The sequence below is a fragment of the Halorussus rarus genome, from assembly GCF_003369835.1.
Taxonomy (GTDB): domain Archaea; phylum Halobacteriota; class Halobacteria; order Halobacteriales; family Haladaptataceae; genus Halorussus; species Halorussus rarus.
In genome coordinates this window covers 493,101-548,310 of sequence record NZ_QPMJ01000001.1, presented here as the reverse complement: position 1 = coordinate 548,310, position 55,210 = coordinate 493,101, and the positions used below count along the sequence as shown (strand labels likewise).

Genomic DNA, 55,210 nt, shown 5'->3' with positions numbered 1-55,210 from the left:
GAGAGCGGATCGAGGACGTCGTCGAAACGGATGTCAGTCCGACTCGGCCGGCCAAGTTCCTGCAAATCATTCTCCAGTCGCTCGCCACCCAAACGAAGCACCTCGCGGAGATCGGGACTGACAGCTCGAATCAGGCATTTCGGGCCGACGTCGAACAGTTCGCGAAGCAACTCATCCGGGACGCGAAGCGGTCTGCCACCACGTTAGACGGCACACAGTTCGGGAGTGCCAGAGTGCTGTTAGCTGGGCTGAACTACGACTATTCGTGGCAGTTGAACGCCGCCCGACAACTCCAGTCGGAGTACGCCGGGTCGCTCTCGGACGACGAAGCGGAGGTGATCGCCAATCTGATCGACACACTCAAACTCTTTGCGACGGGGCAATCGTATTTCAACTCACTGTACTACAAACGAGAGCTGGCCCGGCTCTCGAATACGCTGCTCTACGTGTCACTTCCAGTGGTTATCATCACGTCCTACGTGCTGTTGGCCCTCGACGCGAAGCAATTTCCTGACGTGTCGATGTTCGGGCTCTCACCGATTTTGATCGTGATCAGCACCGCGTACACGATCGCACTCGCTCCGTATCTCGTCCTCACCGTGTACGTGGTGCGGGCGGGGACGGTGACGCTTCGAACGCTCGCCGCGGGCCCGTTCATCCTTCAGAAGATGACCGGTGCCGACGAAGACGCGTGGGAGGTGAACGTAGACACGCGTGACTGGGAGATTCCGGACATTACTGCCGACGCGGAGGGCAATATCCATGGCCCCCCCGATGACGATTAACGCGGACGGCCCGTCGGTGAATCGCTTGGCGACGCTGAGAGTCCGGTTCGTTACGGGGAGAGAGTGTGTTTTACGCGCCGTGTCTCACGGAGGGGCCTTCAAAGGCCAGCGTCCCCGTTTATGTGATTCGGACGCGTATCTACGGTATGACTGAGTCAGAGAGCGACGACCTCGATCCAACTACGCCCGAGCAGCGCCAGATCGGGCGTGAGATGGTCGACGAGAGTACCGGGCTCGGATCGGTGCTGGCCCATTGCTATCGCGGAGAGATGGATCGTGTTACGACGTGGCGCCAGCGCCTCGACCAGACCACGACGTGGGCCGTGACGGTGATGGCGGCCATCTTGACGTGGGCGTTCTCGAGTCCCGACAACCCCCACTACATTTTGCTCATCGGAATCGTGGTCGTCACTGTCTTTCTCGGCATCGAGGCGCGACGGTATCGGGACTACGACGTCTTTCGGTCGCGGGTGCGACTGATCCAAGAGAACTTGTTCGCGAACGCCCTTGACCCGACGCACGATGTAGAACGCAAGAACTGGCGAGTGGAGTTGAGCGAGGACTTCCGAGTGCCGACCCTGAAAGTTTCACTCCAGGAGGCGCTCGCCAATCGGCTTCGACGCGTGTACCTCGCGCTGCTCGGTGTCTTGCTCGCTGCGTGGGGATTCCGGATTACGGCGTTCACGCCACCACGGCAAACGTGGCTTGAAGCCGCTGGAATCGCCTACATCCCGGGAACTGTTGTGGTCGGTCTCGTCGGTGCGCTTTACGTGATACTGGTGGGGATCGCGTTTTGGCCGCGAGAACGCCACGCCAAGGGTGAATTCCGCGAAGGTGACCACGACGAATGGAAAAAAACGAACCAATAATTTCACGCTCTGTACATAGCGCGAGATCTACGTACGGTCCTGGATGAAGAAACCGTGGGACTAGCTACCGTTACGCGCCGAGCTGCGAGACCTCGTAGGCGACGTCGGCGTCCCGGAGCGCGTCGGTGACCCGGCCCACGAGGTCGGCGGTCGAGACGACGACCGCGTCCAGCCCTCTTCCGGCGGCCTCGGCGGCCACCTCGCCCGCGGCGAACGTCGTCGCCGGGTCGACGTCGGCGCGCCGGAGCGCCACCACGGCCTCGACCCCGGTCGCGGCAACCAGGTCGGCCGACTCGCAGGTTGCGGCCAACGTCTCGGCGTCGACGGCCGACGACCCGCCCGACCGGACCGGCGGCACCTGGACGATGGTGACGGTGCCGGGCTCGAAGTCGATGATGCCCTCGAAGCCGGTGACGCCCACGTCCGCGCCCGCCTCGGCGTCGGTGGTGGCGACGCCGGTCGCCGGCCCGGCCTCGCCGGGGCTCGCGTGGAGGAGGCCGTCCCGCAGCGAGAGGGTCACGGGGTCGCCCTCCTCGACGCCGTCGGTGGCGATGGCGGCGTCCTCCTGGACGTTCCCGAGGACGTCCTCGGTGACGTGGTCGGCGTACCGGCGCACGTCGGTCGCCGCCTGGAGCAGCCAGTCGACCCCCTCCTTGGTGACGGTGTACCGCGAGCGGCCCTCCTTCTCGACCAGTCCGTCCTCGACCAGCGCCCGGATGTACTCGCTGACGGCCTGACTGGTCACGCCGACAGACTCGGCGATCTCGCCCTGGCTCACCGCGGGCTGGTGCTCGGCGATCTCGGCGAGGATGCGGAACCGGGTCGCGGCGCGCTTGTTCTCCAGTACGTCGGCCATGGACGTGGTTTCGCCACGACGGTTATAAATCTCCGGCGGTCGGTGGGCCGGCGGGAGACCACCGCGGGCCGCCCGGCCCGGCGCGCTCGGGGTCCGCCGGCGCGCCCGGCACGCTTTTCGCCCGGGAGCGCCGACTCGTCGGCGTGTCCGTCCCGACCGTCGTCTTCGACACCAACGTCCTCGTCGCGGAGCTCGCCTTCCCCGAGGAGCCCGCGGTCTGCGTCGACCTCGCGGAGACCGGCGTCGTCGAGGCGGCCGTCACGCCCGCACTCCTCCGGGAGTTCGCCGCCGTGCTCGCCTACGACCACCTGCCGCTGGCAGACCGCCCGCCCCGGCACCGCGCCAGAGCGGTCGAGCGCGTGGTCGGGGTCGCTCGGCCGGTCGAGCCCGCGGTCCGAATTGACGCCGCGCCGGACGAGGACGACGACGCGGTCCTCGAGTGCGCGGTCGCCGCGGCCGCCGACGTCGTGGTCTCGGACGACCGCCACCTCCGGGAACTCGACGGGGTCGCCGGCGTCGGGGTTGTGCCGAGGGCGGCGTTCCGCGAACGGTACGCCGACGGGGAGTGAACCCCGAGCGAGACGAACCAAGAGTCGCGAGTCGTGCGACGACACGTCAGTCGTCCGTCTCGCGGCGGAAGTAACCCGACGGCCCCGGACGTGGGGCTCCGGGCCTCCGTAGTTGGTTCCCACGGCGGGAGAGCTCGATTGCCAATAACTTCAATAATACCGGAGTAATTGAATTGAAGGACTCGAGATGACCGACCAGAATCGAGCACGTTCGGGAGAGGACGACCAGATAGACCGGCGAACGGTGCTGAAGGGGACTGCCGCCGCGGGGCTCGCGGGGGTCGGAGCGACGGGAGTCGGCGCCGCGGCCGACGCGTCGCAGTCCGACGAGTTGCCTCACCGGATAACCATCGAACCCGGGAGCCAGGGCCAGCGGGTCGGCTACCACTTCCGGGTGTCCGGGACCGTCGAGCCCGGGCCGGAGGCCGGCACGCTCGGCGTCGACACCATCGACGGCAACGTCGTCCAGGGCGAGGTCGGCGGGACCATCGAAGGGAACGACGACCCGGTCGACGACTACCTGTTCTCGGGCGCCATCGCGTTCGCCGACGCCGACGGCCCGCTGAGCGTGACGCTGGACATCAACGGTGGAGTCGACGGCAACGCTTCGGACGACGGCGAAGGTGCGGCCGACGGCGGGGATGCGGCCGACGGCGAGGGTGCAGATGACGGTGATCGTTCCGACAACGGCGGGGGTGCAGACGACGGCGGTACCGACGCTGGTGACGTCGTGTTCGGCGACGATAGCGACGATGACGACGACGATGACGACAACTGAGGGCGGGTCGGGGGTCTAGCCGTTCGATTTCGCCGTTTTTTGATCGGACTATGTGCCCACGTAGATTGAATCGAACTCCGACCCGGCGGCCGGGACGCCGTCGGTCGCCCGCCGCGTCACCGGTCGGTGACCGAACCGACCCGGTCGTCGGGGAGCGCGTCCGTCAGTCGGAGGACGACGCTCCCCCAGAACCAGACCACCGCCACGGCCACCGCCAGGAACGCGAGGTAGACGAGAAGGAGTTCGGGTTCGCTCGGTGCCGGTTCCAGGGTCTGCAGGTCTGGTGGGTGCGGTTCGAGCGCATCGGAGTCCATGTGGTGCTGTTCTACATCCCAGCTGATACATATGCGCACTGGCCGGAGGCCCGAGGAGCGACTCGCGAGTGATCCGTAGCTCCGTCGGAATCGCCGGCCACCGGAATCGCCGGTTCCCCGGTCACGGCTCGTACCAGGTGAGCGGGAGGTACCGGACGACGGCGTCCCCGGGAACGGGGACCGCCCCGACCCCGGTCCACCCGTCGTCGCGGCGCCGGATCAGCCGGCCCCGATGGGTCGCGGCAACCGGGTCGCCTTCCACCGCGCACCAACCGACGGCCACCTCCTCCGATGTCGGCGCCGCCACCCGTTCCAGGCGTTCGCCGTCCCGGGATTCGAACAGCGCGTGATCGTCGCTCTCGTCCCAGGACGAGGACGACGCCGGCGCGCCGCCGGCGAAGACGGTGCCGTCGCGGACGAACGCCTCGCGGAAGTACCGCTGGGCGTGGCCCGCGTCCAGGCGGTCCCACGTCCGGCCGGCGTCGGTCGTTCGGTACAGCCCGCTGCCCGTCGAGGCGACGAACGTCCCGGCGTCCGCTATCGCGAGGTGGTGGACGTCGTCGGTGTGGCGCGCGTCGAACCCCTCGATGCGCCGCGACGTCCAGGTCGACCCGGCGTCGTCGCTGACGAAGACGCCGCCGACCTCGATTCCCGCGACGAGTCGGTCGGGCGCGTCGGGGTGCGTCCGGAGGCTCCGAACCTGGGACACGCCGTCGTGGCGCGGGATGCCCCAGTCGCTGCGCTCCCGCAGGTCGCGGAACCCGGTCACCGGTTCCCAGGCCCGCCCGTCGGTCGGGGCGCCCGCGCCGGTGTCGGCCGCGTAAAGGTCGGCCGGCCGCGTTCCGGCGTAGAGCCTGTCGCCGGACGGCCCGGCGGCGACCGCGTACACCTGCTCGGCCGGAACCGGCAGCGCGCGCCACTCCGTTCCGTCGAGCGAGTGGTACAGTCCCGACGCCGCGGCCGCGAACAAGCCCTCCAAGCCATCGAACTGGCGGACCCGGAACACGTCGTCGGCGTCGCGGACCTTCTCGGCAGTCGTCTCCTCGGACTCCAGGATGTCGTCGATCCGGTAGATGCCGTCGGTACTCCCCGCAACGAGCATACGCACACGGTCAGCCGGCGGTTACTTCAAGCTGCGTGGCGGACAAGTCCGCCCGCCTGTCGAAGCGACTGTAATCGCAACCCGGAAGGCCGACGCGGCCCAACCCCGGGCCGATGGACGCCCAGTTCCGCGACCGGGCCGCATACCTCCCCGGCGAGGACGCGCTGGTGGTCGCCGACCTCCACGTCGGCCGGGACGCCGCCTCGGCGGTCGAGCTCCCGCTCGGCGAGCGGCGCGACCTGACCGAGCGACTCGCCGACCTGCTGGCGGCGTTCGACCCCGCGACGGTCGTGGTCGCCGGCGACCTGCTCCACGCCTTCGACCGGGTACCCGAGGGCGTCGCCGAGACCGTCGCGGCGCTCCGCGAGACGGTCGCGGCCGCGGGGGCCTCTCTCGTGGTCGTGCGCGGCAACCACGACTCGATGCTCGACTCGGTGCTGGATGAGGGGGCCGAGACGCCCGACGAGCACCGGGTCGGCGACACCGTGGTCCACCACGGCCACGCGACGCCGACGGTGGGAGAGAACGACGGGCAGGGGGAGACGGAGGGCCGGGAAGGGCGGGAGGTGGCCCGCTACGTCGTCGGCCACGATCACCCCGCCATCGAGATCGAGGGCAAGCGCCATCCCTGCCTGCTGTTCGGACCGGGGACGTTCCGCGGCGCGGACGTGCTGGTGCTGCCCGCGTTCAACCGGCTCGCGCCCGGCACGACGGTCAACGGGATGCGACCCCGGGACTTCCAGACGCCGCTCGTGACCGACGTCGACGCGCTCCGGCCGGTGGTCTGGGACGCGGACCGGGAGGAGGCGCTGTCGTTCCCGCCGTTGGGGGAGTTTCGGCGGATGCTCTGACGAGGATTTCTGGGAGTTAGTCGTGGAGCAAAGTCGGTTGAGGAGAAGGAGCTAGCTACTGCCGTCACCTGTGTACCGCACAGCGCCGCACCGCGGAAGCCTCACGCCTCCCCAGCCGCCTGCGCTGCTCGCTCACTCTGTTCGCTGCGCTCCTCGTCCCTCGCGTGCATCGGCGCGGCCACGAGGGCCGCGCCAGCACGCGCCGAGTTGAAACCCGAGACCAGCGACCGCCCATGGAAACTCCTCATTCCTCCAGGTCGAAGTCCTCGGCGACCCGCTTCGCGGCGGTCTGGCCGCTCAGCATCGCGGCGTTCAGCGACGAGGCGTCGGTGTACTCGCCCGCGAGGTAGACCGGGCCGTCGGGAGCGCGGACGTCGGGCAGTCGCTCGTGGATGCCGGGCGGCTGGGCGAACTGCGCGAACTCGACCCGGCTGGTGTGGAGGCGGTCGAGGTCTAGGCGGCGCTCGGGGTACCAGGCGTCGAGGGCCCGCGCGGTCTTCGCGGCGAGCTCCTCGTCCGACTCCCCGGGTACCCCGAGGAAGGTCGCGCTCAGCATGTTCCGGTCCTCGGGGGCGTACTCGGGCGCGACCGCCGAGAGCTGGGCGACGTGGTTCGGCGCGTCGTCCTCGGCGTTGAGCAGGAGCCGCGCGCCGGCGTCGAGCGCCGGGCCGTCGAAGGCGTAGTACTGGGTCACGCAGCCCTTGGCGTCGGTGGGAATCGACTCGACGCCGGTCAGGTCCCGGGCCTCCTTCGGGTCGGTCGCGACCACGACGACATCCGCGGTCGTCTCGTCGCGACCGAGTTCGACTCCGGGGTCGGCGGCGTGCGGGTCGAGTTCGGTCACCGTCTCGTCGGTCACGAGGTCGACCCCCGCCTCGCGGGCCGACTCGGCCAGTTGCTCGGTCACCGCGGCCATCCCGCGGGCCGGGACCGCGATGCGGCCGGTCGCCAGCATCTTGAACGCGAACTCGAACGCCCGCTTCGAGGTGCCGAGGCTCCGGTCGAGCGTGACGCCCCCGAAGAACGGCGCCGCGAAGTTCTCGACGAACTGATCGGAGAACTCCCGCTCGCGGAGGTACTCCCGGGTCGTCGCGTCCGGACCGGCGAATATCTCGCGGTCGGGCTTCCCGGCGAGCTCGCGCCGGAGCTCGAGCACCCGGAGCTTGTCCCGGAGGGTCACCTCGCGGTTCAGCAGCGTCTCCAGCGCGGCGTCGAGGTCCCGGAAGGGGTCGGCCAGCGTCGCGCGCTCGCCCTCGCGGGCCACGACCGCGCCGGGCTTGAAGTACCGGAGGTCGAGCGCGTCGTAGTCGAGTTCGCGGCGCGCCGCCGGGTACGCGGTGAACAGTACCTGGAAGCCGCGGTCGAAGACGTACCCGTCCCGACGGAGCGACCGCACCCGGCCGCCGAGGTCGTGGTGGCGTTCGTAGAGTCGGACGTCCGCGCCCGCGTCGGCGAGGTGACGCGCGGCGACCAATCCGGCCGGTCCGCCGCCCGCGACGACGACTTCGGTCATGTCCCCGATTTCGGCCGCGCGCCACAAATTACTGCTGTCTCGGCGGGAGGTCCGTCGCTCCGGACGGCGACGCTCGGGACCGGCCGCCGACAACACCTAAGGAGCGACGCGGCGTAGCGGACGCCATGGCACGGGAGGTCAAGCTCAGCCGCGTCGAAAAACTCCTCGGCGAACTCTCGTATCCGGTCGACCGCGAGAGCGCCGCCGGCGAGTTCGAGGACGTGACGCTGCTGCTCGCCGACGGGGAGCGTAATCTGGGGGAGCTGATAGCCGAGACCGCCGACGAGGAGTTCGAGTCGGTCGACGAGCTCCAGTCCAGCATCAACAACACGCTGCCGCGCGAGGCGGTGGGCGAGCCCTACCAGTCGGAGGGAGAGGGGTAAAGCAAGCCGCTTAACTGGCCGGGACGGCTATCCCGGGCAAGGATGGAGTTCTGTGACGAGTGCGGTTCGATGATGAAAGCCGAGGACGAGCTCTGGGTCTGCGGTAGCTGCGGCAACAAGACGCCGAAGGACCCGGACGCCAACTACGTCGTCACCGAGGGCCAGGAGGCCAGCGAGGTCATCGAGACCGGCGACGAGGAGAACAGCGCGCTGCCGACCACGGACGCCCAGTGCCCGGAGTGCGGCAACGACCGCGCCAGGTGGTACATGCAGCAGATCCGGGCGGCCGACGAGAGCGAGACCCGCTTCTTCATCTGCACCGAGTGCGAGCACAAGTGGCGGGAAGACGACAACTAGAGACCACCTTTTTTCATCGTCGGGTCTCCTCGTGCCTCACTCCGTTCGGCACTGCGGGGACCACTCTTCGAAAAAATCTGGACCAAAAAAGACCGCTCGCTCGGGCTATCGCCCTCGCTCGCGGTAGAAGAACTGGACCGGACTACCTCCGCGACGGGACGGCCGAGCCCGTCGGCCAGTCCACGACCCGCCCGAAGCGCCCCTTCGCCTCCTTGAGAACGTACTTCAGCACGTCGCGGCCCTTCGGCAGCGAGTGGAGGTCGCCGAGTTCGTCGGGCGACCGCGGTTCGACGCCCGCCGAGACGTTCCGGACGCCCTTCACCAGCACGTCGTCGGAGACCGAGATCAGGCGCCGCCGGACGGCCGCCCAGGTCGGTGTGTCGGCGATGTCGACCGGTTCGTAGGCGACGATCTCCCCGCCGTCGAGCATCTCGGAGAGCCGCTGGAGGGTCACGCCCGCGGCGTCCTCGCCCTCGAGGTACTCCCAGAACCCCGACGGCATCCCCCGGTACTCCCGGAGGTCGCCGTGGTGGAAGCTCAGCACGCCGTGGGTCGGCGCGTCGAGCGCGTCGCCCTTCAGGATGCCGAACCCGAAGCGGACGGCGACGTCGGCTTCGCCGAGCTCCTGGACCGCGCGGTCTGGCAGGACGTTGCCGAAGTCCGGGGCCGGTCGGGGCTCGACCGCGAGCGTCTCCGGGTCGCCGATGCCGTCGATGGCGGCGACCTCGCGCGGCCGCTCGTAGGCAGGCGGGTCGCCGAACCTGACCGCGGCGCCGATCGGCGTCCAGAGCGGATATTCGCGGACGCGGTCGAGGTAGTGGCCGAGCCCGCCCTTCCGGCCGCCGGTCGGTTCGGTGGACTCGACGACGTGGGTCACCTCGGCGTCGGTCCGGGCGAGCATCGTCTCGACCGCGCGGGCCTGCCAGGCCGGCACGTCGGGGCCTCGAACGAGAAGCGCAACTGACAGAGTCTCGGACATGGAGGTCTTCCTCTGCGAGATTGACGAGTTCCTGCTTTGTTATGGGCCGATTGCCCTCGTCGACGCCGGACCTACACGAGAACAGGCTGCGATTGAGCCCGTCGGCCCCGGGCTACGGCCGGCGCGCGAACGTCAGGTAGCCGGTGTGGCCGACGCCCGCGGTCGAGGGCCGGGAGCCGCGGTCGTCGAAGTCCATCCGGCGCTGGATGGTCTCGAGCGTCTCGACGTCGGCGAGGCCGGCCTCGCGGGCCGACTCGACCGCGTCGCGGGTGTGCTCGACGAACGGCGAGTAGACCGCGACGAACCCGCCGCGCGCGAGCAGGTCGGGCGCGCGGGCGACGACCTCGGGCGCGTCCTCGGTGTCGAGGGTGAGCACGTCGAACGGTCCGAGGTCGGTGCCCTCGCCGTCCTCGTCCGTTTCGCGTCCGTCCGCCAGCACCTCGGTCAGGTCGCCGACGCGCACCTCGACGCGGTCGGTCACGTCGGCCAGTTCCATGTTCTCGCGGGCGACTGCCGCGAACTCGGCGTCGCGCTCGTAGGTCGTGACGTCGGCGCCCAGCCGGCCGAGGTAGGCCGCGAGTACGCCGGTGCCGGTCCCGGCGTCGAGCACCCGGTCGCCGCGGGCGACGCCGGTGTGGCCGACGATGAGCCCGACGTCGCGGGGCATCATCGGCGCGCCGGTGCGCTCGAAGTGGTTGAACAGGTCGGGGCCCCGCAGCGCCCGGACCTCGAACGGCTCGCCGAGATGCGTCTCCAGTGTCCGGCCGGGTTCGACGTCCTCGGGGACCTCCAGCACCCCGAGGTCGGTCTGGAGCTCCTCGCCCGGGTCGCGCAGGTACTCCCGGTCGCCGTGGACCAGCAGAACCGTCACTCTAGGCGCTCGACAGCGGCCGCGAGGTCGCCGTCGGTCGCTTCGAGCGCCTCGCGGGCGTCGTCCTCGGTCGACCCGGTCCGCTGGGCCACGATCTCGACGTCGCCGTCGGGGATGCCCGCCGACCCGCCGCTCTCGTCGTCCTCGTCGCCGGCCGCGACTGCGCTGGCGCCGCCCGAGCCGCCCTCGCGGCTCTCGGGCTCGCCGACGACCTGGTAGGTCTCCTGGCCGCGAGCGTCCATCACGGTGATGTCGGGGTCGTCGAACACGAGCTGTTCGCCGTCGCTCTTGGTGATGACGACTTCCTCGGCGTCGAGTTCGTCGACGTCGATGCCCATCTGCTTCATCATCTGCTTCATCTTGCGGGGATCGAGTCCCCCGCCGCCTCCTCCGAACATACTCAAGCCGTCGGAGCGTGAAGAAATAAGGTTGGCGGACCGACGACGTCCGCGGGCTCGGTCGAACGTCGTCGAGTCGCCGGCGCGACACCGCGCGGCGGCCGAGTTCCTCGCGAACTACTCGTCGGCGGGGTCGCCCGCACCCTCGCGGACCATGACAGCCATCCCGGTGTCGAAGTCGGCCATCCCGTCGGCCGAGAGCTCGGCCCGGCCGACCGCGAGCAGCGACCCGTCCTCGTGGACCACCGCGACCTCGTCGCCGGGCCTGACCTCGGGGCCGACCGTAGCGACGAACTTGGCGAAGACGTTCTTGCCGTCGCGGACGAACGGTTCGCTCTCGTCGCCGACCGCGACCCGGCCGGCCGGGGGTTCGAGCGCCGCCGCGACCCTGCGGCCGCCCGCCAACCCGAGCGTGAACCGGCCGTCGGTGCCGTAGGTCACGAGTCGCCCCTCGTCGGCGACGACCTGCTGGGGCCGGCCCGAGGAGGAGCGCTGGACTTCCAGGTCCTCGCCCTCGGGGAACAGCGCCGCGCCGACGCCCGCCCCGAACTGGTAGTCGGCGACGGTGCGGAGCCGCCGGAGGTCGTCGGCCCGCCCGTCGTCCGCGTCGCTCGTGCTCATCGGCCGGCGGTTGGGGACGGGCCGCGAAAAGCCTTGGCTCTTCGACCGCGGGCGGTCCCTTCGGTGTGGCGGTGAGTCGGAGCAGTGGCGCGGGCGAAGGGCAGGCGACGATTCTTTGCTAGCAGTTAACATACACCACGACATCGATAAACAATTTAATGTTCGTTCGTTACGTTTTCCGGCGGTTTCGGTTTGATTTATATCCCTGGAGCGACTACCTGCGACTACAATGAAAGCCAACCTCGGTCTCGCACTGGTCGTCCTGGCCGGCGTGGTGATCTTTGCCGTAGCGAACACCCAGACCATGACGACGTACCTGCTGTCGGCCGTCGCCGTCCTCGTGATGGCGGCCGGCGCGCTCCTGAGCGGCACCGCCGAAGAGGAAGGCCGCCCGGTCTGAGCGCGGACTGCGCACGGATTCCGGGTTTTCTTCGCGAACACTCCCGACCCGCGAGCGCCGCGGCTGCTCCGGCCTTCAGAGCAGGAACGTGTCGGGGCGCTCGCTCATGTCGATGAACGCGTCGGCGGCGGTGATGAGTTCGTCCGACGTCGACTCCTCGAAGCTGGTGACCTCCGTCCGGACGCCCTCGTGGCGGAGGTGCGAGCAGAGCCGCGAGAAGTCGCCGTCGCCAGTGCAGAGGATGATGGCGTCGACGTGGTTGGCGAGCGTCACCGCGTCGAGGCTCATCCCGACGTCCCAGTCGGCCTTCTTCGACCCGTCGCCGAACGTCTTGAGCTCCTTGATTTTGGTCTCGAAGCCGATGTCGGTGAGCGCCTCGAAGAACCGCTCCTCGTCCGGGCTGTCGGCCTGGATGACGTAGGCGATGGCACGGGTGAGCTCCCGGTCCTGGACCGACTTCTCGAGGACCGCGGAGTAGTCGATGTTGCGGCTGTAGACGCTCTGGGCCGTGTGATAGAGGTTCTGGGCGTCGGCCAGCACGGCGACCCGCTGGTTCGGGTGGATCTCGGTCATGGCCAAGACTCGTTCCGCCTGTGATAAAAAGGTCCGCACCCCGACTCCCCCGCCGGCGCGTTCCGCCCGCCCCGCTCGCGATCGGACGAAGCCGCCGACACCGCCGTTGACGCGGACCAGTGCGCACCCCACTCGGTGGACCCGGTCGACGTGCTCTTTACCTCATTGACATAGCAGAGTCGCGCGCGTTACTCCGCCGGCGTCGCGCGCTCGGACAGCGCCAGGGTCTCGGGGTCCAGCAGATAGTAGCGCTCCCACGCGGGCGCGAGACTCACCACCCGGGTGTCGCCGTACTCCGTCTCGGCGTGGCGCTCGTGGTGGCCCACCAGGCAGAGGGCCGGGTCGAGCGCGTCGAGGAGTTCGTCGATGCGCTCGCAGCCGGCGTCGTAACCGTAGTAGATCAGGCCGTGGGGCGCCTCGTGGGTCAGCAGCACGTCGACGTCCTCGACGCGCTTCAGGGTCTCGACGTCCTCGCGGACGAAGTGGCGGCGGCGCTCGCCGACCAGGTCCGCGCGGGTCTCGTCGTACTTCGTCGGGGCGTAGTTGCCCGACAGCCCCGCCACCCGCAGTCCCTCGACCTCGGCCGCGGTGCTGGCGAGCAGGGTTGCGTTTCCGACTGTCGTCCCCTCCGGCTCCTCGCCGGCGCGCAGCGCGTCGATGACGTCGAAGTCCTCGTTGTTGCCGCCGATGAAGTAGGTGGGCGCGGGCAGGTCGTAGTGGAGCAGGTCGCCCGCCTGGAGCGCGACGTCGGCCCCCGACTCGCGGTAGGTCGCCAGCAGCGCCCGCCGCTTGTCGGGGTCGTCGGCGTGGGCGTCTCCGAGGACGAGCATCGGCGGCGTTTCGGGCGGTGACGGGGTAAGCACTGTGGCTCGGTCCGGCGTCCGCGCTCGGAGCACCCGATGGGACTCTTCGAGTTGCGACCGCGAGAGCGAGAACGGACGACCGGGTGTGACGACGGTGCTACCTGGTAGCTCCGTCAGTCGTCAGTAGAAGTGGACTTCGTCCCCGTGTCTGCAGTCGTTCCTGCGGGCGCGGTCGTCCCGTTCGCCGTCTCGACGAGCGCGTCGTCCGAAACTACCAACTCGTTTTTCCTGTACGGGCCGTCGAGCGACCCCTCCGACGACCGGTAATCGAACGTCCCGTTCCCGTTCGAGTCCCGGTAGGCGATTGCGATGACTCGCTGAGACCGGTTCAGCGGGGCGGTAACCGGGACCGTGACGTTGGCGTGCGTTCCGGGTTCCAGATGCGCGGAAACGCCGGCGATGCTCCCGAGGACGTTCCCCTGGAGTAACCTCGCGTCGTGTACGACGACGAATCCCCCGTTCGGGACCGTTACCGACGCGATCCGCACGCGGTCGCCGCTCGTCGTCTGGTTGACGATGGTGACGTTCGCCGTCTCGTTCGCCTGTACCGGTGTCGAAGCGGTGGCCTCGAAGACGTTGCTTCCCACCGTCGACTGGTCGCTCGTGACCAGTCCCGTCCGGTTCGTCGCCGCGGTCGAAGCGGCGGACGCGCTGGCGAGCAGCGCTCCGACCACCAGTAACGTCGCCATCGTCCGAGTCAGCGTCATCCTCTGTCTCCCCCCTGCTGGCGTTTACCGACGGGCACTCCGAAAACTGCACGGCTACGGACGCGCTCTCCGGTCAGTTAATTATTGGCTGAACTAGCAAATATGAGACAAAAGGAACGCCGAGAGGTAGCCGAACGCGGTCTCACGACGACGGCGTCGGGTGCCACGTCAGGTCGAGGGTCGCGGGGTCGAGTTCGTAGTAGCGCTCGCCGACCGCGGCCAGGCTCACCACCCGTGTGTCGCCGTAGGTCGTCTCGGCGTGCTCGTGGTGGTGGCCGACCAGACAGAGGTCCGGGGACAGCGCCTCCAGCAGGTCGTCGATGTGGTCGCAGCCCACCTCGTAGGACTCGACGACCGGCAGGCCGTGGGGCGCCTCGTGGGTCAGCAACACGTCCACGTCCTCGACGTCCATGAGGCGCTCGACGTCCCCGCGGACGAAGTGGCGCCGGCGCTCGCCCTGGAGGTTCGGACGGGGGCGCTCGAACTGGGTCGGGGCGTAGTTACCCGACAGGCCAGCGACCCGAAGCCCCTCGATCTCGACCGCCTCCTCGTTGATGAGGATGGCGTTCGTGACGCCGGAGCTGTCGAGGCGGCCGTGCCGGAGCGCGTCGATGACGTCGAAATCCTCGTTGTTGCCGCCGATGAAGTAGGTCGGAATCGGGAGGTCGTAGTAGAGCAGGTCCCCCAACTGCAGCGCCACCTCTGCGTCCGCGTCACGGTAGGCCGCGAACAGGGCGCGCCGATTGTCGGGGTCGTCGGCGTGAGCGTCTCCGAGAACGAGCATTAATCGCCGGTTCGGCCGTCGGAAAGATAAAACTCACTCTCGGGCGACGTCTGGTCGGCCGCCAACGTCGGAACCGGGGCGCCGGGACCGCCGCCGACATAAAGGCTTAAGTCGGAGGACGTGAGTGACACGCATATGCACTCCGACGCCGTCGCTGGCGCTGGCGCGCGCTCGCCCAGCGGCGGGTCGGTCGGTTTTTCGGGGCTGAAACGCACAAAATTCGGTTACTGACAGGTCCACGGCGGGCGTAGCGAACCCGTCGCGGGCCGTACTCGTTCTGCACCGACTCCGATCAGCCTCGACCCGACGCACACCATGACACGCACCGACGAACCCTTCAGCGGGGTCTACCCGGCGATGACGACCCCCTTCGAATCCGACGACAGCATCGACTTCGAACAGCTCCGCGCCGACGCCCGACGCCTCGCCGACGCCGGCGTCGACGGCCTGCTCGCGGTCGGCTCGACCGGCGAGAGCGCGACCCTGAGCCACGACGAACACATCGAGGTCGTGGAGGCGGTCACCGACGCGGTCGACGTGCCCGTGATCGCCGGCTCGGGCAGCAACTCGACCCGCGAGGCCCTGGAGCTCTCGCGGCGCTCGGCCGACGCCGGGGCCGACGCCCTGCTGCTCATCTCGCCGTACTACAACAAGCCCGAGCCCGAGGGGATGGAGCGGCACTTCCGGACCATCGCCGACGAGGTCGACCTGCCCCAGATCATCTACAACGTCCCGTCGCGGACGGGCCGCAACATCGCGGTCGAGACCGCGGCCTCGCTCGCCGAACACGAGAACGTGGTGGGCTACAAGGCCGCCAGCGGCGATCTCGACCGCATCGGACGGGTCATCGAGCGCACCCGCGGCCAGGCGTTGTCGGTGCTGTCGGGCGACGACTTCCTCACGCTCCCGATGCTGTCGCTGGGCGCGGCCGGCACCATCAGCGTCAGCGCGAACGTCGAGCCCGAGCGCACCGTCTCGCTGGTCGAGGCCGGCCTGTCGGGCGACTTCGCCGAGGCCCGCGAGATACACGAGGAGCTCGCGCCGCTGTTCCGGGCGCTGTTCGCCGAGACCAACCCCATCCCGGTCAAGGAGGCGATGGAGATCCGCGGGTACGGCCCCGCTACGCTCCGCTCGCCGCTGACCAGGGCCTCGGAGGATGTTCGGGCAGAACTTGCGGCTATCCTCGGAGAGTTAGAGGCGGGGGGAACTGAGATAAACCAATGAGCGCAACCGTCGCAGTGACCGGCGCGACCGGCCGGATGGGCCGCGCGGTGCTCGAAGCCGCCGACGCCCGCGCGGACGTCTCGGTCGCGTTCGCCGTGAACCGCGACCCCGACGCGGACGAGTCGGTGGCGGGCGTCCCCGTCGACCCCGCGGCGGAGTTCGACCGCCTGCTGGCCGAGCGCGACCCCGACGCCGTCGTGGACTTCACCGGTCCCGAGAGCAGTCGGGCGTACGTCGCGGCCGCCGCCGAGGCGGGCGTCGCCAGCGTGGTCGGCACCACCGGTTTCGACGACGAGGGCGAGCAGGCGCTCAGGGAACGCGCCGAGTACGCCCCCGTGCTCGTGGCCTCGAACTTCGGCCGCGGGGTCCAGGCGCTGCTCTCGGCGGTGGAGTCGGCGGTCGCGGACCTGCCGGGGTACGACGTCGAGGTGACCGAGACCCACCACAACCGGAAGCGCGACGCACCCAGCGGGACCGCCAACACCATCCTCGACCGCATCGAGAGCGCGCGAGAGGATGCCGGCGAGCGCGAGGCGCGGAGCGCCTCGGAGCCGAGCGGCGAGAACGCCGAGCCGCGAGGGAAGCGCGTCCACGGCCGCGAGGGCGAGGCGCCACGCGAGGCGGGCGAGATCGGCGTCCACGCCCGCCGGGCCGGGGCCATCACGGGCGAGCACGAGGTGCTCTTGGCGGGCAACCACGAGGAGGTCCGGCTCACCCACCGCGCCGAGGACCGCGGCGTCTTCGCCGAGGGCGCGCTCGACGCGGCGGTCTGGCTCGCGGGCCGGGAGCCGGGGTGGTACGACTTCGCGGACGTAGTGGAGGGAGACGCATGAGTCTTGAATCCGACGTAGACGACCTGTGGCATCGGTACGACGACGGCAGCCTCACCGCTGGCGACGCGGGCGACGAGGAGTACGCCGTCCTCGAAGAGTTCTTAGACGCGCTCGAAGCCGGCGAGGTCCGGGCCGCCGAGAAGCGCGAGGGCGAGTGGGAGTCGAACGAGTGGGTCAAGCGGGGCATCCTGCTGAACTTCGGCCTGCGCGAGATCGCTGGCCGGGAGTACGGCGACGTGACCTACCACGACGTGCTGCCCCTGCGCGAGACGGCCGACCTGCCCGAGAGGGGCACCCGCAACACGCCCGACGGGACCGTCGTCCGCCGGGGCGCGTACCTCGGCTCGGACTGCATCATGATGAGCCCGAGCTTCGTCAATATCGGCGCGCACGTCGGCGACGGGACGCTGGTCGACTCCTGCGACACCGTCGGCTCGTGCGCCCAGATCGGCGCGGACGTCAAGCTGGGCGCCAACACCCTCGTCGGCGGCGTGCTCGAACCGGTCGAGGACGCCCCGGTCGTGGTCGAGGACGGCGCCTCGCTCGGCGCGGGCTGCCGGGTCACCTCGGGGTTCGTGGTCGGGGAGAACTCGGTGGTCGCCGAGAACACCCTGCTCACGCCCCGCATCCCGGTGTACGACCTGGTCGAGGAGGAGGTCGTCTACGGTCGTCTCCCGCCCGAGCGCCGGGCCTTCACCCGGTTCGTGGAGTCGTCGGTCGGCGACCACGACCTGTTCGAGGGCGGCGCCTACAAGCCCGCGGTGGTGGCGATGAACGTCGAGGAGACCACCCTCGAGGGCGTCGAGCGAGAGGAGGCCCTGCGAGAATGAGCGCCGCGCAGGTCCGGAACCCGGCGGTGCGCCGGCTCGCCGACTGGCCGGCCGACCGGCTCCGCGAACTGGCCGACGAGCACGGCGCGCCGCTGTACGTGCTGGACCTCGACCGCGTCCGGGAGAACTACCGGCGCATGGCCGACGCGTTCCCCGAGGCCGAGGTGTACTACGCCGCGAAGGCCAACACCGCCCGGCCGGTCCTGCGCGCCCTGGCCGACGAGGGCGCCGGCGTCGAGTGCGCCTCGGCGGGCGAACTCGCCCGGGCCCTGAGCGCCGGCGTCCCCGGCGAGCGCGTCCACTACACCGCGGTCAACCCGCCGGCCCGCGACCTCGACGTGGCGGTCCGGCTGGCCGAGGACCACCCGGGACTCACGATCACGGTCGGGGCGGCCGACACGCTCGACCGGCTCGCGGAGCGGGGCTACGACGGCCGGGTCTGCCTGCGGGTCAACCCCGGCGTCGGCGCGGGCCACCACGAGAAGGTCTCGACCGGCGCGGACGCCAAGTTCGGCGTGCCGTACGACCGCGCGACCGACCTTGTAGAGGAGGCCGACGACGACTTCGAGGTCGTCGGCCTCCACGCCCACGCCGGCAGCGGCATCTCGGGCGAGGATCTCTCGGCCCACCGGGAACTGGTGGCGCGGATGGGCGACCTCGCGCGGGAGGTCGAAGGTCGGGGCGTGGACCTCGAGTTCGTCGACGTCGGCGGCGGCTTCGGCGTTCCCTACTCCCCGGACGAGGAGCCGCTGGACCTCGACGCGGTGGCCGAGGCGACCCGCGAGGCCCTCGGAGAAGTGGACGCCGCCCTCGCGGTCGAGCCCGGTCGCTACCTCGTGGCCGACGCCGGCGTGCTCCTGACCGCGGTCAACACGGTCAAGGAGACGCCGGCGGGCGCCGTGGTCGGCGTCGGCGCGGGGATGACGACCCTGGCGCGACCGGCCATCTACGACGCCCGCCACGAGATCCGGAGCCTGGCCCCGGACGCCGACGAGCGCCCCGAGCGCGAGGTGACGGTCGCCGGCCCGGTCTGCGAGAGCGCCGACACCTTCGGCGACCACGAGCTCCCGGCCCCCGAGCGCGGCGACCTGCTCGCGGTGGGCAACGCCGGGGCCTACGGCTACGAGATGGCGAGTCAGTACAACTCCCGCCCGCGCCCGGCGTCGGTCGTCCTCGACGGCGACCACGCCCGCGTGGCGCGACGGCGCGAAACGATTGCGGACGTGACGGCGGTCGAACCGGAGGACGAGCTATGAGCATCGAGTACGAGAAGTTTCACGGTACCGGTAACGATTTCGTGGTAGTAGACGCGGACGAGTACGTGCCCGACCGGGCGGCGTTCGCCCGGAAGGTGTGCGACCGGCGCGAGGGGGTGAGCGTCGCCGGAGGCTCGACGGACTCGTCCGTCGGCGCGGACGGGACACTCTTCCTGGCGCTGGAACCCCAGTTCTCGCCGCCCCGCGTGGTGATGACGCTGGTCCAGCCCGACGGCTCGACCGCGGCGATGTGCGGCAACGGCGCGCGCTGCGCCGCGAAGTGGGCGGCCGAGCGCACCGGCGCCGACGCCATCATGCTCGACACCCAGGCGGGGACCCGCCGGGCCGACGTCCGGGGCGACGAGGTGACCATCGAGATGGGCGAGCCGTCGTTCGCGCCCGCGGACGTTCCGCTCGCAGCCGACCGCGAGGACCCGCTGGTCGCCGAGGAGGTCGCCGGCGTCGAACTCACCGCGGTCAACACCGGCGTCCCCCACGCGGTCGCGTTCGTCGACGACGTCGACGAGGTGGACCTCGAGACGGTCGGCCCCGCCGTCCGAAACGCCGACGCCTTCCCGGAGGGCGCGAACGCGACGTTCGCCTCGCCGCGGCCCGACGGCGGCTTCGACCAGCGGACCTACGAGCGCGGCGTCGAGGGCGAGACCCGGTCGTGCGGCACCGGCGCGGTCGCCATCGGCGTGGCGGCCCGACGACTCGGTCGCACCGACGAGGCGCCCGTGTCCGTGTTCCCGCCGGGCGGCGAGCTCGAGGTCGGCTTCCGGAACGGCCGGGCGACCCTGACCGGCCCGGCCGAGCGCGAGTTCGAGGGCGAGATCGCCTCGACGCCGAACCCGCGGACGGTCTCGGAGGCCTGAGGACGCCGACTGGCGCTGATTCTATCCATGAGTTTCGACCCGATAGCCTTCCTCGAACGCGCAGTACAGACCCCGTCCCACGAGGACGTGACCGAGATGCGCGACCTGCTCGTCGAGACGCTCGAGTCGGCCGACGCCGACGTCTCGGTCGACGTGGACGACGCCGGCAACACCGTTGCGGTCCGCGACTCCGGGCGCGAGGGACCCCACGTCGTCCTGAACACCCACGTCGACACCGTGCCGCCCCACGTTCCGTTCGAGCGCCGCGGGGAGGGAACTGACGACGACATCGTCCGGGGCCGGGGGTCCTGCGACGCGAAGGGGCCGCTGGCGGCGATGCTCGCGGCGTTCCTCGGCGCTGCTCCCGAGCGCGGTCGCGTGACGCTTGCGGTGTCGCCCGACGAGGAGACCGACTCGACGGGGGCGGCCGCGCTGTTCGACGACGATTCGCCGGCCGGCTTGGGTCCGGCGCCCGACGCCGTCATCGTGGGCGAGCCCACCGAACTCGACGTCTGCAACGCCGCGATGGGTCGCTTCCAGGCGACCGTCACGGTCCGGGGAGCGAACGCCCACGCCGCCGAACCCGAGTCGGGCGTCAACGCGGTCCGGGCGGCCGGCGACTTGCTCGCGTCGCTCGACGACTTCGACGACCGCGAGGACCGCCCGGGCGAGAGCGACGCGCTGGGCGCGCCCACGCTGACGCCGACCACCATCGAGGGCGGCACCGCGACCAACCAGGTGCCCGCGGCGTGTTCGTTCGTGGTGGACCGCCGGAGCGTCCCGCCCGAGACCGCCGAGGGGTTCCGGTCGGCGCTGGCCGACCACCTCCGGGCGCGCGCCCCGCCGGACGTCGAGGTAGACGTCGCCCTCGCCGAGCGCGACACGCCGTTCCTGGCGGCGTTCGAGACGCCAGCCGACGACCCGGTGGTCCGGACGCTCCGGGACGCCGGCGGCGGCGAGGTTCGCCCCTTCGGGGCCGCGACCGAGGCGTCGTACTTCGCCGAGGTCGCGCCGACGGTCGTGTTCGGGCCGGGCGCGCTGGCCGACGACGAGGGCGCGGTGGCCCACGCGCCCCGCGAGTACGTCCGCGTCGCGGACGTCGAGCGGGCCGCCGACGCCCTCCGCGAGACGCTGGCCGACCTCTGTTCCTGACCCGGTTCGACGCGGTGACGTTCCCGTCCGTCGGCTCCCCGTACCCGACCAAGGAGCGTCGAGCGCGCCGACGCCGTTCCGAACCACGCGGACTTATCACGATCCGGTGACTTTCGGCGGACGTGACACTCGACGCCCCGGACGTCGGCCGGCCGACGGGCGAGGAGCGCGGCGAGGCGTCCGCGGACGCCGAGCGCGCGGGGGATCGGCTGCCGGAGCGCGCCGTCGCGGTTCTCGCGGCCGCGCTGCTCGGTGCGGCGTTCCTCGCGGCCGCCATGGCGGGCGTTCTGGAGACCGTGGGTCCGTACCTGCTCGGCGTCACGGCGCTCGGTCTCGCGCTGGTCGCGTTCGCGCTGGCCGGGCGGCGCTACCGCCCGAACCAGTAGACGGGGCGGTGGGGGAAGTGGTTGCGACGGACGGACTCGCTGACGGACGCGATTCCGACGAGTGCCAACGCCAGCGCCGCGACGCCGTAGGGCGTCCGCCAGTTGAAGAAGACGCGCCTGCTGACGAGGTGGATGTCGCCGTCGCGCTCGACGGCCAGTTTCCCCCTGGTCGTGCGCGGCCCCGGCAGGTCGGTCGGGTCCCGGAAGACGAGACGCTCGCCCGCGAGGGCCCGGTCGACGGTCCGCTTGTCGCGGGACGAGAGGGCGTCGTAGGCGACGAACGACTTCGCGTCCTCGGGGACCGCCGCCGTGGTTCCCAACGATGTCACCTCGTACTCCAGCGCGCCGACGCCGACGACGAGCGCGCCGGTCAGCAGGAAGACGCCGGCGAAGAAGAGGGCGACGTTGGCGGTGTCGCTCATGGCGGCGAAAACGTGGGGCATCGTACATATCCGTTTCGACGACCATCGTCACCAACCGTGTTCGTCCCGAAAGAGCACGCGCAACACGCCCAGCCCGGCGAGTCCGAGGCCGGCCGACGCCCAGGCGAACCTGGTTTCGTAGTTGAAGAAGAGATTCTCCTCGATCAGGTACCGGTTCCCGTTCCGGCGGACGACGAAGTCCCCCTGGTGGGTGGTCGTGGGGAGGTCGCCGGGCGCCCGGAAGACGAAGCGGGTGCCCGCGACGGCCCGGTCGACGATACGCCGGTCGCGCGCCGAGAGGTCCCGGAACCGGTGGCTGGGGACCTCGGTCTCCTCGAACCCGTTCCACTCGGTCGGGGCGTAGTCGATCGGTCCCTCCGCGGTGACCTCGTACTCGAGTGCGCCGATGCCCGTCGCGAACGCGCCGAACAACAGCAGCACGCCCGCGTAGAACGCGAGGAAGGTACTCCAGTGCACGGGCCGGAAGTCGTCCCGGTCTCGTACTTAAAACTACGCGCGGTCGTCGAAGTCGATCGCCATCTCGCTCGCCGCGCCGGTGTACCCGGCGGGCGTCAGGTCGAGCAGTTCCTCGCGGGTGGCCTCGTCGACGTCGAGGTCCGCGAAGAGCTCCCGGAAGTCCTCGAGGGTCACGCGCCGGCCCCGCGTCAGGTCCTTGACGCGCTCGTAGGCGTCGTCGTGGCCCTCGCGCCGGAGGATGGTCTGGACCGCCTCGCCGATGATCTCCGGGGTCGATTCGAGCTCCTCGCGCATGACCTTCTCGTTCGGCACGACCTTCGAGAGGCCGTCCTGGAGCTTGGTGTAGCCCAGCAGGCAGTAGGCGAACGCGGCGCCGATATTGCGCTTGACCGTCGAGTCCGATAGGTCGCGCTGGAGCCGCGAACCGGTGACGTAGTCGCCCAGGAACACGAGGTCCGAGTTGGCCTTCGAGAGGTTGCCCTCGCTGTTCTCGAAGTCGATGGGGTTGACCTTGTGGGGCATCGTGGAGGAGCCGGTCTCGCCCGCCGCGGCCTCCTGGCCGAGGTAGCGGTCGCTGACGTAGCGCCAGGCGTCGCGGTCGAGGTCGAGCAGGACGCTGTTCGCGCCCCGGAGGGCGTCGAACAGCTCCGCGAGGTCGTCGCAGGGGTTGACCTGCGTGGTCATCGGCGCCTGCTCGAAGCCCAGGCCCTCGACGAACTCCCGGGCGAACGACTGCCAGTCGACGTCGGGGTAGGCCGCGACGTGGGCGGCGTAGGTGCCCGAGGCCCCCGCCAGCTTCCCCTGGAGGCCGTCGCGGGCGTCCTTCACGCGACCGATCGCGCGACCGAGCCGCGAGGCGAACACCGCCATCTCCTTGCCGAACGTCGTGGGGGTCGCGGGCTGGCCGTGGGTCCGCGCGAGCATCGGGACGTCGGCGTGCTCGCGGGCGAGGTCCGCGAGCGCCCCGCGCACTTCACGGATTTCTGGCAGGAGTACCTCGTCGACCGCCCCTTTCACGAGTAGCCGGTAGGCGAGGTTGTTGACGTCCTCGCTGGTGAGCGCGAAGTGGATCCACGAGGAGGCGTCGGCCGCGCCGGCCGGCAGGTGCTCGCGGACGAAGTACTCGACCGCCTTCACGTCGTGGTTGGTCGCAGGGTAGTCGCCGTACCCCTCTGTCTCGATGCGCTTGACGAGGTCGGCGTCCTCGGCGTCGAACTCCTCGTAGAGACTCCGGAAGGTGTCGCGGTCCGACGCGTCGAGTTCGAGGGGCGTCGCGTCGAGGTCGGCCAGCGCGACGAGGTACTCGACTTCGACCCGCACGCGGGCCCGCATCAGCGCGGCCTCGCTGGCGAACTCCCGCAGGGGTTCGGTCCGCCCGGCGTACCGACCGTCGAGCGGCGAGACGGCGTAGAGGGGATTCATGTCGAAAACTGCCCGGGCGGCGGGCAAAAGCGTGTCGGTCGAAATCGCCACGATAGTGCATATAAATCCCTCCGAACCGGAGGCACGACCGATATTTATCCTCGTTCGTGCATATATCCTGGCCCGCAACCGCAATACATTTCCGCGGAGGCGGCGCGGGTTCGAACATGACCCGGATCGCCGGACTCGCCAGCAACCGCGGACGCAACCTGATGCACCTGGCCGACCGGTCGCCCGGCGGGGCGACCCTCGGCGTCGTCCTGACCAACGACGCCGACGCGCCGGTGCTGGAGAAGGCCGAGAAGCGCGACGTTCCGACCGAGGTCGTCGAGCGCGACGCGGGCGAATCGCGGCGCGACCACGAGGAACGCGTGGTCGAGGCGCTCGCCGACTACGACGTCGACCTGGTCTGTCTCGACGGCTACATGCGCATCCTCTCGGACTCGTTCCTCGACGAGATGCCGGTCGCGCTCAACGTCCACCCGTCGCTGCTTCCGTCGTTCCCCGGCACCGACGCCCACCAGCAGGTGCTCGACGCGGGCGTGAAGACCACGGGCTGTACCGTCCACGTCGTCACCGACGCTACCGACGAGGACGGCGACGTGATGGAGGAGGAAGTCGACGCAGGCCCGGTCGTCACCCAGGAGCCGGTCCCGGTCTACGAGGGCGACGACGAGAGCGACCTCAAGGAGCGGGTGCTCTACGAGGCCGAGTTCAAGGCCTACCCCCGCGCCGTGAAGTGGTTCGCCGATGGCAAGCTGGACGTCGACGCCGACGCCGGCGAGGTCCGCGTCGAGGGCGACGAGGACGGTAAGTTCCCGGCTCGGCGGGTCGAGACCGCCGACCTGGCGGCCGACCTCCGGTACGGCGAGAACCCCCACCAGGACGCCGCGCTCTACGGCGACGCCACCTGCGAGGAGGCCAGCGTGGTCGACGCTCCGCAGCTCAACGAGGGCGCGAAGGGGATGGGGTACAACAACTACAACGACGCCGACGCCGCCCTCAACCTGGTCAAGGAGTTCGACCGGCCCGCCGCGGCGGTCATCAAGCACACCAACCCCGCAGGCTGCGCCACCGCAGAGACGCTCGCGGACGCCTACGACCGGGCGCTGGCGACCGACCCCAAGAGCGCGTTCGGCGGCATCGTCGCGCTCAACCGGGAGTGCGACGCGGCCACCGCCGAGCAGGTCGTCGACTCGTTCAAGGAGGTCGTCGTCGCGCCGGGCTACACCGACGACGCGCTCGACGCGCTCTTCGAGAAGGACAACCTCCGCGTGCTCGACGTGGGTACCGAAGAGAACTTCACGGAGATTACGGAGACGACGACCGAGAAGGACCTCGTGGGCGGTCGCCTGATCCAGGAGCGCGACCTGCAGGCCCCGACTCGCGACGACCTGGAGGTCGTCACGGAGCGGGAACCCACCGACGACCAGTACGAGAGCCTGCTGTTCGCGTGGCGGACCATCAAGCACGTCAAGTCCAACGCCATCCTGTTCGCGAAAGGGACCGAAACGGTCGGCGTCGGCGCGGGCCAGGTCTCCCGGGTCGACGCGGTCGAGATCGCGAAGATGAAGGCCGAGAAGGACGCCGAGGGCAAGGCGGCCGACGGCGCGGTGATGGCCTCCGACGCGTTCTTCCCCTTCCCGGACGGCATCGAGGCCGCGGCCGAGGCCGGCATCGAGGCCGTCGTCCAGCCCGGCGGCTCGGTCAACGACGAGGACGTCATCGAGGCCGCCGACGAGCACGACATGGCGATGGTGTTCACCGGGAGTCGGAGCTTCCGGCACGACTGAGCGAAGCGATTGAGGGCCGGAAGTTCGGAAGACGCGGTTTGTCTTCCGGCGTTTCCGGCACGACTGAACGGAGGGAGGGAGCGCCAGAACCCCATCACGAGAGGGAGATTGAAGTGTGCGCGACGCCAACCACGTCGTGATGGGAATCGCAGACGACGGCAGGGTCAAGCTGCTGGTCGGGGGGCTCGTGTTCTCGCTGCTGGCGCTGGTGGGCGTCGCCGCGTTCGGCGTGGTGGCGGGCCTCTCGGCGCTGTTCGCCGCGCCGGCGTCGGCGCCCCTGATAGTCGTCCTGTTGAACGCCGTCGCCCCGTACGCCATCACGGCCGCGCTGCTGGGGGCACTCTCGTTCGTGCTGACGCTCGGCCTCGCGGTGTCGGCGGTCCGGCGGGCGTCGGTGCCCCGCAGCGAGCGCCTCGCCAGGCTCGCCCGGCTCGTCGAGCGGTTCTCGGCGGAGGCCCGGCGGTTCGGGCTGGCCGAGCGCTTCGAGCCGACGACCGAGGACCGCATCGACGAACTCAAGCGCGAGTACGTCGAGGGCGAGATAACCGAACTCGAGTACGAGCGCCGGCTCCAGGACCTGATGGCCGGGGGAGACGCCGACGACCGCCGGGTCCGCGGGGGCCCGAGTCGCACCGACCGCGGGCGCCTCGACCGCGAGCTCGAGCGGTAGGGGAGCCGATTTTCCCGTCCCGGGACGGGAACTGCGAACTCGCGAAGCGAGCGAGAGGACTGTAGAACTCCCGGCCGGCCGCCGAGGGCTCGCGGTCGACTGCACCGGCCGTATAAACTACCGGACTGGTCCGGCGCCATCCTCTCCTCGGCCGGGCGACTACCTCGTACTAATGACAGCAGGGACCTCCTCGTCGCGAAGGAGCCCGGAACGGGACAGCAGTCGGCTCGCGACCGTCTCCGTGGACGACGAGCGGCAGCTCGCGTACGCCGAGTACGGGGACCCGGACGGCGTTCCCGTCGTGTTCCTCCACGGGACGCCCGGCTCGCGGCGACTGGGCGAGCTCTTCGAGTCGGCGGCACGGGACCGCGGGGTTCGACTGCTCGCCCCCGACCGACCGGGATTCGGCCGCTCTGCGCCGTGGCCCGACCGCTCGGTGGGCGACGCCGACCGGTTCGTCGAGGCCGTTCTCGACGACGCCGGCGCGCGGACCGCCGGACTCGTCGCGTTCTCCGGCGGGGCTCCGTACGCGCTCGCCGCGGCGGCGACGCTGGCCGACCGAATCGAGCGGGTCGATATCGCCGCCGGAGCGACGCCGCCGGCCGTCAGCGAGGAGACGCCCGGGATTCAGCGGCTCCTGGCGGGACTGGCGACGACGACGCCGTCGCTCCTCCGGGGGCTCTTCCGGGGACAGGCCTGGCTCGCGGACCGGCTCGACCCGTCGTTCGTCGTCGCGCAGTACACGGCGGAGGACGGTGCCGAGTCCGTACCCGACGAGGCCGCGGAGATCGTCCGCGAGGACTTCGTCGAGGCGTTCGCCCGGCACCGCCGGGGCGCGGTCACGGAGTTCCGGAACGCGACGACCGACTGGGGAATCGACTTCGACGGGATCGACGCGCCGGTGCGCCTCTGGCACGGCGAGAACGACGCGAACGTGCCCCTCGCCGACGTGCGACGCCTCGAAGCCGAGATACCGACCGCTCGCCTGCGCGTGCTCGACGGCGCCGACCACGTCGGGGCGCTGCTTCGGAGCCGGCGTGACGTGCTGGCGAGCCACGGCTGACGCGAGCACCGGTGACCAGTTGGAGCCGGGGCTTCGGGGAGGACCACACTGATTGATATGCCGATCGGACGAACCCAGTCGAACGGCGGCATGAAACGCGTCCAGTTCTCGGCCCGCTACCCGGAGCGACTCGTGCACCCGCTGCACCGCCAGGTCATCGACGGGCAGTCGGTCACGCGAGCCGAGTTGCTGACGTGGAGCCCGACCGAGGACGCGACGACGCTGGTCTGGTGCGATGGCGACCCGGAGGCGACCGAGGCGGTCGTGGGGGCCATCGACTCGCTCCGCTCGAGCGACTTCGTGGCGGACGCCGACGGAACGTACGCGTTCCTGCGGCAGGACGACTACGAGTTCCCGGCGGCGCTGCTGGACGTCATCGCGGACTCGCGGGTCATCTTCCTGCCCCCGGTCGTCTTCCTCGACACGGGCGAGATACGGTTCGAGGCGGTCGGCGAGACGCCAGCGCTGAGCGCGTTCCACGAGGAAATTTCCGAGCTCGGCGAGCTCACCGTCGAACGGGTCCACGACTTCGAGCGCGAGCGCTCGCCGTCGCGGCTCACCGACCGCCAGCGGGCGGCGCTGGACGCGGCGGTCTCCGTCGGCTACTACGAGGTGCCCCGCGACGGAACGGTCGCAGACGTCGCGGCCGCGCTCGACTGCTCGACCAGCACGGCAGGGGAACTGGTGCGGAAGGCCGAGGCCGCGGTGATTCAAAACTACGTCGAGACGCGGTGACGTCCGCGAGGTGACGAGGTTCGCGAGGTGACGACCGGGGCCGCGAGCGCTCGCGCGGAGGTCTCGGGTCGTCGGTGTCGGACTCCGACACTCTAAAGCGCGCCGCGTTAGTTCACGCAGACATGGACTACCACGAGGCGGCGAACTTCCTGTTCGACCTGCGTCGGTTCCGTCCGAAGCCGGGCACGGAGTCGACCGCGTCGCTGCTCGCCCACCTCGGCGACCCCCACGAGGGGGTCGCGTACGTGCAGGTCGCCGGGTCGAACGGGAAGGGGTCGACCGCCCGGATGACCGAGCGCGCGCTCCGGGAGGCGGGCCTCGACGTCGGCCTCTACACCTCCCCGCACTTCGACGACGTGCGCGAGCGCGTCAGGGTCGACGGCCGGAAGATCCCGAAGGCGGCGGTCGCCGAGTACGTCGCGTCGGTCGAGGAGTACGTCACCGACCGGGCCGCCGACGGCGAGGCGCCGACCTTCTTCGAGGTGATGACCGGGCTGGCGCTCTGGCACTTCGGCCGCGAGGACGTCGACGTGGCCGTGCTGGAGGTCGGCATCGGCGGGAAGTACGACGCCACCAGCGTGGTCGACCCGGTGGCGAGCGCGGTCACCAGCGTCACGCTCGAGCACACCGGCATCATCGGCGAGACCATCGAGGAGATCGCCCACGACAAGGCCCACGTCGCGCCCGCCGACGCGCCGCTCGTCACCGCGACGACCGGCGAGGCGTTCGAGATGGTCCGGGCTCACGCCGGCGACGTCGTGCGAGTGGGGGAGGACCACGACGCGGACGTTCGAGTCGAGTACGGCGGCCTGACCAACCACACCGAGGCCGCGGTCTCGCTGGCCGGCCCCGACTGGACCGTCGAGACGGAGATCCCGCTGCTCGGCGAGTACCAGGCCCGGAACGCCGGCGTGGCGGTCGCGCTGGCCCGGCAGGTCGTCGCGCACGGCGACCTGCCGGGCGCGAGCGTGGACGAAGACGACCTGGCCCGCGGCCTCCGGAAGGCCGACTGGCCCGGCCGGTTCGAGGTGATGGGCCGGGACCCCGTGGTCGTGCTCGACGGGGCGCACAACCCCGGCGCGTGCGAGGCGCTGGCCGACACGCTCGCGGAGTTCGACGACGCGACCGAGGAGTTCCACCTGGTCTTCGGCGCGATGCACGACAAGGACCTCCGCGGGATGGCCGCGGCGCTGCCGACCCCCGACCGGGTGGTCGCCTGCCGGCCCAACCTCGACCGGGCCGAGGACGAGGCGGTCGTGGCCCGGGCGTTCGAGGAGGCCGGCGCCGCCGAGGTGCTGACCCGCAGCTCGGTTGAGGGCGCGCTGGAGAACGCGCTCGACGCCGCCGGCGAGGACGACCTCGTGCTGGTCGCGGGGTCGCTGTTCGCGGTCGCGGAGGCCCGGTCGCGGTGGACCCGCGCCGAGATCCCCAAGCGGGTCCGGGACATCGACGACGCCCGCGAGGCGCTGGAGGGGGCGGACGTGACCGACCCCGGCGTCTGGCGGATGCGGGGCAAGGCGGTCCACCGGGTGCTCAAGACACGGGTCCAGGTCCGGCAGGCCCGCTACCTCAAGGAGGAGATGCTGAGCCTGGGCGGGGAGTGCGCGCTCTCGGGGGTCAACGAGCAGGACGAGGAGAACGTCGACGTGGTGCTGATGGGCACCCTCGCGCAGTTCAAGCGGCTCGCGGCCAAGCTCGACGACCAGCCCTACGGCCTGTCGGTGTTCGCCGACGAGCTCAGGGAGGCGCTGGACATCCGGACCGAACCGGAGCGCCGGGGCTACCCCTGGGAGGACGGCACCGCCGTGATGGGCATCCTGAACGTCACGCCCGACTCGTTCCACGACGGCGGCCGGTACGAGGCGGTCGAGGACGCGGTCGCCCGGGCCGAGGAGATGGTCGCGGCCGGCGTCGATATCGTCGACGTGGGCGGCGAGAGCACCCGGCCCGGCGCCGACGAGATACCGGTCGACGAGGAGATCGACCGCGTGGTCCCGGTCGTCGAGCGCATCGCCGACCTCGACGCCATGGTCTCCATCGACACCCGCAAGGCGGCGGTCGGCCGGGCCGCCCTCGAAGCCGGCGCCGACATCCTCAACGACGTCTCCGGGCTGGAGGACCCCGAGATGCGCTTCGTCGCGGCCGAGCACGACGCGCCGCTCGTGGTGATGCACAGCATCGACGCGCCCGTGGTCCCCGACAGGGACGTCCGCTACGACGACGTGGTCGAGGACGTCATCGACGAACTCGAGGAGCAGGTGCTCCTCGCGGAGAAGGCCGGCCTCGACCGCGAGCAGGTGATCGTCGACCCCGGCCTCGGCTTCGGCAAGTCGGCCGCGGAGAACTTCGAGCTGCTGGCCCGGACCGACGAGTTCCACGCGCTGGAGTGTCCGGTGCTCGTCGGTCACTCCCACAAGTCGATGTTCGACCTGATCGACGCGGGCGAGGACAGGACCGCGGCCACGGTGGCCGGCACGGCGCTCGCGGCCGAGCGCGGCGCCGACGTCGTCCGGGTTCACGACGTCGAGGAGAACGTGGCGGCGGTCCGGGCCGTGGAGGCGGCCGACCACCCCGAGCGGTTCGGGGAGTAGGCGGCGGAGGCGACTGGTGTGTTTTCGGGATTCGCAGTAGTTGGTAGCACGATTTCTCTATTTGTCCGTGTAACTGTCGCGATGTTCAGACCGTACGTGTATATTTTCTGCAAAAAGCACTTACGGACTTTCGGCCTAGTGACGGCCATGAATCGCCGTCAGGTCCTCGCGGCCCTCGGTACGACAGCCCTCACGTCGGTAACAGGATGTGCGACTCTCGAAGCCGAACTCGGGATGCGAGCCGATACGCTCGGAGCGGTCACGCTGGCGAACGGTGTTGGAGAGACGCGCGAGGTCTCGCTCGAAGTCCTCCGCGACGGCACTCTCGTGCATCGGGAATCGTATCAACTCGCCCCGGGGTCGGAACGAGAACGGCCACAGTACACCGTCAACGAGTGGCAAGAGAATCCGGATGCGCGGCGGTGGACTGTTCGGGCCAAGATACCCGGGAGCGAGTGGAGAGACGCCACGATTGACGCTGCCAGAGGTTCCGAAGGCGAATGCTACAGCGCCGCTGTTGTCGCCGGTGACTGGCCAGAAACACCGCTGCTCGTCTTACTCGGAGGGTGCGAATCGGAGAACCGCTAACGACACCTGTTACACTCGCACCACGCATTGGGCAGAATCACCGAACTAGGCACGGGCTACAAACCGGATAAATGAACCGCGCCACCGACTACTGTTAGAGCAGCACGACAAGCAGTCCGACCAGCGCCACGACCAGCACGGCGGCGCCCGCCACGGCCGCGGGTTCGAGCCAGCTCATCCGCTCGCCGGCCTCGTCGTAGGCCGCGAGGTACTTGTCCAGCACCGCGGCCTCGTCGTACTCGGCGAAGTTCTCGTTGAGTTCCATCGACTCCATCTCGCTCGCCGTGATCAGCGCGTCGGTGAGCTCCTGCTCGCTGGTGGTCCGGAACGCCCGGTCCTCCTGCTCGACCAGTTCGTGAGCGCTCGACTCGACGTGGTACTCGACGACGCCGGCGCAGCCGCAGGCCAGCGCCCGGAGCAGGTCGGTCGGGAACGCCTCCCGGCGGGCGGTTTGGGCGTAGACGTGTGCCCCCTTGAACGCCGCGAGCCGGTTCTCCAGCGGCTGGTCGCCCGCGAACGAGACCCGTTCCTCGATGCGGAGGTCCCGGACCTGGCGCTCGTAGACGTCGCGCTCCGGGCCGTCGCCGATGACCACCGCCGACCAGTCGCGGTCCCGGAGTTCGGCCAGTGCGAGCAGCAGGCTCTCGAGGTTTGCGTCGGCGTCGAGCCGCCGGGAGTAGACGATGTCGGCGACCTCGCGGGGGCGGGCCGCCCGGACGGCGTCCATGTCGATACCGTTGGGGACGACCCGGACCGCGTCGCCCTCGGCGCCCAGTTCCCGGACGCGGGTCCGGACAGTCTCCGAGGGCGTCAACACCAGGTCGGGGAGGCCGGCGGCGAGGCGCCACCGCGGGTCGTCGGCGTCGCCCGCGCCGGGCGACTCGTACCAGTCGACGACGAGCGGCGCGCGGAGGAAGAGGCTGGCGGCTTTCGCTGCGAGGACGTGGGTCGGGTCTTCGGCGGTGGCCTGGATGACGTCCGGGTCGACCGCCCGGAGCGCGGCCGGGAGCGAGACGGCGAACCGACCCGCGCCGGGCGGCTCGTCGGTGACTGCCCGGTAGGTCACGCCGTCCTGCTCGAACGTGTCGTGGTCGCCGTCCCACCACTGCGCGCAGCAGACGACCGCGTCGTGTCCCCGGTCAGCGAGCCCCTCGGCGGTGCGCCGGATTCGTCGCGTTGCCCCCGTCTCGCGGTGTTGGGCCACCGTCTCCGAGACGAACGCGACGCGCATACGAAGCGCCACGAAGCGGCCCACTAAAAACCCAACCCTTCTGGTCTCCCGTCGGCCGCGCGGCTCGGCACTCGACCGGCGACGAACCGGACGTAAACCGCGGAGGTGACGTCGCACAGAGGCCGTGGGCGAGAACGGAGCACGGTCGAGTCGGGACCAGGACCGGCGGGACGCAGGCGAGGAGGAACCGAGAATCGGAGCGCGGGACGGCGGAGCGGGCGGCAGTCGAGCGGCGACCGGGAGCGGTCAGTCGTTCACTTCGAGGATGAAGTCCGGCGCGGCGTCGTTCGCCCGGCGCCGCCAGCGCCGCAGGTCGTATGTGTGCAGCAGCGAGGTCACGCCGAACACCGAGATGATCAGCAGGGCGTACTCGACCCCCGAGAGCAGCGCGATGGGGTAGACCTCGGCCCAGACCGACGCCAGGACCAGCAGGCTCACCACCGCGAGTCCGAGGTAGAGCTGGTGCCACTGGACCGACGTCTGGGGGTCGCTGGCCAGTTGCAGGTCGAGCTTCCCGGCCTCCTCGGTCGACCTGACCAGGCTCTGGTCGGGGTCGTACCGGAGGACCCCTGCCGCCTCCAGCTTCGGGAGGTGGGTCTGGTGGAGCGCGCTGTACACCGACTTCCGCTGGCCGGGAGAGACCTCCGACACCGTCGCGTCGTTCTCCCACGCGGCGATCTGCTCGGCGAGCTCACCGAGCTCGACCGGCCCGCCGTATCGCTGGAGGTAGTAGAGGACGTAACGACGGCGGAGGTTCTTCACGGCGTCGAAGACCTCCTCTCGCGAGGTGCGTGTCGTTTCAGTAGCCATCCTAGTTGGGAGTGCCGAGGATAGAAACACTCATAAACCGATTTGAACGTTCACACGGCGAGCTGAACCGTTCACGCGCTCAACCAAATGTTGCCGGACCGGGAAGAAAAGAAACGCACCGTTCCGACCGAGTGAGCGACCCACACGCGCCTGCATCGGCGGTATCGCGTCCCACGACCTCGCGGGGGCAGAACCGCCCGTTACCCCGATTCCATTCCCGGTTTCGCCCGGTGCGAGACGACAGAAGCGGTTCGCTCGCGTCTGCACGCCGGTCGGGCGCGTCGACGGAGTTGACGACCTGACGTGGCGCACGTCGCGGCCGTCACCCGAGGGGCGGTCGCCTCGGAGTCGCCGCCCCTGTTGCCGGCCGGAAGTGCGGGCGAGCGGGCGGTTGCGGACCGCCGGAGTCCAAAGCGATTTGTCCGTCGGCTCGCAACGGGGAGGCATGCCAACGTACGACTTCGAGCGCTACCTCAACGTCCGGTCGGCGAGCGCGCCGTCGTTCGGTCCGGACGGCGAGCGGCTCTCCTTTCTGATGGACACGACCGGCGTCTCCCAGGTGTGGCGGCTCGACGAGCCCGGCGAGTGGCCCCGGCAGCTCACCTTCGAGGAGGAGGCGGTCAGCTTCGCCTCGTGGTCGCCCGAGCGCGACGAACTGATATTCGGGATGGACCGGGGCGGCGACGAGCGGACCCAGCTGTTCCGGCTCGATGGTGACGGTGAGACCGTCACGCCGCTGACCGACATGCCCGACGCCATCCACTACTGGGGCGGGTGGAACTCCGACGGCTCGAAGTTCGCGTTCGCGTCGAACCGGCGGGAGGAGTCGGTGTTCGACGTGTACGTCCAGGGCCGCGACGAGCGGGGCGACGACGCCGAGATGGTGTACGAGGGCGACGGCCTGCTCTCGCCGGTGGGGTGGAGCCCCGACGACGAGTCGCTGGCGATCGTGAAGTCCCACTCCAGCTTCGACCAGGACGTCTACGTGCTCGACGTCGAGACCGGCGACCTCGACCACGTGACGCCCCACGAGGGCGACGTCCGGTTCGGTTCGATCAACTGGAGCCCCGACGGCGACGCCCTCTACCTCGCCACCGACGAAGGAGCCGACACCACCTACTTCGCCCGACTCGACGTCGAGACCCGCGAGATCGAGACCGTCGACGACGGGGGAGACTGGAACGTCGAGAGCGTCGGGGTCGACGAGGACACCGGCCGGTTCGTCTTCGGCCGGAACGTCGACGGCTACACCGAGCTGACGGTGGGCGAACTCACCGGCGAGACGGAGTACCGGGAGCTCCCGGCGCCCGACCTCCCGAAGGGCGTCACCGGCGGCCCGGCGTTCGACGACGAGGCCGAGCGGTTCGCGCTCACGGTCACCCGGAGCACCGACAACACCAACGTCTTCGTCGTCGACGTCGAGTCGGGCGAGACCGAGCGGTGGACCGACGCCGCGACCGCCGGCCTCCCGCGGTCGTCGTTCGTCGAGCCGGAGCTGATCCGCTACGAGACGTTCGACGTGGACGAGACTCGCTCGTCCGCTCGCGAGACGGAGTCTCGCGGTGGCCGGGAGATTCCGGCGTTCTTCTCCGTGCCCCACGAAGCGACCCGCGGAAGCGATGACGGCGCGCCGGTCATCGTCGACATCCACGGCGGCCCCGAGTCCCAGCGCCGGCCCTCGTTCCACCCGGTCAAGCAGTACTTCCTCAATCGGGGGTACGCCTACTTCGAGCCGAACGTCCGCGGGTCGTCGGGCTACGGGAAGGCGTACACCCACCTCGACGACGTCAGGAAGCGGATGGACTCGGTCAAGGACATCGAGGCCGCGGTCGAGTGGCTCCGCGACCGGCCCGAGGTCGACCCCGACCGCGTCGTCGCGATGGGCGGGTCGTACGGCGGGTTCATGGTGCTGGCGGCGCTGACCGAGTACCCCGACCTCTGGGCCGCGGGGGTCGACATCGTCGGCATCGCCAACTTCGTCACGTTCCTCGAGAACACCGGCGACTGGCGCCGCGAGCACCGCGAGGCCGAGTACGGCTCGCTGGAGGAGGACCGCGAGTTCCTCGAGTCCATCAGCCCGACGACCAACGCCGAGCACATCGAGGCGCCCCTGCTGGTGCTCCACGGCGCGAACGACCCCCGGGTCCCGGTCGGCGAGGCCGAGCGCATCGCCGACGTGGTCGCCGAGCAGGGCGTCCCGGTCGAGAAGCTCGTCTTCGAGGACGAGGGCCACGGCTTCTCGAAGCTGGAGAACCGCATCGAGGCCTACACCACGGTCGCCGACTTCCTCGACGAGCACGTCTGAGTTCCGACCGCCGGGAACCGGACGGCCTGATATCTCAGGCAGTATTCCCCGGAATCGACCGCAAAAGCGACTCAATCGCGGCTTAACGCCAGCTTTCCGTACCTCCGTATCGCGAACACGGATAACGCGAACCGTCCGGGTCCGGCCGGTTCGGGCCGTGCTGCGGAAGTAAGGGGCGACTTCGTCGCCACAGGGCGTTCTTAACGTCTGTGGCCGAGCTGCCCCCGCACATCAATTCCGAGCGCGTTCGCAGAGTCGGCAAACGCGCGAGGGCATTTATCCCTCCAGCGACCCATCGTCTACCCGTGAGCGCGGACGGGACGTCGCCGTCTCCGGTCCGCCGACGCGGCGCACCGACTTCTCGAACAGCGCGCAGTCCGCAGGCGAACGCAGACACGAACGATAATTCATGCCAGCAATCGACACGCACGACCTGACGAAGCGGTTCGGCGACGACGTGGTCGCCGTCGACTCGCTCGACCTCACCGTCGACACCGGGGAGATATTCGGCTTCCTGGGGCCGAACGGGGCGGGGAAATCGACCACCATCAACATGCTGTTGGACTTCATCCGGCCGACCGCGGGGTCGGCCGAGGTGCTGGGTCACGACGCCCAGACCGAGACCCGGGCCATCCGGCGGCGGGTCGGCGTCCTTCCGGAGGGCGCGGCGCTCTACGACAGGCTGACCGGCCGCGAGCACGTCGCCTGGGTCGCCGAGACCAAGGGCGCGGACGTCGACCCCGACGCCGTCCTCGACCGCGTGGGGCTCGATTCCGAGGCCCGCGAGCGCAAGGCCGGCGGCTACTCGAAGGGGATGAGCCAGCGTCTCGCGCTCGGGATGGCGCTGGTCGGCGACCCCGACCTGCTCGTGTTCGACGAACCGTCCTCGGGGCTCGACCCCAACGGCATCCAGGCGATGCGCGACCTGCTCCGCCAGGAGGCCGAGCGCGGCACGACCGTGTTCTTCTCGAGCCACATCCTGCCGCAGGTCGAGGCGGTCTGCGACCGCGTGGGTATCATGAGCGACGGCCGCCTGGTCGCCGAGGACACCATCGAGGGGCTCCGGGAGGCGGCCGGGGGCCGGGGGCGAATCACCGCGACCGTCGACCGCGTGCCCGACGGGCTGGCCGGGGAGCTGGAGTCGCTGGCGGGCGTCGACACCGCGTCGCTCGGCGAGTGCGAGATCACCGCGGTCTGCTCGGACCCCGCCGCGAAGATAGACGTCCTCAAGCGAATCGACGACGTCACCCCCGTGCTCGACGTCAGCTCCGAGGAGGCGTCCCTGGAAGAGCTGTTCAACCGCTACACCGCCGCCGAGGACGACCAGCGCGACGCCGACGCCGAGCGGTCCGCGGAGGTGACCGCATGAGCTTCGCCGCCGTGGTCCGGAAGGACTTCACGGACGTCCGCCGGGCGAAGCTGCTGTGGTTCGTCGGCGGCATCTACACCCTGTTCGCCGTGCTGTTCTTCTACACCGGCAGCACGGGCGAGAACCCGGAGGTGCTGCTCCAGCTCTGGAACATGTCCGGGCTCGCGGTGCTGTTCATCCCGCTGGTCGCGCTCGTCGCGGCCTACCTCTCCATCGCGGGCGAGCGCGAGTCGGGCAGCATCAAGTACCTGCTCTCGATCCCGAACGGCCGCGCGGACGTCGTCTTCGGCAAGTACGTCTCGCGGGCCGGCCTCGTCAGCGGCGCCATCCTCCTGGCGTTCGGGGTCGCCGCCGCGCTGTCGGTGGTCTGGTACCCCGAGGTCGACTTCGCCACGTTCGCCCGCGTGACCGGGCTGACGCTGTTCTTCGCGCTGGCGTACGTCTCGGTCGCGGTCGGCATCTCGGCGCTGACCGCCTCGCGCTCGCGGGCCATGGCCGGCGCCATCGGCTACTTCTTCGCGTTCAACGTGCTCTGGATACAGGGATCGGCGTTCTCGGTCGTGGGGGCGCTCCGGTTCGTCTTCGAGGACACCCTCGGTATCTCGCTCGCGGAGAACACTGAGCTGTTCGTCCAGAGCCTGAGCCCGGCGACCGCCTACCTCCAGTCGCTCCGGCTGGCGTACCCCGCGGGCTACCGCGACCTCCCGCCGGCCGACCCTTCGACGCCGTTCTACCTCGAGCCCGAGTTCATGCTGGTCGTCCTGGCGGCGTGGGTCGTCGTCCCGCTGCTGGTGGGCTACTGGCGGTTCGAGCGGGCCGACCTCGGGTAAGCGAAAATACCTTCTCGCCCCGCTCCGAAGGCCGATTGTGACCGTTACCGAGCGCTCGCGCCGCCGGGTCGACTCCGCGCTCGACCGCCTCCGGAGCGCGTACGAGTCCGTCGAGTTGGTCGAGAAGACTCGCGAGCATTCGCCGGCGGCATACGAACGAGACCGCGAGCGGTTCGAGGCCGGCACCCTCGGCGGGGCCGGCGTCTGGGCGACCGATCCGGAGGGGCGCGTCCTGCTGGTCCGCCACGAGGGCGAATCGGCGTGGAGCGACCCGGGCGGCAAGCAGGAACCGGGCGAGCGCCTCGAAGCGACCGCCCGGCGCGAGGCCTCCGAGGAGACCGGCGTCGACGTCGAACTCGCCGGCGTCCGGCAGGCCCACCGCATCGAGGTCCGGGACGTCGCGGGCGAGCGACCGCCGGTCTATCGGCTCATCGTCATCTTCGACGCCCATCGCGTCGCAGGTGAACCGCGCCCGCGAGAGGGCGAGATCGCCGAGGCACGGTGGTGGCGCGAGCGACCCGACGAGCTGCTGTACCCGGAACTGTCCGAGTTTCCGGTTCCCGCGGCGGAGTGACCGGACGCTCGGGATCGCCCGACGCGGTACCGGCGGCTTCGGACGCGGCGAACAGACACAAGTCGCTCGCCCGCCTACCTCGATCCGTGTCACTACTCGGCAGCGAATCACCCGAGAGCGCCGCAGAAACCGTACAGGAAGCCAAGGATGCCGTGACGGACGAGGAGGGGCCAAAGACCCACTCGACGTCGTTCAAGCTCGCCCGCGTGCTGTTCGGCGGCGTGCTGGCGTTCACGGCGCTGAACAACTTCCGGGACCTCGACGAGATGATCGGCTACGCCGAGAGCAAGGGCGCGCCGAACGCCGAGCTCACGGTGCCGTTCATCAGCGGGAGCCTGCTGTTCGGCGGCCTCGGCATCGCGGCGTGGAAGCTGCCGCGGCTCGCGGCCGGAGCGGCGGCCACCTTCTTCGCGGGCGTCACGCCGGTCATGCACGACTTCTGGAGTCTCGACGACGAAGAGGAGAAGCAACAGCAGCAGATTCACTTCCTGAAGAACGCCGCCCTGCTCGGCGGCGCGCTGGCGTTCCTGCGAATCGGCCAGGACGACCGGAAGACGGACTGAACCGCCGGTATCCGTTTTCAGCGGCGAGGCCGACGTGCTAGATGACGCCCGTCGTCTCGGCCGCTTCGACGGCGGCCTCTTCGTTCATCCCGTTGCCCAGGATGGTGTACCGGTCGCGTATCTCGTGGGCCGCGGTCAGCGCGGCGACGACCGTCTCGTCGTCGATGCCGAGTTCCTCGGCCGTGGTGGGCGCGCCGATGGTCGCCAGCGCGTCCCGGACGCCCCGCCAGTCGCCGCCGTGGAGGTACTCGGCGACGATGGTGCCGACCCCGACCTGGTGGCCGTGGAGCGCGGCCTCGGGCACCATCCGGTCGAGCTGGTGGCTGAACAGGTGCTCGGCGCCCGAGGCGGGCCGCGAGGAGGTCGCGATGGACATCGCGACGCCCGACGACAGCAGCGCCTTCACGACCACCCAGGCCGACTCCTCCAGGCCCTGCTTGATGGAGTCGGCGTTGTCGACCAGCATCTCGGCGGTCATCTCGGCCAGCGCGGCGGCGTAGTGGGAGTACTCGACGTTCTGGAGCCGGTTGGCCAGCCGCCAGTCCTTGACCGCGGTGTAGTTGCTGATGATGTCCGCGCAGCCCGCGGTCGTCAGCCGCCACGGCGCGTCCGCGAGAATCTCGGTGTCGGCCACGACCGCCAGCGGCGGCTCGGCGGCCACGCTGTGGCGGGTGTCGCCCTCCGGCACCGACCCGCGGCCCGAGACGATGCCGTCGTGGCTCGCCGCGGTCGGCACCGAGACGAACCCGCGGCCGATCTCGTCGCTGGCCATCTTGGCGATGTCGATGGCCTTCCCGCCGCCGACCCCGACCAGGTAGCCCGCGTCGACCTCCCGGGCCACGTCGATGACCCGCTGGACCGACTCGAAGCTGGCCTCGTCGATCTCGACCACCGCGGGGTCGTCGCCCGCCGCCTCGAAGTCGGCGGCCACCCGGTCGGCCGCGACCTTCCGCGGCGTGGGGCTGGTCACCACCAGCGGCCGGCCGTGGAGGTGGAGCTCCGAGACGGCCTCGACCGTCCGGTCGAGGACGCCGTGGCCCACCACCACGTTCCGCGGCAGGCGAATCCACGTGGTTTTGTCGAACATGCAGGCTACTCTCTCGCGGGCGGGGAAAACAGTTTACCTCTCAGCTCGCTGCGATTGCGCACGACCCGCCGGCCTACTCCCGGAGGGTCGTGCGCGAGGACCGCCACCCGGCCCGCCGGGACCGCCGCGCGGGACGGAGCGCGTGCCTGACCGCCAGCAGGTGGCGCGCGAACGCCGCCAGGGCCAGCGCGGCGGCCCCGACGACCGCGTTGGCCGAGAACCCGTCGACCGGAGGTACGACCAGCCAGTGCGGGAGGTACACCATCCGGGTGGCGACGAGCAGCCAGGCCGTCGCGCCCGCGGCCTGGAGCACGGCCAGCCCCGCGGTCGGCCGCCGGACCAGCGACGCCAGCGGGCGCCGGCCCCGGACGGCGTTGTCGGTGACGGTGTGACGCGGGACGAGCGCGACCGCGAACGCGACGCCCGCGACCACGACGCCGACCAGTCCGTCGACCCACTGGACCGCCGCGAACCAGCCGACCCACAGCGCGGTCTCGGCCACCGCGAGGCCCGCGACCGCCTGGGCCGGCACCGGCCGACCCCACCCGTTGACGGTGACGTGGGCGAGCAGCGACTCCACGAGCATCCCGGCGAACAGCCCGGCCACCCCAACCAGCGCCGAGGCCGAGAGCGGGTCGACCCCGGCGACCAGCCCGAGCCAGACCGACAGCGCGGTGACCTCCACGGCCGTCAGCAGGACCACCCCCACGCCCCTGACGGTCGTCCGGATCGCCTCGCGGATCATCGTCGGCGCGACGGGCCGCGAGGCTGTCGAGGACGATACAGTGACATGGATTCACAATGGTTCTCGGGGGTGTTTGTTATCAGCCACCTGAAACCGGTAGCGCGGACCTGCGAACGGTCTCAAATCGGGGCTAACGCCGTTAGTCACGGTTTCAGCGGCCGGAACTGGTGGTAAGTTGATGCGGACTGTCAGGAACGGGGCGGACCGAGACTGCCGATCTCAGAGCGTGTCGAGCACGCCGAGCACGCGCTCCTCGGCGTCGCGGCCCGGGTCGTACTCGCTCCCGTGGCGGTCGCTCTCGAGGTGCTCCTCGACGGTCCGAGCCATCGCCTCGTCGAGCGGGGTCGACTCCCAGCCGAGCGCGGCGAGCTTGTCGGTGTCGAGCACGTGGGGGTAGTCCCGGTAGAGCACGAAGTCGTCGGGCGCGAGGTCCGCGGCCGCGAGTTCGCGCTCGCCCGCGTGGACGACGTCGACGCTCGTGTCGAGAGCATCCGCAATCAGGCCGAGCATCTCGTCGATGGTGACGAGGCGGCGGTCCCCCACGTTGTACGCCTCGCCGGGCGTCCCCTCCTCGGCGACCACCCGGAGCGCGCTCGCGACGTCCTCGACGTACGCGCGGTGCCAGACGTTGTCGCCGTCGCCGGGCACGACGACGCGGTCGTAGTTGGCCACCCGGTCGATCCAGTAGTCGAGCCGCTCGGTGTAGTCGTGGGGACCGTAGACGATGCACGGGCGGACGGAGTAGGCGTTCACGCCGCGGTCGGCCGCCGCGGCGATAGCCCGGTCGCCCTCGGCCTTCCGGTTGCCGTAGGTGTCGCCCGAGTCGTCGGTCGCCTGCTCGCGCGAGCAGGGCCGGAGGTCGGTCTCGCCCTCGCGCTTGGGGATCTCCTCGCTGCCGTAGGCGTCGCCGCTGGAGATGTAGACGTACGCGTCGACGTCCGAGAATATCTCGGTCGCGGCCCGGACGTCCCGGGGCCTGTAGGCCACGCAGTCGAAGACGGCGTCGGGGTCGACCTCGCGCCGCGCCTGCTCCAGCGCCGACTCGTTGGTCCGGTCGCCCTCGTAGTGGTCGACCGCGTCGTTGTCGGCGAAGGGGTTGTCGTGGTTCCCGCGGTTGTAGATGGTGACGTCGTAGCCGTGGTCGCGCAGTTCCGAGACGAGGTGGCGGCCGATGAACCGCGTGCCGCCGACGACGAGTGCGGAGTCCATGGCGGTGAAAGGTCGTCGCGTCCCAAAGGCCTACTGGAGTCGGAAATATCCGGGGGCCGCATAATTTGACGGACGCATAGTTTTGCCCGTATATCGGGACGACTGTCGTTTTCAACGGTGGAAAATACCGATTCCGACGCGTTTTCTGCCGATTTGCACAAATCGGGTGGAACGTTTATCAGTGAGAACGTCGAATAAAGTTCCCATGGGACAGAGAGAGGCCGAGTCCGACGGAATCGAAATTCGAGAGGCCGAATCGAGTGACGTCGAGGGGATCAGGAACGTCGCGCTGGAGTCGCTCCGCGCGTCGTACGCCGACGTTCTCGACGAGGAGGTCATCGGGACCGCGGTCGAGAACTGGTACGCCGACGAGGCGATGGACGCCGAACTCGGCGAGGAGGGGATGCTCTACCTCGTCGCGGTCGCCGGCGACGAGGTCGTCGGCTTCTCCCAGAACCTCGTGGCCGAAGGGGACGGGACCATCCTCTGGTTGCACGTCGACCCCGACAGCCGCGACGAGAACGTCGGGACGACCCTGCTCAACCACACGCTGGCGACCCTCTCGGAGCGGGGCGTCGAGCGCATCGCGGCCGAGGTCCTCGCGGAGAACGAGGCCGGGTGCACCTTCTACGAGGCAAACGGTTTCGAGAAGGCAAGCGATCGCGACCGGGAGATCGGCGGCGAGACCCACGTCGAGAACGTCTACGTCCACGAGGGCAGGGCCAAGTTCGAGGCCCGGGAGTTCGACGACCAGACCCTCTACGTCAACTGGGCCGAGAGCGAGCGGGGTTCGGACGCCCCGTTCTACGCCGCCTACAGCGACGACGACGGCGAGGACCTCTACGGCTACTTCTGCTCGAACTGCGGGAGCTTCGACACCGCGATGGACTCGATGGAGCGCCTGGAGTGCAACGACTGCGGGAACACCAAGAAGCCGGTGCGGTGGGACGCGTCGTACCTGTAGGCGGTCGCCCCGCTCCGCGGGACCCGGGTCGGCGTCCGACCGGGTCACTCCTCCTCGCCGACCTCGAACGGCGCGACGCAGTGGAAACTGCGGTCGCCGAGGCCGACGCCGAGCGCGAGCGCGTAGGTCCCCGGGTCCAGCGAGTACAGCTCGACGGTCTCGTCGGACTCGCGGGACGACTCCTGCTTCTCGAAGAGAAACTCCCACGAGTACGACCCGCCGGACGCGACGTCGGGTCCGGTCCCCGTCTTCACCATCGGCCAGGCGTGGGTCCACTCGCCGTCCTCGCGCCGCTTCAGCGACGGGAACGGGCCGGTGTGAGCCTCGCGGTCGCTCCGGTTCGAGAAGGTGACCACCAGCGAGACACTCGACTCCGTCGACAGCGTCCACGACGAGGGACGAAGGACGACCGGCGGGCTCGAGGCTGTGTGGGTGCACACCGACTCGGCACCCCCGGAGAACGAGGGACACGCGACGTCTATCGGCGGACCGGCGCCCGGAAGAGCCGACAGGCAACCCGGGGTCGCGGTGGCTGCGGCGGCGGTGCTTCCGGCGAGCGAGAGGAGTCTGCGACGTCTCACGGCGGGAGTTCGTCCCGCCCTCGCGTATAAAACTCAGCCCGGTCGGTTCGGCACCGATTCGGTCGGCGCCGGCTCGGTCCGGAACAGTCGGCACCGCTCCGTCCGCCTCAGTCCGCGCCGCTCTGCACGAGCGGGCCGACGTCCTCCTCGCTCCGCGCGGCCGGCGGCGGGGAGTTGCGCACGTCCTCGCGGCCCTCCTCGGTGACCGCGCGCCGGTAGGCGTCGGGCATCACCTTCACGAACTGCGAGAGCGCGGCCTCCCAGTCGTCGAGCAGCGCCTCGGCGCGCTCGCTGTCGGTGTAGGCCGCGTGGTTCTCGACGAGGCGGCGAAGGACGCGCTCGTCGCGCTCCGACAGCGACGACTCGAGGCTGACCATGCCGGGGTTGACCCTGTCGCGGAACTCGCCGTGGCGGTCCCAGACGTAGGCTACGCCGCCGGACATCCCCGCGGCGAAGTTCTTGCCGGTGTCGCCCAGCACCGCGACGACGCCGCCGGTCATGTACTCGCAGCCGTGGTCGCCGACGCCCTCGACGACCGCCTTCACGCCGGAGTTACGCACGCCGAACCGCTCGCCGGCGACCCCGTTGACGTAGGCCTCGCCGCCGGTCGCGCCGTAGAGCGCGACGTTGCCGACGACGCTGTTCTCGGTCGGGTCGTAGGCCGCCGACTCGGGCGTCTCGACCGCGAGCCGGCCGCCCGACAGCCCCTTGCCGAGGTAGTCGTTGGCCGCGCCGGTGAGGTGGAAGTCGACGCCCGACTGGAGGAACGCGCCGAAGCTCTGGCCGGCGGTGCCCCGGAACGAGCACGAGACGGTGCCGTCGGGCAGCCCGGCCGTGCCCCGCTCCTTCGAGATGCGGCCCGAGAGCATCGCGCCGACGGCGCGGTCCTCGTTGCCGATGTCGGTCTCGATCTCGACCGGCGCGCCGTCCACGATGGCCTCCTCGGCGACCGCGAGCAGGTCGCGGTCGAGGTGGTCGTCGATCTCGTGGGTCTGCTCGCGGGTCTTGGTCCGGGCGTCGTCGTAGCTCTCGCCGACCGACGGCTCGGCCAGGACCGACGAGAGGTCGAGGTTGCGGGCCTTCGGGTGGTCGGTCTCGCGCTGGTCGAGGCAGTCGACCCGGCCGACCATCTCCTCGACGGTCCGGAAGCCCAGGTCGGCCATGATCTCGCGGAGCTCCCGGGCGATGAACGTCATGTAGTTGACGACGTGGTCGGGCTGGCCGGGGAACCGCGACCGGAGCTCCTCGTCCTGGGTCGCGACGCCGACCGGGCAGGTGTTCTCGTGGCACTGCCGGGCCATCACGCAGCCGGAAGTGACGAGGCTGGCCGTGCCGAAGACGTACTCCTCGGCGCCGAGCAGCGCCGCGACCGCCACGTCCCGGCCGGTCTTGAGCCCGCCGTCGACGCTCACCCGGATGCGCGAGCGCAGGCCGGTCGACCGGAGCATCTGGTTGGCCTCCGCGAGGCCGAGCTCCCACGGCAGGCCGGCGTGCTTGATGGAGGTCTTCGGGCTCGCGCCGGTGCCGCCCGAGTGGCCCGAGACGTGGACCACGTCGGCGTTGGCCTTGGCGACGCCGGCCGCGATGGTGCCGATGCCGTCCTCCGACACCAGCTTGACGTTCACGTCGGCGTCGGGGTTTGCGGTCTTGAGGTCGTGGACCAGCTGCTTGAGGTCCTCGATTGAGTAGATGTCGTGCTGGGGCGGCGGCGAGATGAGCCCGACTCCGGGCGTGGCGTGCCGGACGTGGGCGATCATCTCGTTGACCTTGCCGCCGGGGAGGTGGCCGCCCTCGCCGGGCTTGCTCCCCTGGGCCATCTTGATCTGGAGCTCCTCGGCGTTGGCGAGGTACGAGCTGGTGACGCCGAACCGACCGGAGGCGACCTGCTTGACGTTGCACTCCTTCTCGGTACCGAACCGCTCGGGCGGCTCGCCGCCCTCGCCGGTGTTGGACTTGGCGCCCAGCCGGTTCATCGCGACGGCGTTGTTCTCGTGGGCCTCGGGCGACAGCGACCCGAGGCTCATCGCGGCGGTCGAGAACCGCTTCACGATGTCGCCGACCGGTTCGACCTCCTCGACCGGGATCGACTCGCGGCCCTCGTCGTCGAACTCCAGCAGGCCCCGGAGCGTCTGGAGCCCGCCGTTCTGGTCGTTGGTGGCTTCCGCGAACTCGGCGTAGGTGTCGGGCTCGTCCTGCCGGACCGCGCGCTGGAGCGCGCCGACCGTCTGGGGGTTCCAGGCGTGGTGCCGGCCGGCCGAGCGGTGCTCGTACTCGCCCTGGCGCTCGGGCTGGGGGTCGACGTCGTCGCCGTCGCCGCCGCCGTAGGCCTCGGCGTGGCGCTCGCGGAGGTCTGCCTCGACCCCCTCGACGCCGACGCCCTCGGTGCGCGCGGCGGTGCCCTCGAAGTACTCGGCCACGAAGTCCGAGTCGAGGCCGACCGCCTCGAATATCTGGGCGCCCCGGTAGCTCTCGACCGTCGAGATGCCCATCTTGGCCATCGTCTTCTGGAGGCCGTCCTCCAGCGCGGTGACGTAGGCGTCGACGGCCGCCTCGCGGTCCATCCCGTCGGGGCCGGCCACGAGGTCGGCGACCGACTCGAACGCGAGCGCGGGGTTGACCGCGCCCGCGCCGTAGCCGACCAGGCACGCGAGGTGGTGGACCGTCCGGGGGTCGCCCGACTCGACGACCAGGCCGGCGCGGTTGCGCAGGCCGTTCCGGACGAGGTGGTGGTGGACCGCGCCGGTCGCCAGCAGGCTCGGGATCGCGAGCCGGTCGGGGCCGACCTCGCGGTCCGAGAGCACCACGATCTCGGCGCCCGACTCGATGGCCTCCCGGACCTCGCGGCGGACGCGCTCGACCGCGGTCTCGAGGTCAGTGTCGCGGTCGTAGGTGATGTCGACGGTCGCGGTGGCGATCCGGTCCTGTTCGCGCACGCCGGCCATCTCGTCGTCGGTCAGCACCGGCGAGTCGAGCACGAGCTGGCGCGCGTGGGCCGGCGACTCGTCGAGCAGGTTGCGCTGGCTGCCCAGACGGGCTTCGAGGCTGGTCACGACGTCCTCGCGGATGTAGTCGATGGGCGGGTTCGACACCTGGGCGAACAGCTGCCGGAAGTACGAGAACAGCGGCCGGTTGAACTCCGAGAGCACCGACAGCGGCGTGTCGTCGCCCATCGACCCCACGGGGTCCTTGCCCGACTGGGCCATCGGTTCGAGCAGCTCGTCGAGTTCGTCGTGGGTGTAGCCGAAGGCGGTCTGGCGCGCCCGGAGGTCCTCGCCGGGGTCGCCGACGCCGGGCCCGGCGACGTCGCCGAGTTCGACCTGCTGGTCGTCGACCCACTCGCCGTACTTCTCGTCGGTCAGCCCGTCGAACACCTCGTCGTCGGGGACGACGCGGCCCTCCTCGGGGTCGGCGAGGAAGAGCTGGCCGGGTTCGAGCCGGCCGCGCTCGCGGATCTCGCTCTCGGGCGTGTCGAGCGCGCCGGCCTCGCTGGCCATCACGAGCCGGCCGTCGGTCGTGACGTCGTACCGGCAGGGCCGGAGCCCGTTGCGGTCGAGCACCGCGCCGACCCGCTCGCCGTCGGTCGCCGCCACGAGCGCGGGGCCGTCCCAGGGCTCGAGCAGCGAGGCGTGGTAGTCGTAGAACTCCCGGCGGTCCTGCGCCATGTCGTCGTCCTTGCGCCAGGCCTCAGGGACCATCAGCCGGAGCGCGTGGGGGAGCTCCCGGCCGCCACGGAGCAGGAGTTCGAGCGCGTTGTCGACCGCGGCGGTGTCGCTGCCCTCGGGGTCGGCGACGACCGGCGTCACCCGGTCGGTGTCGAACGACTCGGCCTCGAGGTCGTTCTCGCGGGCGCGCATCCAGTTGACGTTGCCCCGGATGGTGTTGAACTCGCCGTTGTGGATGACGTTGCGGTACGGATGAGCGAGGTGCCACGCGCCCAGCGTATTGGTCGAGAACCGGGCGTGGACCATGACGAACGTGCTCTCGATGCGCCGGTCGGTGAGGTCCGGGAAGTAGCCCGCCAGCTGGTCGCCCTTGAGCAGCCCCTTGTAGACGACGGTCTGACGGTCGAGCGAGCAGACGTAGAACCGGTCGGCACCCGCCGGGGCGTCGGCCTCGACGGTCTGCTCCAGCGCGCGCCGGGCGACGTAGAGCCGGTCGTCGAACGCCTCCGGCGAGAGGTCGCCCTCCGGCCGGACGAAGCACTGCCAGACCGCGGGTTCGGAGTCGAGCGCGGTTCGGCCGAGGTCCGCGTTGTCGGTCGGCACCTCGCGCCAGTGGAACAGGTCCAGCCCCTCGTCGGCGAGGACGTCCTCGGCGAGCGCCTTCAGCTCCTCGCCGGCGTCCTCGTCGTCCCTCGGGAGGAACACGGACCCGACCGCGTACTCGTCGGGGTCCGGGAACGCTCCGTCGAGGTCGGCCCCCAACTCCTCGACGAAGAACTCGTGGGGCTTCCGGAGCAGGACGCCCGCCCCGTCGCCGGTGTCCTCCTCCGCGCCGGTCGTGCCGCGGTGTTCGAGATTCGAGAGCAGGTCGAGACCGTCCGCGAGAACGTCGTGTCCGCCGCCGTTTTCGAGGTCCATCACGACGCCGACGCCGCAGTTCGCGCGGTAGTCGTCCGGGTCGGCGAGAAGCTGTCGGTCGCCGTCGGGTACGGGGTGGCGGTCCCCCGAGTCAGAACGTGGGTGCTCGGCCATGGGTCAACATTCGCGAACCCACTAAAGAGGCTAACCCTGAATGGTTAAGGGTATGTTAATGCCAAATAAGGATGTTAATATCACTTATTCGCGCGTCAGCGATACGTTCACTTCCGCCGTACCGGCTCTCGATTTCGGTGTAGATGGACGCTACGGCCGCACCGAAATCAATCCGAATCGATACTGTCGGCGGATGGAAAGATTGCCGGCGGACGGGCGAACCGGGTTCCGAGCCGCCCAGCTTCAGCCGCGCCACTCCAGGACGGTGGCGGCCCAGGTGTAGCCGGTCCCCGCCGCGAGGAAACAGACCACGTCGCCGGATTCGATGAGATCGCGCTCCAGGCCCTCGTCGAGCGCGAGGATTTGGTCGACGCTCTGGACGTGACCGTACTCGTCGAGGTAGTAGTTCTTCACGTCGAGCCGGTCGGTGAGGTAGTCGTGGAACGACCGCTTCATGTGAGTTAGTGCCACGAAGTCCAAATCCTCGCGGGCGTATCCGGACCGCGCCAGCGCGTCGTCCGCGACTGTCTCGAAGTTCGCCAAGCTCACGTCCGCGAGGCGCTCCTTCATCCCGTCGGGGTCGGGCACGTCGAGCGCGTGGAGCCCGGCCTCGATGGTGGCGTGGCTCGCGGGATTTCGAGAGCCGCCGGCCGGCATCACCACGTCCTCCGAGAAACTGCCGTCGGTGACCGCCGCGCTCTCTCGGACCACCGCCCGGGTGCGCTCGGCGTTCGAGTCCGCTTCGAGGACCATCGCGCACGCGCCGCTGCCGAAGTTGAACATGAACGACGAGTCCTCGTTGGCGTAGTCGACCAGGTCCTCTTCCCGGCTCGCCGACACCAGCAGTGCGGTCTCGGGCGCGTCGGCTAGCAGTTGGGACTTGGCCTGCCGAATCGCGAGGGGTGCGCCCGCACACAGCGCGTAGCTCTCGACCGCGTAGGCGTTCTCGGCGCCCAGGCGCTCGGCCACGTTCGCGGCCGCGCTCCACACCACGAAGTCCTTGAACTCCGATCCGTGGTACAGCACTATGTCCAGTTCTTCGGCGGGGAGGTCGGCGTCGGCGAGTGCCTGTTCGGCGGCCTTCACGCACATGTCGGTCGCGTGGTCGGCGTCCGGCGGACAGACCCGCTTCTCGCGCACCCCCATCTTCTCGACCACCACCTCCTCGGGGATACCGCTCTCTGCGGCGATCTCCTCGCCAGTCACGACCTCGTCCGGGACGTACGTACCGTAGCCCGTGAGGACGACCGCGGAGTCGTCCCCTTCGCTCACCGCTCGTCACCCCGGAGTCTCGCGGCGACTCGTTTGGCAACCGGGCCGCCGAGGCGGTCCCGGACCGTCCCGAGCAGGCCGTTCGGCACGAACAGCACGAACAGCACGAAGACGACGCCGATGTACAGCTCGGCGTGGCCGTTCAGGAACGTGTCGATGGCCTGCCCGACCGTGAGTCCGTTGTAGAGTTCGGTCGCCATCGTGGCCTCGCCGAGGTGGTCCCGGAGGTACGGGAGGAGCCCGCCGCCTTCGCCCGTCTTCGAGAGGAACTCGGTGATAGTCTCGTCGAACAGCCAGCCGTACAGCGGGCCGGCCAGCGTGCCGAACCCGCCGATGATGGAGGCCAGCAGCGCGTCGCCGGTCACCAGGAAGTAGAAGCTGGACTCGGGGGCGACCGACCGCCGGAAGCCCGCGAACAGTCCGCCAGCGACCGCCGCGAAGAAGGCGCTGACCGCGAACGCGCCGAGCTTGTACCAGAAGGTGTTGTAGCCGACCGCCTCGGCGCGCTCCTCGTTCTCGCGGATGGCGACCAGCACCCGGCCGAACGGCGAGTGGATGATGCGCTGCATCGCGAAGTAGCAGACCAGCACCACGAGGCCGATCATGTAGTAGGACACCTCGGTCGTCCCGAAGGATAGGAAGCCGAGCAGTCCCTCGATGCTGTCGCCCGCCAGTTGGCCGATGGCGAGATCGAGCGAGTCGACGCCCGGCACCCCGACGCTGAACGGTTCGGTCCGCTCCAGCACGGCGGGGCCGTCGCGGGGGTTCGACCCCACGTAGTCCCAGTCGCGGATGAACACGTACAGCACCTGCGAGAAGCCCAGCGTGATCATCGCGAAGTAGACGCCCGACAGCCGGAACGACACCGCGCCGATGAGCACCGCCAGCACCGCGGCCGCGATGCCGGCGAGCACCAGCAGGTAGACGAACGGCGTGGCCGTCCCGAGCAGCGGGACCTTCCCGTTGGCCGCCAGGACGACGAAGTACGCCCCGGTGCCGTAGAACGCCGCGTGGCCGAACGAGAGGTAGCCGGTGTAGCCGCTGATGAAGTCGAACGACATCGCGAACAGCCCGAAGTAGAGGACCGCGATCATCGTCTCGATGTCGGGCAGAATCGTCACCATCTCGGCGCCGACCGGCGAGTTGATGAGCGCCGAGTAGAGCGCCGGGTAGACCGCGAAGAACGCGATGACCGCGAGGTGGACCGACTGCTCGCGGGCGTACCGGACCGGCCACGAGGTCGCGGCCGCCGGCTCCTCTTCCCCGTCTGCCTCGGCGGCGGCCGCATCGGGGTCCGCGTCAGCGTCGGCGGTTTCGGTGCTAATGGCCGCCCACCTCCTCGACGCCGAACAGGCCCTGGGGTCGCAGGATGAGCATCGCCACGAGGATGAGGAAGACCGTCATCTCGGGTAGGCTGGCGAAGTCGACGTGGTTGACGAACCACCACGTGGTCGTCGCGTCGGCCATCCCGACGATGACCGCCGCCGCGACGGTGCCCCGGAACGTGCCGAGGCCGCCGATGATGACGACCACGAACGCCGGGAGCAGGGTGTCGGCCGCCAGCGGGACGCTGGCGCCCCACGCGGGGTCCCACATCAGCAGCGTCCCGGCCGCGCCCGCCACGCCCGCGCCCAGCGCGAACACGACGGTGAACACCCGACGGACGTCGATGCCGAGCGCCTCGGTCATCTCGGCGTCCTCGCTCCCGGCCCGGATGATGAGCCCGTAGCGCGTCCGGGTGAGGAACGCCCAGAGACCCGCAACCGTGGCGATCCCGACCGCGATCTCGAACAGCGAGAGGCCGCTGACCGAGATGAGCCCGAGGTCGACCGACTCGGCGAGGAACGACGGCTTGGTTCCCAGCGCGGCCTGCCAGTCGCTTGTGGGCTGCATCCCGTAGAACAGGACCGCGATGCGGACCAGCTCGTCGAGGATGAGCGTCAGTCCGAAGGTCAGCAGTATCTGGTACACCGGCGGCCGGTCGTAGAGCCGGCGGATGAGGCCCACCTCGACCGCGCCGCCGAGACCCGCGAGCAGCGCGAACGTCGCCGCGAGCGCGAGGAAGAAGGTCAGCAGGCGCATCCCCGCGCCGGTCGCCCCGCCGACCGCGAACACCATCAGCAGGCCGCCGAGGTAGGCGCCGATCATCGTCATCGACCCGTGGGCGAAGTTGAGCACGCCCATCAGGCCGAAGATGAGGGTGAGCCCGCCGGCGATCATCACGTAGATGGCGGCCTTCGCCAGGCCGTCGACCAGGACCGAGGCGAGGTTCTCCGGGCGGAGGAACTGGCCGAGCGCGTCGACGAACCCCGCAAGGGCGATTTGATTCGTCAATGCGGTGGCGACGTCCATCATGCGCTGAGATACCTCCTGAGCCGCTCGTCGTCGGCCGAGGTCTCGTCGGCGTCGCCCTCGTCGACCACCTGGCCGTTGTCGAGCACGTAGAACCGGTCGGCGAGGTCGAGCGCCAGCGGCAGGTTCTGCTCGACGACCAGCAGGGTCGTGTCGGTCGCGGCGTCGGCCAGCGCCTCGGCCACGCGCTCGACGATGAGCGGCGCGAGGCCCTCGCTGGGCTCGTCGACCAGCAGCAGGTCGTTGTCGCCGACCAGCCCGCGGGCAAGCGCCAGCATCTGCTGCTGGCCGCCCGACAGCGTGCCGGCCTCGCGGTCGCGGTGGTCGCGGAGGTCGGGGAACGTCTCGAACGCGAGGTCGAGCGCCGCGTCGACGCTGTCGTCCTTGGGCACCGCGACGCGGATGTTCTCCTCGACGGATAGCTGGGTGAACATCCGGCGACCCTCGGGGATCCAGCCGACGCCGCGGTCGGCGACCTCGTGGGTCTCCCGGCCGGTCACGTCCTCGCCGCGGTACCGGACCGTCCCCTCGCGGGGCGGGGTCAACTGCAGGATGGTCCGGAGCGTGGTGGTCTTGCCGACCCCGTTCCGGCCCACCAGTGCGACCACTTCGCCCTCCTCGACTTCGAGCGAGACGCCCTCGAGGATGTGGCTCTCGCCGTAGTAGGTGTGGGCGTTCTCGACTTCGAGTAGTGTCATGATAGGGTCCTCCTTGCTAGATTTTCGTCAGTAGCTGCTCCGACAGTGACTTCGAAATCGGAGCCGTGAGGTTCTCGAAAGCCCCCGGCCCGCGCCCGGCCGGCCCCTTTCATCCACCCAGACGCGTGGTTCTGTACCGACCGTCTGCTGGTGGACTGCGTGGCTGCGCGCAGTTGTACGAAAAATCGGTGCGCCGCGCTCACGCCGCGCCCTCCTCCGGGTCGGCCCCGGACTCCTCGGTGGGCGTCTCTGCGTCCCGGTCGAGGCTGCCGGCCTCGTAGCCGCCGAGGTACGCCTCCTGGACCGTGGGGTCGTTCCGGACCTCGGCGGGGTCGCCCTCGGCGATGACCGCGCCCTGGTTGAGCACCACGACCCGGTCCGAGACGTTCATCACGATGTCCATGTTGTGCTCGACCAGCAGCACGGCGTGGTCGGTCGCCACGTCCTCGATGAGGTCGATGATGTCGCCGACGCTCTCCGAGGAGACGCCCGCGTTGGGCTCGTCCAGCAGGAGCACGTCGGGGTCGCCCGCGAGCGCCACCGCGACCTCCAGTTGGCGCTTGGCGCCGTGGCTGAGGCTCTCGGCGGTGGTCTCGGCCTCGTCGGCGAGACCGACCCGCTCGAGTATCCGGTGGGCCTCCTCGATGTGCTCCTCGAAGGCCCCGGCGTTGCGCCAGAGCTTCAGCCCGTCGTCGCTGGCGGCCTGGGCCGCGACCCGGACGTTCTCCAGCACCGTGCTGGTCGGGAAGACGTTCGTGATCTGGTACGACCGGTGGAGGCCGAGGTTCGCCGTCTCGTACGGCGTGGCGTCGGTGACGTCTCTCCAGTTCCCCCCGTCGCGCACCTCGATGGTGCCCTCGGTCGGGGACAGCACGCCGGTCAGCAGGTTGAAGAACGTCGTCTTGCCCGCGCCGTTCGGCCCGATGAGCGAGCAGAGCTCGCCGTCGTCGAGCGCGAAGTCGACGTCGTTGACGGCGGTGAGGCCGCCGAACTCCTTCGTCAGTCCCGAGGTTCGCAACATGGCCTACAGCGAGCAGTCGACGCCGCTCTTCGGGATAGTCGTCTCCGAGGCGTCGATGGTGGCCAGCGGTTCGCTGGGCATGACCGCCGCCTTCCAGGAGTCGGCCCACTCGTCGGTGGTGGGCACGACGTCGGCCACGGTCATCGCCGACCGGGCCTGGTTGTTGTACTCCTGGAAGGTGTAGCCGCCCTCGCCCTTGGGAGTATCTTTGACCGTCATCCCGTGGAGCGCCTCGGCGACGTCGGCGCCCTCTGTCGAACCGCTCTCGTTGACCGCCTGGACGATGGCCGAGGCGGCCGTGAACGTCCCGGACGTGAACAGGTCGGGCACGACGCCGTAGGCGCTGGTGTAGCTGTCGACGAACGCGCTGTTGATGTCGTTGTCGTACTGGTTCCAGTGGTAGCGCGTCGTGAACGGCCCCATGTTCGCGCTCTGGATCTTCTCCTTCGTCAGGGGCTTGCCCAGCGCCTTCTGGAGGGTCTGGCCCACCACGGCGTTGGTGATGCGGGTGGCGAACCCGCCGAAGACGCGGTAGTCGTAGTTCCCGTTGAGGAACGCGGTGAACAGCTTCGGGAGGGTGTTGACGGTGAACCCGCCCACGATGCCCTCGGCGCCCGCGCTCTGGGCGTTGTCGAGCAGGCCCTTCCACTCGGAGTGGCCCGGCGGCACGAACTTCTTGCCGACGATCTCGACGCCCTCGGCCTCGAGCACCTGCTCGTAGTTGTTCACGACCGCCTGGCCGAACGAGTAGTCGGCGCCGAACAGGAACACCTTGCTCACGTCGGTCTGGTTGGCTACGTACTTCCCGCCCGACCGGGCGTCCATCGCGGTGTTCTCGCTCGCGCGGAACACGAGGTTCCCGCAGGTCTCGGAACTGCTGGTGATGGCGGCCGACGCCGCCGGCCCCACCATGTACGGTATCTGGGCCTGCTTGACCACGGTCTTGATGACGCGGTTGGCCGCCCCGGACGACGCGCAGCCGAAGAGCATGTCGACCTCCTCGTTCTGCACGAGGTCGGTCGCCAGCGTCTGGGCCTGGTCGGCGGCGAACCCGGTGTCGCGCACGACGAGTTCGTAGTCGACGTCGCCGACCGAGACGGTCTTGGTCCCGGTGCTCGACCCCTGGATGGGGTCGGTGTCGCCCTTGTACGCAAGCCCGGAGTAGAAGCCCCACAGCGCCTGCTGGCCGTAGTACTTGATGTCGCCCGACGTCGGCTGGAGGACGCCGATCTTGACCGTCCCGGAGGCGTTCGACTGCGTCGTCGTCTTCGTCGTGGTCTCGTTCATGCCGCCCTCCGTCGTATCGCCGCCCGCCGATTCGGTCGTCGTGTTCTGTCCACCGTCACCGCCCACGCATCCGGCGAAGCCCGCCGCTCCGGTCGCCCCGAGCGCCGCGAGCCATCGCCGTCGTGAAACACTGTCATCCACCATAACAGATTGGTATAGATTCCTGCGTTCGGCAAATACTGCGGGGTTAACATGTGAACGACCCGGCGGGACGCCGTCGCGAGGCGGCGAGAGCGCGCTCGCGTCCGCGCCGACTCGGGGGGAGTGACCTGTTCGTTCATCGGTTAACCTCCGGTTTTTCACTCCTCGGGGGTGTGCGTTCCGATATGTCCGACGAAGTCACCGCTCCGGAGCTCGCGACCGACGACGCGTTCGTCATCGAGGACGACCGGTTCGCCCCCGAGCACGTCGCGCTCGTCACGGGCGCGGCCTCCGGCATCGGCCGGGCGACCGCGCTGGTGCTCGCGGAAAACGGCCTGACCGTGGTCGGCACCGACGTCGACGAGGACGGCCTGGCCGACACCCGCGACCGGGCCGCCGACCTCGGGGTCGAGGGGACCGTCGAGACCGTCGCGGGCGACCTCCGCGAGGACGTGCCCGACATCGTCGAGGCGGCGGCCGAGTACGGCGACCTCGCCTTCCTCGCGAACATCGCCGGGATGCAGCACATCGACCCCATCGAGGAGTTCCCGATGGACGCCTACGACCGGATACAGGAGGTCATGCTC

The 55,210-nt window shown here is 70.0% G+C and carries 56 protein-coding genes (2 of these 56 only partly in view); 28 read left to right on the top strand and 28 right to left on the bottom strand.

Features of this window, described 5'->3' with window-relative positions; translation table 11 throughout:
- Positions 1 to 785: the 3' portion of a hypothetical protein gene (locus DVR07_RS02815; protein ID WP_162829408.1), read on the top strand. 406 nt of this gene lie to the left of the window's left edge; 785 of the gene's 1,191 nt are visible here — the last part of the coding sequence; its start codon lies beyond the left edge, outside the window; it ends in the stop codon at positions 783 to 785.
- 146 nt (positions 786 to 931) lie between these two features.
- On the top strand, positions 932 to 1,654 hold the full coding sequence (locus DVR07_RS02810) for a DUF2270 domain-containing protein (RefSeq protein WP_115795263.1): 723 nt from the start codon (positions 932 to 934) through the stop codon (positions 1,652 to 1,654).
- Positions 1,655 to 1,724: 70 nt separating this feature from the next.
- Here the strand turns inward: DVR07_RS02810 and DVR07_RS02805 are convergent, their stop codons facing one another.
- Positions 1,725 to 2,510 carry a DUF7839 domain-containing protein gene (locus tag DVR07_RS02805; RefSeq protein ID WP_115795262.1) on the bottom strand — a complete coding sequence of 262 codons (786 nt, stop codon included), beginning with the start codon at positions 2,508 to 2,510 and terminating at the stop codon, positions 1,725 to 1,727.
- A 143-nt stretch (positions 2,511 to 2,653) separates the two neighbouring features.
- On the opposite strand from DVR07_RS02805, the gene DVR07_RS02800 reads away from it, so the two are divergent.
- Both DVR07_RS02800 and DVR07_RS02795 read left to right on the top strand, forming a co-directional pair.
- Positions 2,654 to 3,079, top strand: coding sequence for a putative toxin-antitoxin system toxin component, PIN family (locus DVR07_RS02800; protein WP_115795261.1), 426 nt, complete (start codon positions 2,654 to 2,656; stop codon positions 3,077 to 3,079).
- A gap of 187 nt (positions 3,080 to 3,266) precedes the next feature.
- The gene (locus DVR07_RS02795) at positions 3,267 to 3,857 is read left to right on the top strand and encodes a hypothetical protein (protein WP_115795260.1); all 591 of its coding nucleotides are present in this window, start codon (positions 3,267 to 3,269) and stop codon (positions 3,855 to 3,857) included.
- Between the two features lie 116 nt (positions 3,858 to 3,973).
- On the opposite strand, the gene DVR07_RS02790 is transcribed toward DVR07_RS02795, so the two are convergent.
- On the bottom strand, positions 3,974 to 4,171 hold the full coding sequence (locus DVR07_RS02790; protein WP_115795259.1) for a hypothetical protein: 198 nt from the start codon (positions 4,169 to 4,171) through the stop codon (positions 3,974 to 3,976).
- A 121-nt stretch (positions 4,172 to 4,292) separates the two neighbouring features.
- Positions 4,293 to 5,273, bottom strand: a complete 981-nt coding sequence (locus DVR07_RS02785; RefSeq protein WP_115795258.1) for a WD40/YVTN/BNR-like repeat-containing protein — start codon at positions 5,271 to 5,273, stop codon at positions 4,293 to 4,295.
- A 113-nt stretch (positions 5,274 to 5,386) separates the two neighbouring features.
- Between DVR07_RS02785 and DVR07_RS02780 the strand changes: the two genes are divergently transcribed.
- A complete protein-coding gene (locus DVR07_RS02780) occupies positions 5,387 to 6,124 on the top strand; it encodes a metallophosphoesterase (RefSeq protein ID WP_115795257.1) in 738 nt (245 codons plus the stop codon).
- Positions 6,125 to 6,368: 244 nt separating this feature from the next.
- Here DVR07_RS02780 and DVR07_RS02775 read toward each other — a convergent pair whose 3' ends face one another.
- Complete coding sequence (locus DVR07_RS02775) at positions 6,369 to 7,637, bottom strand: NAD(P)/FAD-dependent oxidoreductase (protein WP_115795256.1); 1,269 nt, start codon at positions 7,635 to 7,637, stop codon at positions 6,369 to 6,371.
- Positions 7,638 to 7,762: 125 nt separating this feature from the next.
- On the opposite strand from DVR07_RS02775, the gene DVR07_RS02770 reads away from it, so the two are divergent.
- Together DVR07_RS02770 and DVR07_RS02765 are read left to right on the top strand one after the other, a co-directional pair.
- Entirely contained in the window at positions 7,763 to 8,020 is a 258-nt protein-coding gene (locus DVR07_RS02770) for a DUF5789 family protein (RefSeq protein WP_115795255.1), read from the top strand.
- A gap of 42 nt (positions 8,021 to 8,062) precedes the next feature.
- Positions 8,063 to 8,377 carry a transcription factor S gene (locus DVR07_RS02765; RefSeq protein WP_115795254.1) on the top strand — a complete coding sequence of 105 codons (315 nt, stop codon included), beginning with the start codon at positions 8,063 to 8,065 and terminating at the stop codon, positions 8,375 to 8,377.
- A 142-nt stretch (positions 8,378 to 8,519) separates the two neighbouring features.
- Here DVR07_RS02765 and DVR07_RS02760 read toward each other — a convergent pair whose 3' ends face one another.
- From DVR07_RS02760 to DVR07_RS02745, 4 genes are all read right to left on the bottom strand, one after another.
- Positions 8,520 to 9,356, bottom strand: coding sequence for a formyltransferase family protein (locus tag DVR07_RS02760; RefSeq protein ID WP_115795253.1), 837 nt, complete (start codon positions 9,354 to 9,356; stop codon positions 8,520 to 8,522).
- Between the two features lie 112 nt (positions 9,357 to 9,468).
- Complete coding sequence (locus tag DVR07_RS02755) at positions 9,469 to 10,227, bottom strand: methyltransferase domain-containing protein (protein ID WP_115795252.1); 759 nt, start codon at positions 10,225 to 10,227, stop codon at positions 9,469 to 9,471.
- Positions 10,224 to 10,625 (bottom strand): nascent polypeptide-associated complex protein, encoded by a 402-nt coding sequence (locus DVR07_RS02750; RefSeq protein WP_115795251.1) that lies wholly within the window; start codon positions 10,623 to 10,625, stop codon positions 10,224 to 10,226. The genes DVR07_RS02755 and DVR07_RS02750 overlap by 4 nt, the downstream gene beginning before the upstream one ends.
- Before the next feature lie 117 nt (positions 10,626 to 10,742).
- On the bottom strand, positions 10,743 to 11,246 hold the full coding sequence (locus tag DVR07_RS02745; protein ID WP_115795250.1) for a PUA domain-containing protein: 504 nt from the start codon (positions 11,244 to 11,246) through the stop codon (positions 10,743 to 10,745).
- A 229-nt stretch (positions 11,247 to 11,475) separates the two neighbouring features.
- Between DVR07_RS02745 and DVR07_RS21300 the strand changes: the two genes are divergently transcribed.
- Positions 11,476 to 11,646, top strand: a complete 171-nt coding sequence (locus tag DVR07_RS21300; protein ID WP_162829407.1) for a hypothetical protein — start codon at positions 11,476 to 11,478, stop codon at positions 11,644 to 11,646.
- Positions 11,647 to 11,721: 75 nt separating this feature from the next.
- Here the strand turns inward: DVR07_RS21300 and DVR07_RS02740 are convergent, their stop codons facing one another.
- The 4 genes from DVR07_RS02740 to DVR07_RS02725 all read right to left on the bottom strand — a co-directional run bounded on the left by DVR07_RS02740 (position 11,722) and on the right by DVR07_RS02725 (position 14,573).
- The gene (locus DVR07_RS02740; protein WP_115795249.1) at positions 11,722 to 12,219 is read right to left on the bottom strand and encodes a LabA-like NYN domain-containing protein; all 498 of its coding nucleotides are present in this window, start codon (positions 12,217 to 12,219) and stop codon (positions 11,722 to 11,724) included.
- Positions 12,220 to 12,407: 188 nt separating this feature from the next.
- Positions 12,408 to 13,049 (bottom strand): metallophosphoesterase family protein, encoded by a 642-nt coding sequence (locus DVR07_RS02735; protein ID WP_115795248.1) that lies wholly within the window; start codon positions 13,047 to 13,049, stop codon positions 12,408 to 12,410.
- 146 nt (positions 13,050 to 13,195) lie between these two features.
- Positions 13,196 to 13,789, bottom strand: coding sequence for a DUF7282 domain-containing protein (locus DVR07_RS02730; RefSeq protein WP_115795247.1), 594 nt, complete (start codon positions 13,787 to 13,789; stop codon positions 13,196 to 13,198).
- Positions 13,790 to 13,931: 142 nt separating this feature from the next.
- Entirely contained in the window at positions 13,932 to 14,573 is a 642-nt protein-coding gene (locus DVR07_RS02725) for a metallophosphoesterase family protein (protein ID WP_115795246.1), read from the bottom strand.
- Positions 14,574 to 14,888: 315 nt separating this feature from the next.
- On the opposite strand from DVR07_RS02725, the gene dapA reads away from it, so the two are divergent.
- The 7 genes from dapA (at position 14,889) to DVR07_RS02690 (ending at position 21,129) form a co-directional block, all read left to right on the top strand.
- A complete protein-coding gene (gene dapA, locus DVR07_RS02720; RefSeq protein ID WP_115795245.1) occupies positions 14,889 to 15,797 on the top strand; it encodes a 4-hydroxy-tetrahydrodipicolinate synthase in 909 nt (302 codons plus the stop codon).
- Positions 15,794 to 16,630 (top strand): 4-hydroxy-tetrahydrodipicolinate reductase, encoded by an 837-nt coding sequence (dapB, locus tag DVR07_RS02715; RefSeq protein ID WP_115795244.1) that lies wholly within the window; start codon positions 15,794 to 15,796, stop codon positions 16,628 to 16,630. Before dapA ends, dapB begins: the two co-directional genes overlap by 4 nt.
- A complete protein-coding gene (locus tag DVR07_RS02710) occupies positions 16,627 to 17,460 on the top strand; it encodes a 2,3,4,5-tetrahydropyridine-2,6-dicarboxylate N-succinyltransferase (RefSeq protein ID WP_115795243.1) in 834 nt (277 codons plus the stop codon). Before dapB ends, DVR07_RS02710 begins: the two co-directional genes overlap by 4 nt.
- Positions 17,457 to 18,716 carry a diaminopimelate decarboxylase gene (lysA, locus tag DVR07_RS02705; RefSeq protein ID WP_115795242.1) on the top strand — a complete coding sequence of 420 codons (1,260 nt, stop codon included), beginning with the start codon at positions 17,457 to 17,459 and terminating at the stop codon, positions 18,714 to 18,716. Before DVR07_RS02710 ends, lysA begins: the two co-directional genes overlap by 4 nt.
- Positions 18,713 to 19,591, top strand: coding sequence for a diaminopimelate epimerase (dapF, locus tag DVR07_RS02700; protein ID WP_115795241.1), 879 nt, complete (start codon positions 18,713 to 18,715; stop codon positions 19,589 to 19,591). Before lysA ends, dapF begins: the two co-directional genes overlap by 4 nt.
- A 27-nt stretch (positions 19,592 to 19,618) precedes the next feature.
- Entirely contained in the window at positions 19,619 to 20,743 is a 1,125-nt protein-coding gene (locus DVR07_RS02695; protein ID WP_115795240.1) for a M20 family metallopeptidase, read from the top strand.
- Between the two features lie 122 nt (positions 20,744 to 20,865).
- On the top strand, positions 20,866 to 21,129 hold the full coding sequence (locus tag DVR07_RS02690; RefSeq protein ID WP_115795239.1) for a hypothetical protein: 264 nt from the start codon (positions 20,866 to 20,868) through the stop codon (positions 21,127 to 21,129).
- Here the strand turns inward: DVR07_RS02690 and DVR07_RS02685 are convergent.
- The 3 genes from DVR07_RS02685 to purB are packed head-to-tail and all read right to left on the bottom strand — an operon-like array spanning position 21,111 to position 23,450.
- On the bottom strand, positions 21,111 to 21,551 hold the full coding sequence (locus tag DVR07_RS02685) for a hypothetical protein (RefSeq protein ID WP_115795238.1): 441 nt from the start codon (positions 21,549 to 21,551) through the stop codon (positions 21,111 to 21,113). The genes DVR07_RS02690 and DVR07_RS02685 overlap by 19 nt on opposite strands.
- Positions 21,552 to 21,599: 48 nt before the next feature.
- Positions 21,600 to 22,028: a hypothetical protein gene (locus DVR07_RS02680; protein WP_115795237.1), complete on the bottom strand. Its 429-nt coding sequence runs from the start codon at positions 22,026 to 22,028 to the stop codon at positions 21,600 to 21,602.
- A gap of 33 nt (positions 22,029 to 22,061) precedes the next feature.
- Positions 22,062 to 23,450: an adenylosuccinate lyase gene (gene purB, locus DVR07_RS02675; RefSeq protein WP_115795236.1), complete on the bottom strand. Its 1,389-nt coding sequence runs from the start codon at positions 23,448 to 23,450 to the stop codon at positions 22,062 to 22,064.
- A 167-nt stretch (positions 23,451 to 23,617) separates the two neighbouring features.
- Here purB and purH point away from each other — a divergent pair, with 167 nt between their 5' ends.
- The 6 genes from purH to DVR07_RS21295 all read left to right on the top strand — a co-directional run bounded on the left by purH (position 23,618) and on the right by DVR07_RS21295 (position 30,890).
- On the top strand, positions 23,618 to 25,243 hold the full coding sequence (gene purH / locus DVR07_RS02670) for a bifunctional phosphoribosylaminoimidazolecarboxamide formyltransferase/IMP cyclohydrolase (protein ID WP_115795235.1): 1,626 nt from the start codon (positions 23,618 to 23,620) through the stop codon (positions 25,241 to 25,243).
- A gap of 115 nt (positions 25,244 to 25,358) precedes the next feature.
- Entirely contained in the window at positions 25,359 to 25,913 is a 555-nt protein-coding gene (locus DVR07_RS02665) for an SHOCT domain-containing protein (protein WP_115795234.1), read from the top strand.
- A 172-nt stretch (positions 25,914 to 26,085) separates the two neighbouring features.
- Positions 26,086 to 26,976 carry an alpha/beta fold hydrolase gene (locus DVR07_RS02660; protein WP_115795233.1) on the top strand — a complete coding sequence of 297 codons (891 nt, stop codon included), beginning with the start codon at positions 26,086 to 26,088 and terminating at the stop codon, positions 26,974 to 26,976.
- A 90-nt stretch (positions 26,977 to 27,066) separates the two neighbouring features.
- Positions 27,067 to 27,711 carry a helix-turn-helix domain-containing protein gene (locus DVR07_RS02655; protein WP_115796282.1) on the top strand — a complete coding sequence of 215 codons (645 nt, stop codon included), beginning with the start codon at positions 27,067 to 27,069 and terminating at the stop codon, positions 27,709 to 27,711.
- 122 nt (positions 27,712 to 27,833) lie between these two features.
- Entirely contained in the window at positions 27,834 to 30,302 is a 2,469-nt protein-coding gene (gene folP / locus DVR07_RS02650) for a dihydropteroate synthase (protein WP_115795232.1), read from the top strand.
- Between the two features lie 147 nt (positions 30,303 to 30,449).
- Positions 30,450 to 30,890, top strand: a complete 441-nt coding sequence (locus DVR07_RS21295; RefSeq protein ID WP_162829406.1) for a hypothetical protein — start codon at positions 30,450 to 30,452, stop codon at positions 30,888 to 30,890.
- A 94-nt stretch (positions 30,891 to 30,984) separates the two neighbouring features.
- Here DVR07_RS21295 and DVR07_RS02640 read toward each other — a convergent pair whose 3' ends face one another.
- Both DVR07_RS02640 and DVR07_RS02635 read right to left on the bottom strand, forming a co-directional pair.
- A complete protein-coding gene (locus DVR07_RS02640) occupies positions 30,985 to 32,121 on the bottom strand; it encodes a glycosyltransferase family 4 protein (protein ID WP_115795230.1) in 1,137 nt (378 codons plus the stop codon).
- Between the two features lie 246 nt (positions 32,122 to 32,367).
- The gene (locus tag DVR07_RS02635) at positions 32,368 to 32,931 is read right to left on the bottom strand and encodes a DUF7344 domain-containing protein (RefSeq protein ID WP_115795229.1); all 564 of its coding nucleotides are present in this window, start codon (positions 32,929 to 32,931) and stop codon (positions 32,368 to 32,370) included.
- 445 nt (positions 32,932 to 33,376) lie between these two features.
- On the opposite strand from DVR07_RS02635, the gene DVR07_RS02630 reads away from it, so the two are divergent.
- From DVR07_RS02630 to DVR07_RS02610, 5 genes are all read left to right on the top strand, one after another.
- On the top strand, positions 33,377 to 35,236 hold the full coding sequence (locus DVR07_RS02630; RefSeq protein WP_115795228.1) for a S9 family peptidase: 1,860 nt from the start codon (positions 33,377 to 33,379) through the stop codon (positions 35,234 to 35,236).
- Between the two features lie 409 nt (positions 35,237 to 35,645).
- On the top strand, positions 35,646 to 36,605 hold the full coding sequence (locus DVR07_RS02625; protein ID WP_115795227.1) for an ABC transporter ATP-binding protein: 960 nt from the start codon (positions 35,646 to 35,648) through the stop codon (positions 36,603 to 36,605).
- Positions 36,602 to 37,435, top strand: coding sequence for an ABC transporter permease (locus DVR07_RS02620; protein WP_115795226.1), 834 nt, complete (start codon positions 36,602 to 36,604; stop codon positions 37,433 to 37,435). Before DVR07_RS02625 ends, DVR07_RS02620 begins: the two co-directional genes overlap by 4 nt.
- Positions 37,436 to 37,472: 37 nt before the next feature.
- Entirely contained in the window at positions 37,473 to 38,009 is a 537-nt protein-coding gene (locus tag DVR07_RS02615; RefSeq protein WP_240318841.1) for an NUDIX hydrolase, read from the top strand.
- Between the two features lie 86 nt (positions 38,010 to 38,095).
- A complete protein-coding gene (locus DVR07_RS02610) occupies positions 38,096 to 38,572 on the top strand; it encodes a DoxX family protein (protein ID WP_115795224.1) in 477 nt (158 codons plus the stop codon).
- A 37-nt stretch (positions 38,573 to 38,609) separates the two neighbouring features.
- Here the strand turns inward: DVR07_RS02610 and DVR07_RS02605 are convergent, their stop codons facing one another.
- The 3 genes from DVR07_RS02605 to DVR07_RS02595 all read right to left on the bottom strand — a co-directional run bounded on the left by DVR07_RS02605 (position 38,610) and on the right by DVR07_RS02595 (position 41,613).
- Positions 38,610 to 39,659 carry an NAD(P)-dependent glycerol-1-phosphate dehydrogenase gene (locus tag DVR07_RS02605; protein ID WP_115795223.1) on the bottom strand — a complete coding sequence of 350 codons (1,050 nt, stop codon included), beginning with the start codon at positions 39,657 to 39,659 and terminating at the stop codon, positions 38,610 to 38,612.
- 73 nt (positions 39,660 to 39,732) lie between these two features.
- Positions 39,733 to 40,404 (bottom strand): hypothetical protein, encoded by a 672-nt coding sequence (locus DVR07_RS02600; protein WP_115795222.1) that lies wholly within the window; start codon positions 40,402 to 40,404, stop codon positions 39,733 to 39,735.
- A gap of 219 nt (positions 40,405 to 40,623) precedes the next feature.
- Positions 40,624 to 41,613 carry an NAD-dependent epimerase/dehydratase family protein gene (locus tag DVR07_RS02595; protein ID WP_115795221.1) on the bottom strand — a complete coding sequence of 330 codons (990 nt, stop codon included), beginning with the start codon at positions 41,611 to 41,613 and terminating at the stop codon, positions 40,624 to 40,626.
- A gap of 205 nt (positions 41,614 to 41,818) precedes the next feature.
- On the opposite strand from DVR07_RS02595, the gene DVR07_RS02590 reads away from it, so the two are divergent.
- A complete protein-coding gene (locus tag DVR07_RS02590; RefSeq protein ID WP_115795220.1) occupies positions 41,819 to 42,577 on the top strand; it encodes a GNAT family N-acetyltransferase in 759 nt (252 codons plus the stop codon).
- Between the two features lie 44 nt (positions 42,578 to 42,621).
- Here the strand turns inward: DVR07_RS02590 and DVR07_RS02585 are convergent, their stop codons facing one another.
- The 8 genes from DVR07_RS02585 to DVR07_RS02550 all read right to left on the bottom strand — a co-directional run bounded on the left by DVR07_RS02585 (position 42,622) and on the right by DVR07_RS02550 (position 54,623).
- Positions 42,622 to 43,017: a hypothetical protein gene (locus DVR07_RS02585; protein ID WP_115795219.1), complete on the bottom strand. Its 396-nt coding sequence runs from the start codon at positions 43,015 to 43,017 to the stop codon at positions 42,622 to 42,624.
- Positions 43,018 to 43,265: 248 nt separating this feature from the next.
- Entirely contained in the window at positions 43,266 to 47,852 is a 4,587-nt protein-coding gene (gene gltB, locus DVR07_RS02580) for a glutamate synthase large subunit (RefSeq protein WP_115795218.1), read from the bottom strand.
- 243 nt (positions 47,853 to 48,095) lie between these two features.
- On the bottom strand, positions 48,096 to 49,124 hold the full coding sequence (locus DVR07_RS02575) for a 3-oxoacyl-ACP synthase (RefSeq protein WP_115795217.1): 1,029 nt from the start codon (positions 49,122 to 49,124) through the stop codon (positions 48,096 to 48,098).
- Positions 49,121 to 50,248: a branched-chain amino acid ABC transporter permease gene (locus DVR07_RS02570; RefSeq protein WP_193570004.1), complete on the bottom strand. Its 1,128-nt coding sequence runs from the start codon at positions 50,246 to 50,248 to the stop codon at positions 49,121 to 49,123. The genes DVR07_RS02575 and DVR07_RS02570 overlap by 4 nt, the downstream gene beginning before the upstream one ends.
- Before the next feature lie 196 nt (positions 50,249 to 50,444).
- The gene (locus DVR07_RS02565) at positions 50,445 to 51,476 is read right to left on the bottom strand and encodes a branched-chain amino acid ABC transporter permease (RefSeq protein ID WP_115795215.1); all 1,032 of its coding nucleotides are present in this window, start codon (positions 51,474 to 51,476) and stop codon (positions 50,445 to 50,447) included.
- Positions 51,476 to 52,174, bottom strand: a complete 699-nt coding sequence (locus DVR07_RS02560) for an ABC transporter ATP-binding protein (RefSeq protein WP_115795214.1) — start codon at positions 52,172 to 52,174, stop codon at positions 51,476 to 51,478. Before DVR07_RS02560 ends, DVR07_RS02565 begins: the two co-directional genes overlap by 1 nt.
- A 199-nt stretch (positions 52,175 to 52,373) precedes the next feature.
- Positions 52,374 to 53,195 carry an ABC transporter ATP-binding protein gene (locus tag DVR07_RS02555; protein ID WP_115795213.1) on the bottom strand — a complete coding sequence of 274 codons (822 nt, stop codon included), beginning with the start codon at positions 53,193 to 53,195 and terminating at the stop codon, positions 52,374 to 52,376.
- 3 nt (positions 53,196 to 53,198) lie between these two features.
- Positions 53,199 to 54,623 (bottom strand): ABC transporter substrate-binding protein, encoded by a 1,425-nt coding sequence (locus DVR07_RS02550; protein ID WP_205410976.1) that lies wholly within the window; start codon positions 54,621 to 54,623, stop codon positions 53,199 to 53,201.
- Positions 54,624 to 54,808: 185 nt separating this feature from the next.
- Between DVR07_RS02550 and DVR07_RS02545 the strand changes: the two genes are divergently transcribed.
- Positions 54,809 to 55,210, top strand: partial view of an SDR family oxidoreductase gene (locus tag DVR07_RS02545; RefSeq protein WP_115795211.1) — the start only. Its footprint extends 441 nt past the window's final position; only the first 402 of its 843 coding nucleotides appear in the window; it begins with the start codon at positions 54,809 to 54,811; its stop codon lies beyond the right edge, outside the window.

Bases quoted from the DNA above. Each gene is read 5' to 3' on its own strand.
- DVR07_RS02810 (WP_115795263.1), top strand. From the start codon at position 932: ATGACTGAGTCAGAGAGCGACGACCTCGATCCAACTACGCCCGAGCAG.
- DVR07_RS02805 (WP_115795262.1), bottom strand. From the start codon at position 2,510: ATGGCCGACGTACTGGAGAACAAGCGCGCCGCGACCCGGTTCCGCATC.
- DVR07_RS02795 (WP_115795260.1), top strand. From the start codon at position 3,267: ATGACCGACCAGAATCGAGCACGTTCGGGAGAGGACGACCAGATAGAC.
- DVR07_RS02790 (WP_115795259.1), bottom strand. From the start codon at position 4,171: ATGGACTCCGATGCGCTCGAACCGCACCCACCAGACCTGCAGACCCTG.
- DVR07_RS02785 (WP_115795258.1), bottom strand. From the start codon at position 5,273: ATGCTCGTTGCGGGGAGTACCGACGGCATCTACCGGATCGACGACATC.
- DVR07_RS02780 (WP_115795257.1), top strand. From the start codon at position 5,387: ATGGACGCCCAGTTCCGCGACCGGGCCGCATACCTCCCCGGCGAGGAC.
- DVR07_RS02775 (WP_115795256.1), bottom strand. From the start codon at position 7,637: ATGACCGAAGTCGTCGTCGCGGGCGGCGGACCGGCCGGATTGGTCGCC.
- DVR07_RS02770 (WP_115795255.1), top strand. From the start codon at position 7,763: ATGGCACGGGAGGTCAAGCTCAGCCGCGTCGAAAAACTCCTCGGCGAA.
- DVR07_RS02765 (WP_115795254.1), top strand. From the start codon at position 8,063: ATGGAGTTCTGTGACGAGTGCGGTTCGATGATGAAAGCCGAGGACGAG.
- DVR07_RS02760 (WP_115795253.1), bottom strand. From the start codon at position 9,356: ATGTCCGAGACTCTGTCAGTTGCGCTTCTCGTTCGAGGCCCCGACGTG.
- DVR07_RS02750 (WP_115795251.1), bottom strand. From the start codon at position 10,625: ATGTTCGGAGGAGGCGGCGGGGGACTCGATCCCCGCAAGATGAAGCAG.
- DVR07_RS02745 (WP_115795250.1), bottom strand. From the start codon at position 11,246: ATGAGCACGAGCGACGCGGACGACGGGCGGGCCGACGACCTCCGGCGG.
- DVR07_RS21300 (WP_162829407.1), top strand. From the start codon at position 11,476: ATGAAAGCCAACCTCGGTCTCGCACTGGTCGTCCTGGCCGGCGTGGTG.
- DVR07_RS02740 (WP_115795249.1), bottom strand. From the start codon at position 12,219: ATGACCGAGATCCACCCGAACCAGCGGGTCGCCGTGCTGGCCGACGCC.
- DVR07_RS02735 (WP_115795248.1), bottom strand. From the start codon at position 13,049: ATGCTCGTCCTCGGAGACGCCCACGCCGACGACCCCGACAAGCGGCGG.
- DVR07_RS02730 (WP_115795247.1), bottom strand. From the start codon at position 13,789: ATGACGCTGACTCGGACGATGGCGACGTTACTGGTGGTCGGAGCGCTG.
- DVR07_RS02725 (WP_115795246.1), bottom strand. From the start codon at position 14,573: ATGCTCGTTCTCGGAGACGCTCACGCCGACGACCCCGACAATCGGCGC.
- dapA (WP_115795245.1), top strand. From the start codon at position 14,889: ATGACACGCACCGACGAACCCTTCAGCGGGGTCTACCCGGCGATGACG.
- dapB (WP_115795244.1), top strand. From the start codon at position 15,794: ATGAGCGCAACCGTCGCAGTGACCGGCGCGACCGGCCGGATGGGCCGC.
- DVR07_RS02710 (WP_115795243.1), top strand. From the start codon at position 16,627: ATGAGTCTTGAATCCGACGTAGACGACCTGTGGCATCGGTACGACGAC.
- lysA (WP_115795242.1), top strand. From the start codon at position 17,457: ATGAGCGCCGCGCAGGTCCGGAACCCGGCGGTGCGCCGGCTCGCCGAC.
- dapF (WP_115795241.1), top strand. From the start codon at position 18,713: ATGAGCATCGAGTACGAGAAGTTTCACGGTACCGGTAACGATTTCGTG.
- DVR07_RS02695 (WP_115795240.1), top strand. From the start codon at position 19,619: ATGAGTTTCGACCCGATAGCCTTCCTCGAACGCGCAGTACAGACCCCG.
- DVR07_RS02685 (WP_115795238.1), bottom strand. From the start codon at position 21,551: ATGAGCGACACCGCCAACGTCGCCCTCTTCTTCGCCGGCGTCTTCCTG.
- purB (WP_115795236.1), bottom strand. From the start codon at position 23,450: ATGAATCCCCTCTACGCCGTCTCGCCGCTCGACGGTCGGTACGCCGGG.
- purH (WP_115795235.1), top strand. From the start codon at position 23,618: ATGACCCGGATCGCCGGACTCGCCAGCAACCGCGGACGCAACCTGATG.
- DVR07_RS02660 (WP_115795233.1), top strand. From the start codon at position 26,086: ATGACAGCAGGGACCTCCTCGTCGCGAAGGAGCCCGGAACGGGACAGC.
- DVR07_RS02655 (WP_115796282.1), top strand. From the start codon at position 27,067: ATGAAACGCGTCCAGTTCTCGGCCCGCTACCCGGAGCGACTCGTGCAC.
- folP (WP_115795232.1), top strand. From the start codon at position 27,834: ATGGACTACCACGAGGCGGCGAACTTCCTGTTCGACCTGCGTCGGTTC.
- DVR07_RS21295 (WP_162829406.1), top strand. From the start codon at position 30,450: ATGAATCGCCGTCAGGTCCTCGCGGCCCTCGGTACGACAGCCCTCACG.
- DVR07_RS02640 (WP_115795230.1), bottom strand. From the start codon at position 32,121: ATGCGCGTCGCGTTCGTCTCGGAGACGGTGGCCCAACACCGCGAGACG.
- DVR07_RS02635 (WP_115795229.1), bottom strand. From the start codon at position 32,931: ATGGCTACTGAAACGACACGCACCTCGCGAGAGGAGGTCTTCGACGCC.
- DVR07_RS02630 (WP_115795228.1), top strand. From the start codon at position 33,377: ATGCCAACGTACGACTTCGAGCGCTACCTCAACGTCCGGTCGGCGAGC.
- DVR07_RS02625 (WP_115795227.1), top strand. From the start codon at position 35,646: ATGCCAGCAATCGACACGCACGACCTGACGAAGCGGTTCGGCGACGAC.
- DVR07_RS02620 (WP_115795226.1), top strand. From the start codon at position 36,602: ATGAGCTTCGCCGCCGTGGTCCGGAAGGACTTCACGGACGTCCGCCGG.
- DVR07_RS02605 (WP_115795223.1), bottom strand. From the start codon at position 39,659: ATGTTCGACAAAACCACGTGGATTCGCCTGCCGCGGAACGTGGTGGTG.
- DVR07_RS02600 (WP_115795222.1), bottom strand. From the start codon at position 40,404: ATGATCCGCGAGGCGATCCGGACGACCGTCAGGGGCGTGGGGGTGGTC.
- DVR07_RS02595 (WP_115795221.1), bottom strand. From the start codon at position 41,613: ATGGACTCCGCACTCGTCGTCGGCGGCACGCGGTTCATCGGCCGCCAC.
- DVR07_RS02590 (WP_115795220.1), top strand. From the start codon at position 41,819: ATGGGACAGAGAGAGGCCGAGTCCGACGGAATCGAAATTCGAGAGGCC.
- gltB (WP_115795218.1), bottom strand. From the start codon at position 47,852: ATGGCCGAGCACCCACGTTCTGACTCGGGGGACCGCCACCCCGTACCC.
- DVR07_RS02570 (WP_193570004.1), bottom strand. From the start codon at position 50,248: ATGGTGACGATTCTGCCCGACATCGAGACGATGATCGCGGTCCTCTAC.
- DVR07_RS02565 (WP_115795215.1), bottom strand. From the start codon at position 51,476: ATGGACGTCGCCACCGCATTGACGAATCAAATCGCCCTTGCGGGGTTC.
- DVR07_RS02560 (WP_115795214.1), bottom strand. From the start codon at position 52,174: ATGACACTACTCGAAGTCGAGAACGCCCACACCTACTACGGCGAGAGC.
- DVR07_RS02555 (WP_115795213.1), bottom strand. From the start codon at position 53,195: ATGTTGCGAACCTCGGGACTGACGAAGGAGTTCGGCGGCCTCACCGCC.